51 protein-coding genes and 5 pseudogenes (2 of these 56 cut by a window edge) are annotated in these 56,683 nt (G+C 68.5%); 33 read left to right on the top strand and 23 right to left on the bottom strand.

Going from position 1 to position 56,683, the window contains the following annotated elements:
* Positions 1-1,157, bottom strand: partial view of a hypothetical protein gene (locus tag AB5J50_RS01965; protein WP_369254302.1) — the 5' portion only. Its footprint begins 616 nt before the window's first position; 1,157 of the gene's 1,773 nt are visible here — the first part of the coding sequence; the start codon lies at positions 1,155-1,157; its stop codon lies beyond the left edge, outside the window.
* Positions 1,158-1,437: 280 nt separating this feature from the next.
* On the opposite strand from AB5J50_RS01965, the gene AB5J50_RS01960 reads away from it, so the two are divergent.
* Together AB5J50_RS01960 and AB5J50_RS01955 are read left to right on the top strand one after the other, a co-directional pair.
* Entirely contained in the window at positions 1,438-1,980 is a 543-nt protein-coding gene (locus AB5J50_RS01960; RefSeq protein ID WP_369254300.1) for a winged helix-turn-helix domain-containing protein, read from the top strand.
* Positions 1,977-2,531 carry a transposase gene (locus tag AB5J50_RS01955; RefSeq protein WP_369265275.1) on the top strand — a complete coding sequence of 185 codons (555 nt, stop codon included), beginning with the start codon at positions 1,977-1,979 and terminating at the stop codon, positions 2,529-2,531. The genes AB5J50_RS01960 and AB5J50_RS01955 overlap by 4 nt, the downstream gene beginning before the upstream one ends.
* On the opposite strand, the gene AB5J50_RS01950 is transcribed toward AB5J50_RS01955, so the two are convergent.
* Positions 2,528-2,908: a hypothetical protein gene (locus AB5J50_RS01950; protein ID WP_369254298.1), complete on the bottom strand. Its 381-nt coding sequence runs from the start codon at positions 2,906-2,908 to the stop codon at positions 2,528-2,530. The two genes, AB5J50_RS01955 and AB5J50_RS01950, sit on opposite strands and share 4 nt — an antisense overlap.
* A 235-nt stretch (positions 2,909-3,143) precedes the next feature.
* The gene (locus AB5J50_RS01945; protein WP_369254296.1) at positions 3,144-4,187 is read right to left on the bottom strand and encodes a hypothetical protein; all 1,044 of its coding nucleotides are present in this window, start codon (positions 4,185-4,187) and stop codon (positions 3,144-3,146) included.
* A 31-nt stretch (positions 4,188-4,218) separates the two neighbouring features.
* Here AB5J50_RS01945 and AB5J50_RS01940 point away from each other — a divergent pair.
* Positions 4,219-4,557 (top strand): annotated as a pseudogene (locus AB5J50_RS01940) (IS21 family transposase); the annotation flags it as partial.
* 52 nt (positions 4,558-4,609) lie between these two features.
* Positions 4,610-4,882: a transposase gene (locus AB5J50_RS01935; protein WP_369254294.1), complete on the top strand. Its 273-nt coding sequence runs from the start codon at positions 4,610-4,612 to the stop codon at positions 4,880-4,882.
* 81 nt (positions 4,883-4,963) lie between these two features.
* Here AB5J50_RS01935 and AB5J50_RS01930 read toward each other — a convergent pair whose 3' ends face one another.
* Both AB5J50_RS01930 and AB5J50_RS01925 read right to left on the bottom strand, forming a co-directional pair.
* Entirely contained in the window at positions 4,964-5,491 is a 528-nt protein-coding gene (locus tag AB5J50_RS01930; RefSeq protein ID WP_369254292.1) for a hypothetical protein, read from the bottom strand.
* A gap of 358 nt (positions 5,492-5,849) precedes the next feature.
* On the bottom strand, positions 5,850-6,227 hold the full coding sequence (locus AB5J50_RS01925; RefSeq protein WP_369254290.1) for a hypothetical protein: 378 nt from the start codon (positions 6,225-6,227) through the stop codon (positions 5,850-5,852).
* Between the two features lie 400 nt (positions 6,228-6,627).
* Here AB5J50_RS01925 and AB5J50_RS01920 point away from each other — a divergent pair, with 400 nt between their 5' ends.
* Together AB5J50_RS01920 and AB5J50_RS01915 are read left to right on the top strand one after the other, a co-directional pair.
* On the top strand, positions 6,628-7,296 hold the full coding sequence (locus AB5J50_RS01920) for a transposase family protein (protein WP_369254288.1): 669 nt from the start codon (positions 6,628-6,630) through the stop codon (positions 7,294-7,296).
* Between the two features lie 176 nt (positions 7,297-7,472).
* The gene (locus tag AB5J50_RS01915; protein WP_369254286.1) at positions 7,473-8,648 is read left to right on the top strand and encodes a hypothetical protein; all 1,176 of its coding nucleotides are present in this window, start codon (positions 7,473-7,475) and stop codon (positions 8,646-8,648) included.
* A gap of 484 nt (positions 8,649-9,132) precedes the next feature.
* Here the strand turns inward: AB5J50_RS01915 and AB5J50_RS01910 are convergent, their stop codons facing one another.
* From AB5J50_RS01910 to AB5J50_RS01890, 5 genes and pseudogenes are all read right to left on the bottom strand, one after another.
* Entirely contained in the window at positions 9,133-11,391 is a 2,259-nt protein-coding gene (locus AB5J50_RS01910) for a tetratricopeptide repeat protein (RefSeq protein WP_369254284.1), read from the bottom strand.
* Between the two features lie 635 nt (positions 11,392-12,026).
* Positions 12,027-12,179 (bottom strand): annotated as a pseudogene (locus AB5J50_RS01905) (DUF4291 family protein); the annotation flags it as partial.
* Positions 12,180-12,518: 339 nt separating this feature from the next.
* Positions 12,519-12,668, bottom strand: a pseudogene (locus tag AB5J50_RS01900) (IS5/IS1182 family transposase); the annotation flags it as partial.
* Between the two features lie 513 nt (positions 12,669-13,181).
* Positions 13,182-13,823: a BlaI/MecI/CopY family transcriptional regulator gene (locus tag AB5J50_RS01895; RefSeq protein WP_369254282.1), complete on the bottom strand. Its 642-nt coding sequence runs from the start codon at positions 13,821-13,823 to the stop codon at positions 13,182-13,184.
* A 199-nt stretch (positions 13,824-14,022) separates the two neighbouring features.
* A complete protein-coding gene (locus AB5J50_RS01890; RefSeq protein WP_369254280.1) occupies positions 14,023-14,217 on the bottom strand; it encodes a hypothetical protein in 195 nt (64 codons plus the stop codon).
* Between the two features lie 230 nt (positions 14,218-14,447).
* On the opposite strand from AB5J50_RS01890, the gene AB5J50_RS01885 reads away from it, so the two are divergent.
* Positions 14,448-15,074: a hypothetical protein gene (locus AB5J50_RS01885; RefSeq protein WP_369254278.1), complete on the top strand. Its 627-nt coding sequence runs from the start codon at positions 14,448-14,450 to the stop codon at positions 15,072-15,074.
* 121 nt (positions 15,075-15,195) lie between these two features.
* Here the strand turns inward: AB5J50_RS01885 and AB5J50_RS01880 are convergent, their stop codons facing one another.
* The 4 genes from AB5J50_RS01880 to AB5J50_RS01865 form a co-directional block, all read right to left on the bottom strand.
* The gene (locus AB5J50_RS01880) at positions 15,196-15,510 is read right to left on the bottom strand and encodes a transposase (RefSeq protein WP_369265274.1); all 315 of its coding nucleotides are present in this window, start codon (positions 15,508-15,510) and stop codon (positions 15,196-15,198) included.
* Between the two features lie 40 nt (positions 15,511-15,550).
* Positions 15,551-15,805, bottom strand: a complete 255-nt coding sequence (locus tag AB5J50_RS01875; RefSeq protein WP_369254276.1) for a transposase — start codon at positions 15,803-15,805, stop codon at positions 15,551-15,553.
* A gap of 296 nt (positions 15,806-16,101) precedes the next feature.
* Positions 16,102-17,007 (bottom strand): 5'/3'-nucleotidase SurE, encoded by a 906-nt coding sequence (surE, locus tag AB5J50_RS01870; protein ID WP_369254274.1) that lies wholly within the window; start codon positions 17,005-17,007, stop codon positions 16,102-16,104.
* A 114-nt stretch (positions 17,008-17,121) separates the two neighbouring features.
* Positions 17,122-18,366: an MFS transporter gene (locus AB5J50_RS01865; RefSeq protein WP_369254272.1), complete on the bottom strand. Its 1,245-nt coding sequence runs from the start codon at positions 18,364-18,366 to the stop codon at positions 17,122-17,124.
* An 835-nt stretch (positions 18,367-19,201) separates the two neighbouring features.
* Between AB5J50_RS01865 and AB5J50_RS01860 the strand changes: the two genes are divergently transcribed.
* Complete coding sequence (locus AB5J50_RS01860) at positions 19,202-19,792, top strand: phosphatase PAP2 family protein (protein WP_369254270.1); 591 nt, start codon at positions 19,202-19,204, stop codon at positions 19,790-19,792.
* Positions 19,793-19,939: 147 nt separating this feature from the next.
* Positions 19,940-21,475, top strand: a complete 1,536-nt coding sequence (locus AB5J50_RS01855; protein ID WP_369254268.1) for a carboxylesterase/lipase family protein — start codon at positions 19,940-19,942, stop codon at positions 21,473-21,475.
* A gap of 304 nt (positions 21,476-21,779) precedes the next feature.
* Here AB5J50_RS01855 and AB5J50_RS01850 read toward each other — a convergent pair whose 3' ends face one another.
* The gene (locus tag AB5J50_RS01850) at positions 21,780-23,072 is read right to left on the bottom strand and encodes a cytochrome P450 (RefSeq protein WP_369254266.1); all 1,293 of its coding nucleotides are present in this window, start codon (positions 23,070-23,072) and stop codon (positions 21,780-21,782) included.
* A 212-nt stretch (positions 23,073-23,284) separates the two neighbouring features.
* Here AB5J50_RS01850 and AB5J50_RS01845 point away from each other — a divergent pair, with 212 nt between their 5' ends.
* Positions 23,285-24,292, top strand: a complete 1,008-nt coding sequence (locus AB5J50_RS01845; protein WP_330301827.1) for a LacI family DNA-binding transcriptional regulator — start codon at positions 23,285-23,287, stop codon at positions 24,290-24,292.
* Here AB5J50_RS01845 and AB5J50_RS01840 read toward each other — a convergent pair.
* Both AB5J50_RS01840 and AB5J50_RS01835 read right to left on the bottom strand, forming a co-directional pair.
* Positions 24,188-24,979 (bottom strand): phosphatase PAP2 family protein, encoded by a 792-nt coding sequence (locus tag AB5J50_RS01840; protein ID WP_369254264.1) that lies wholly within the window; start codon positions 24,977-24,979, stop codon positions 24,188-24,190. The genes AB5J50_RS01845 and AB5J50_RS01840 overlap by 105 nt on opposite strands.
* Before the next feature lie 123 nt (positions 24,980-25,102).
* Entirely contained in the window at positions 25,103-26,062 is a 960-nt protein-coding gene (locus AB5J50_RS01835) for an alpha/beta hydrolase fold domain-containing protein (RefSeq protein WP_369254262.1), read from the bottom strand.
* 150 nt (positions 26,063-26,212) lie between these two features.
* Here AB5J50_RS01835 and AB5J50_RS01830 point away from each other — a divergent pair, with 150 nt between their 5' ends.
* From AB5J50_RS01830 to AB5J50_RS01765, 14 genes are all read left to right on the top strand, one after another.
* Positions 26,213-26,812, top strand: a complete 600-nt coding sequence (locus AB5J50_RS01830) for an ATP-binding protein (RefSeq protein ID WP_369254260.1) — start codon at positions 26,213-26,215, stop codon at positions 26,810-26,812.
* Positions 26,813-27,021: 209 nt separating this feature from the next.
* Entirely contained in the window at positions 27,022-28,647 is a 1,626-nt protein-coding gene (locus AB5J50_RS01825) for a benzoate-CoA ligase family protein (protein ID WP_369254258.1), read from the top strand.
* Positions 28,648-28,741: 94 nt separating this feature from the next.
* Entirely contained in the window at positions 28,742-29,236 is a 495-nt protein-coding gene (locus AB5J50_RS01820) for an acyl-CoA thioesterase (protein ID WP_369254256.1), read from the top strand.
* An 80-nt stretch (positions 29,237-29,316) separates the two neighbouring features.
* Positions 29,317-31,716 carry a bifunctional salicylyl-CoA 5-hydroxylase/oxidoreductase gene (locus tag AB5J50_RS01815; RefSeq protein ID WP_369254254.1) on the top strand — a complete coding sequence of 800 codons (2,400 nt, stop codon included), beginning with the start codon at positions 29,317-29,319 and terminating at the stop codon, positions 31,714-31,716.
* Positions 31,717-31,751: 35 nt separating this feature from the next.
* Positions 31,752-32,795, top strand: a complete 1,044-nt coding sequence (locus AB5J50_RS01810) for a carbon-nitrogen hydrolase family protein (protein ID WP_369254252.1) — start codon at positions 31,752-31,754, stop codon at positions 32,793-32,795.
* The gene (locus AB5J50_RS01805; protein ID WP_369254250.1) at positions 32,792-33,904 is read left to right on the top strand and encodes a cupin domain-containing protein; all 1,113 of its coding nucleotides are present in this window, start codon (positions 32,792-32,794) and stop codon (positions 33,902-33,904) included. The genes AB5J50_RS01810 and AB5J50_RS01805 overlap by 4 nt, the downstream gene beginning before the upstream one ends.
* Positions 33,905-34,088: 184 nt before the next feature.
* On the top strand, positions 34,089-34,994 hold the full coding sequence (locus AB5J50_RS01800) for a fumarylacetoacetate hydrolase family protein (RefSeq protein ID WP_369254248.1): 906 nt from the start codon (positions 34,089-34,091) through the stop codon (positions 34,992-34,994).
* Positions 34,995-35,086: 92 nt separating this feature from the next.
* Positions 35,087-35,827 (top strand): Asp/Glu racemase, encoded by a 741-nt coding sequence (locus AB5J50_RS01795; protein WP_330309935.1) that lies wholly within the window; start codon positions 35,087-35,089, stop codon positions 35,825-35,827.
* 82 nt (positions 35,828-35,909) lie between these two features.
* Entirely contained in the window at positions 35,910-36,725 is an 816-nt protein-coding gene (locus AB5J50_RS01790) for a PaaX family transcriptional regulator C-terminal domain-containing protein (RefSeq protein WP_369254246.1), read from the top strand.
* Between the two features lie 680 nt (positions 36,726-37,405).
* Positions 37,406-38,353 carry an ABC transporter permease gene (locus tag AB5J50_RS01785; protein WP_369254244.1) on the top strand — a complete coding sequence of 316 codons (948 nt, stop codon included), beginning with the start codon at positions 37,406-37,408 and terminating at the stop codon, positions 38,351-38,353.
* On the top strand, positions 38,350-40,299 hold the full coding sequence (locus AB5J50_RS01780) for a dipeptide/oligopeptide/nickel ABC transporter permease/ATP-binding protein (protein ID WP_369254242.1): 1,950 nt from the start codon (positions 38,350-38,352) through the stop codon (positions 40,297-40,299). The genes AB5J50_RS01785 and AB5J50_RS01780 overlap by 4 nt, the downstream gene beginning before the upstream one ends.
* Positions 40,296-41,384: an ABC transporter ATP-binding protein gene (locus AB5J50_RS01775; protein ID WP_369254240.1), complete on the top strand. Its 1,089-nt coding sequence runs from the start codon at positions 40,296-40,298 to the stop codon at positions 41,382-41,384. Before AB5J50_RS01780 ends, AB5J50_RS01775 begins: the two co-directional genes overlap by 4 nt.
* Positions 41,366-42,919 (top strand): ABC transporter substrate-binding protein, encoded by a 1,554-nt coding sequence (locus AB5J50_RS01770; protein ID WP_369254238.1) that lies wholly within the window; start codon positions 41,366-41,368, stop codon positions 42,917-42,919. Before AB5J50_RS01775 ends, AB5J50_RS01770 begins: the two co-directional genes overlap by 19 nt.
* A gap of 134 nt (positions 42,920-43,053) precedes the next feature.
* A complete protein-coding gene (locus AB5J50_RS01765; RefSeq protein ID WP_369254236.1) occupies positions 43,054-43,599 on the top strand; it encodes a carboxylesterase family protein in 546 nt (181 codons plus the stop codon).
* Positions 43,600-43,660: 61 nt separating this feature from the next.
* Here AB5J50_RS01765 and AB5J50_RS01760 read toward each other — a convergent pair whose 3' ends face one another.
* On the bottom strand, positions 43,661-43,957 hold the full coding sequence (locus AB5J50_RS01760) for a hypothetical protein (protein WP_369254234.1): 297 nt from the start codon (positions 43,955-43,957) through the stop codon (positions 43,661-43,663).
* Between the two features lie 91 nt (positions 43,958-44,048).
* On the opposite strand from AB5J50_RS01760, the pseudogene AB5J50_RS01755 reads away from it, so the two are divergent.
* Positions 44,049-44,150, top strand: a pseudogene (locus tag AB5J50_RS01755) (spermidine synthase); the annotation flags it as partial.
* Positions 44,151-44,390: 240 nt separating this feature from the next.
* Here the strand turns inward: AB5J50_RS01755 and AB5J50_RS01750 are convergent.
* Positions 44,391-44,903 (bottom strand): PadR family transcriptional regulator, encoded by a 513-nt coding sequence (locus tag AB5J50_RS01750; protein WP_327434798.1) that lies wholly within the window; start codon positions 44,901-44,903, stop codon positions 44,391-44,393.
* 91 nt (positions 44,904-44,994) lie between these two features.
* Between AB5J50_RS01750 and AB5J50_RS01745 the strand changes: the two genes are divergently transcribed.
* Entirely contained in the window at positions 44,995-45,549 is a 555-nt protein-coding gene (locus tag AB5J50_RS01745) for a hypothetical protein (RefSeq protein WP_369254232.1), read from the top strand.
* Entirely contained in the window at positions 45,546-46,856 is a 1,311-nt protein-coding gene (locus AB5J50_RS01740; RefSeq protein ID WP_369254230.1) for a carotenoid oxygenase family protein, read from the top strand. The genes AB5J50_RS01745 and AB5J50_RS01740 overlap by 4 nt, the downstream gene beginning before the upstream one ends.
* Before the next feature lie 29 nt (positions 46,857-46,885).
* On the opposite strand, the gene AB5J50_RS01735 is transcribed toward AB5J50_RS01740, so the two are convergent.
* Positions 46,886-48,217 carry a hypothetical protein gene (locus AB5J50_RS01735; RefSeq protein WP_369254228.1) on the bottom strand — a complete coding sequence of 444 codons (1,332 nt, stop codon included), beginning with the start codon at positions 48,215-48,217 and terminating at the stop codon, positions 46,886-46,888.
* 681 nt (positions 48,218-48,898) lie between these two features.
* Here AB5J50_RS01735 and AB5J50_RS01730 point away from each other — a divergent pair.
* Together AB5J50_RS01730 and AB5J50_RS01725 are read left to right on the top strand one after the other, a co-directional pair.
* The gene (locus AB5J50_RS01730) at positions 48,899-49,648 is read left to right on the top strand and encodes a PP2C family serine/threonine-protein phosphatase (protein WP_369254226.1); all 750 of its coding nucleotides are present in this window, start codon (positions 48,899-48,901) and stop codon (positions 49,646-49,648) included.
* A 161-nt stretch (positions 49,649-49,809) separates the two neighbouring features.
* The gene (locus tag AB5J50_RS01725; protein ID WP_369254224.1) at positions 49,810-50,343 is read left to right on the top strand and encodes a hypothetical protein; all 534 of its coding nucleotides are present in this window, start codon (positions 49,810-49,812) and stop codon (positions 50,341-50,343) included.
* On the opposite strand, the gene AB5J50_RS01720 is transcribed toward AB5J50_RS01725, so the two are convergent.
* A complete protein-coding gene (locus AB5J50_RS01720; protein ID WP_369254222.1) occupies positions 50,291-51,076 on the bottom strand; it encodes an IS5 family transposase in 786 nt (261 codons plus the stop codon). The two genes, AB5J50_RS01725 and AB5J50_RS01720, sit on opposite strands and share 53 nt — an antisense overlap.
* A gap of 269 nt (positions 51,077-51,345) precedes the next feature.
* On the bottom strand, positions 51,346-52,380 hold the full coding sequence (locus AB5J50_RS01715) for a GlxA family transcriptional regulator (protein WP_369252719.1): 1,035 nt from the start codon (positions 52,378-52,380) through the stop codon (positions 51,346-51,348).
* 145 nt (positions 52,381-52,525) lie between these two features.
* Here AB5J50_RS01715 and AB5J50_RS01710 point away from each other — a divergent pair, with 145 nt between their 5' ends.
* Positions 52,526-53,452, top strand: a complete 927-nt coding sequence (locus AB5J50_RS01710; RefSeq protein WP_010982638.1) for an NADP-dependent oxidoreductase — start codon at positions 52,526-52,528, stop codon at positions 53,450-53,452.
* A gap of 524 nt (positions 53,453-53,976) precedes the next feature.
* On the opposite strand, the pseudogene AB5J50_RS01705 reads toward AB5J50_RS01710, so the two are convergent.
* Positions 53,977-54,632: pseudogene (locus tag AB5J50_RS01705) on the bottom strand (maleylpyruvate isomerase N-terminal domain-containing protein).
* A gap of 257 nt (positions 54,633-54,889) precedes the next feature.
* On the opposite strand from AB5J50_RS01705, the gene AB5J50_RS01700 reads away from it, so the two are divergent.
* The 3 genes from AB5J50_RS01700 to AB5J50_RS01690 form a co-directional block, all read left to right on the top strand.
* On the top strand, positions 54,890-55,156 hold the full coding sequence (locus tag AB5J50_RS01700; RefSeq protein ID WP_369254220.1) for a hypothetical protein: 267 nt from the start codon (positions 54,890-54,892) through the stop codon (positions 55,154-55,156).
* 674 nt (positions 55,157-55,830) lie between these two features.
* On the top strand, positions 55,831-56,046 hold the full coding sequence (gene casB, locus AB5J50_RS01695) for a type I-E CRISPR-associated protein Cse2/CasB (protein WP_369265273.1): 216 nt from the start codon (positions 55,831-55,833) through the stop codon (positions 56,044-56,046).
* Positions 56,047-56,398: 352 nt separating this feature from the next.
* Positions 56,399-56,683 carry the 5' portion of a type I-E CRISPR-associated protein Cas7/Cse4/CasC gene (locus tag AB5J50_RS01690; RefSeq protein WP_369254218.1) on the top strand. It continues 111 nt past the right edge of the window, so 285 of the gene's 396 nt are visible here — the first part of the coding sequence; it begins with the start codon at positions 56,399-56,401; its stop codon lies off the right edge, out of view.

Below are 56,683 nucleotides of genomic sequence, written 5' to 3'. Positions count from 1 at the left end.
CTGGGGTCGTTGTGTCGCAGGTGTCTGGGAGCGAACTCAAACGGGCCTCCAACGCGCACGCTGGTCAGGTCGAGCGTCACGCCTGTGCCGCTGCCGGACGCCTCGAAACCGTTGCCTAGGATGAGGTCCTGGCCGATCTGCAGGCCGACCGCCTCCAGGGCGGGGCCATTGTCATTGCTCAGCGTCGCCCCCGAGCAATCCAATGAAGTGCGGATTCGCCCTCTGGGTAGCCGCACCGCACCACGGGGACCGCTGCCGGTCGCTTCGAATCCGTTGCGCAGGAACACGACCTGTTCACTCCGCAGGTTGACCGCGTGCAGGGCGGGGCCGGTGGGGTTGCGGAACTTGGCCCCCGTGCAGTCCAGTTGGCCGCCGATGCGGGCCCTGAGCAGCCGCACTGCACCCAAGGTGCCGGCGCCGGTCGCCTTGAAACCGCCGGTCATGAACACGGAGTTCTTGATCTGCAGGCACTCGGCGTTCAGGGCGGGGCCTTCGGGGTTGTGCAGCCTGGCCTCCGAACAGTCCAGGTCGTCACCAATGCGCGCGTCGGCCAACAGCACCGCACCCCGGTCGCCACCGCCTGTCGCTTCGAACCCGCCGTTCAGGTACACGGCGCCTTCGATCTGCATGCGTGTGGCGTTCAGGGCGGGGCCTTTGGGGTTGTGGAGCTTGGCCTCCGAACAGTTCAGGTCGCCGCGGATGCGCGCGTCGGCCAACAGCACCGCACCCGTCTCGGCAGCGGCGATGACTGTGGTGCTGGTCAGGGATATCACCGTTGCGGTGAGTCGTTGGGCGTTCAGGGGCGGCTGGTCGGGGTGCTCGAGCAAGCAGTCGGCCAGTACCAGTACGGGCAGGTGAGCGTCAGAGGCCACCAGTCCCTCAGTGAGCAGACAGCTGTACAGCTCAAGTGCGACGCTGGTGGTGAGGTTTTCCAAGTCCAGCGGGCCGGTGATGCGTGCGCCGCGTAGCCGCAGCCCGTGCGGATCGGGGTCTGACGCCAGCCGGCCCCGCAGAATGTCGCGAAGCGCCGCGGCCGGGATAGTCCGCTCCTCCCCCCAGGACCGCATCGCCGCCTCATGCACCGCCGCACCTGCGGCCAGATCCAGTAACTCCCCACGGACAACGTGATCAATCAGAAGCTGCACAAGGTCCGCCACCTCGTCCACCCCCAGCGGTCACAGCCAAGACCCACACCGGATAACCCCACCACAGAGCGTCAGCCTCTCATACCGGATCTCGTAGCGCTGACCGACCGGTGCTGTCCCTTCGAGGACGTGATGACCGGCCGGATCAACTCCCACGCCTCGTCCGGTCAAATCGCTCGGGTACGGGTGCCGCCAGCCCGTACCCACCACACGGATCTCCACCTAGAGTTCTTTAACGGTGTGGGTTACGTGGGGTCGTGACGGTTGGTGGGGGCCGCGCTATGCCGGAGGGATGACGTATCCCGATGGGGGTGGGCTGACGGCCGAAGAGCGCGATCGGCGTGAGCAAGTCCGGCTCGCGGCAGCTGACTTGATCGAGGCGGGGGCCAGTGACCGGGAGGTGGCCCGGTGGTTCCGGGTGACCCGGATGTCGGCGAACCGCTGGCGCCGGGCCCTGGCTTCGGGCGGCCGCCAGGCGCTGGTCTCCAAGGGTCCCGGTGGCGCCCGCTGCAAGCTCAGCGCGGGTCAACTGCATGCTCTGGAGGCGGTGTTGGAGGCCGGGCCGGCCGCGTGCGGATGGAGTGACCAGTGCTGGACGCTGGCCCGTATCGGCGAGGTCGTGCGCCGCCGGTTCGGCGTCGAGTACACCCTGGCCGGGCTGGATCTGCTGCTGCACCGCATCGGCTGGAGCGTGCAGGTCCCGGCCCGGAAGGCCAGCGAGCGCAACGAGGCGCAGATCGCCGCCTGGAAGGACGAGCAGTGGCCCGTCATAAAAAGAGGGCGGCGGACCTGGGCGCCCGGCTCTGCTTTGAGGACGAGGCAGGTCAGGGCCTGAGGCCGCCCAAGGGCCGCACCTGGGGCCGCCGGGGCTGCACCCCGGTCGTGAAGGTCGCCGCCGCGGGCACCAAACGGGTCTCCATGGCGGCGCTGATCTGCACGAAGGCCGGCCGCAGGCCACGGCTCATCTACCGCATCCACCTGGACCGCGGCCCCGCCAAAGGCCGGCGCAAGGGCTTCACCGAGACCGATTACGCCCGCCTGCTCGATGCCGCACACCAGCAGCTCGGCGGTCCCATTGTCTTGGTCTGGGAAAATTTGAACACGCACGTCAGCCGCATGATGCGACGGCTGATCACCGCCCGGTTATGGCTGACCGTCTACCAGCTGCCCCCGTACGCTCCCGAGTTCAACCCGGTCGAGGGCGTGTGGTCGCACCTGAAGAGATCACTGCCCAACCTCACCAAACACAGCCTCGATCAACTCACCACGTTGGTGAAGACGCGGCTGAAACGGATGCAGTACCGACCCCACCTCATCGAAGGGCTCATCGCCAAAACCGGACTCGACCTCCAACCACCGCAGCCTCAGCCGTTAAAGATCTTCTAGAGGGCGCCAGGCGGCAGCAGGCGTGGGGCGCGGATGCCGAGGATGCCGAAGACCTCATCCTTCGCCAGGCTGCGCAGTTCCGCCAGGAAGGCGGGGTCCACGTGGCCCTCCCTGGCCCAGATTCCGGCGAGGGACTCGGCGCAGAGCTGGGCCAAGTCGCTGCGGAAGTCCCCCGCCCGGATGGCCCGGATCAGGGCCGCCTCGACGAACGGACCGGAGAGGAACTCCAGATCCGACGCCGCGTCGTCTTGCTCGTCCTCGCGCGCCGTGGGGTCTTCGATGAGGCGTACGAGCAGAACCGCGCGCTCTTCGTCCGGGATCTCCGGATCGCTCCATACCGGGCCCGGCGACGAGACCGCCGCCGCGTCCTCATTCACGCTGCTGGGCCGCTCCTTCCTGAACAGCCTGTCCAGCCAAGTCCTCATCTACGACACCTCCCAAGATCCCGCCGACCGCGGGTCCGACAGTCCGGAGGTCTGCCCCGAACCCGGAACCGTAACCCGCGCCCGCGCCCGCGAGGCCGCCCGCCGTGCTGACACCGTCGTGGAGGCCGCCTGGATCCGCTCGGTGCGGACACCACATCGTAGACGTGCAAGGCGACGGTCGCAGCGATCAGCAGCATGCCGCCGATCTTGGCGGTCGACTTCCCCAGAGCGATGGCTCCGCGCGGCATCCACAGCCCCTCCAAGGGGATGTGCTCCTTCGTAATCCCAGCCGTGAAAAATCTCTAGCTCGGCTGAGCGACGCGCGGTCAAGTGCATGAGCCGAACAGCAATAGGGCTCTTTGAGACTGGCTCTGGTCGGTATTTCAGGATGGTCACGATCGCAGCAGGACGCCGGTGCGGAGGAGCCGGAAAGATCCCCGTCCGTACATCTGCCGCTTGATCGTCTTAAACGGTTGACGTGCCCCTCGACGACTCCGGAGCTGTAGTCGAGCGTCATGTCGGCGAGGACGGCGTCCCAGTCCTGGCGGAGAAATCCAGCGAAGCCCCGCACGGGCCCGGGCCCGTTGGTCTCGGCCTCGCGGACCCAGCCAGCGAGGAGATGCCCTCGCCGGTCGCGGACCAGGCCGGCGAAGACGTGGGCCAGGTTGGACGCGGTGGCGATGTCCGGGCACGCGATGCGTACCTCGTCGAGCTGGTCTTGTTCCTCACGGCTGAGGCCGTCGCGCGGTCTCATGATCCATGAGGTGATCCTGCCTGGCGTGGGGATGAGACGGGGAGGCTCCGCCGCGGCAGTACCGACGCGCATGGAGCGGATGTAGAGGCGGACGGCCTGATGGTTGCCGCGGTAGCCGTGCTCGTGGATCTCGCGGTAGAGCTGGGCGGCGTTGGTGCAGCCGTCATCGAACCGTTGTTGCAGGTAAGGCCGGTAGAGGTCGAGTTGGCGGGGGCGGCGGTCACGGGCCGAGGCGATCAGCACCTCAAGATCGGTGGTGAGGTAGCGGCGGACGGTCTTGCGGTCCAGTCCGAACTGGCGGGCGATGGCGCTGATCGTCCACGTCGCCTTGCGTAATCGGTGGATCTCCGCATGCCGTTCGGTCACCCGCTGCATGAGCGGGGTGGCGGGGATGTTGTCGAGCGGCGGCGTCAGCGGCAGCAGCGCCGTGGGCGGCGAGCTGGCGCAGTGCGATCTGTCGTTCCCGGCGGTCGACATCCCGCTCGGATACGGCCAGAGCGGCCGTCCTCCGGTGCTTGTGATGGTGTCCGGCTACTCGCGGATCATCGCCGCGCGGATGCTGCCCACCCGCACCACCGGCGACCTGATCGACGGCCACTGGAAGCTTCTGACCGGCTGGAACGCGGTCCCAAGGATGCTGGTCTGGGACAACGAGGCCGGCATCGGCCGGGGCAAGGTGACCGGCGACTTCGCCGCGTTCGCGGGCCTGCTCGCCACCCGGATCTACCTCTGTCGGCCCCGCGATCCCGAAGCGAAAGGACTGGTGGAGCGGGCCAACGGCTACCTGGAGACCAGCTTCTTGGCCGGTCGCACCTTCACCGGACCCGATGATTTCAACACCCAGCTGACTGCCCGGCTGGCCATCGCCAACCGGCGTCAACGGCCGCAAGCGGCACGTCGTGGTCGACACGCTCGGCCTGCTGCTGGGCGTGCTGGTCACCGCCGCGGACACCGGCGACCGCACCGCCGCCCACGTACTACTGGGGCAGGTCACCGACGCGCATCATCGGCTGGAACTGGTCTGGGCCGACGGCGGCTACACCGGCAGTCTCATCACCCACTGCCTCACCTCGCTCGCGCTGGTCCTGGCGATCGTCAAACGCCGCGACGACATGCGCGCTTCGTGGTGCTGCCCAAGCGGTGGATCGTCGAGCGGTTCTTCGCCCACCTGATCCAAAGTCGCCGCCTGGCACGCGACTACGAACGCCGCACCACCAGCGCCGAGGCGATGATCTACTGGTCGATGACCCTGCTCATGACGGGCCGCCTTGCCCGGCCAGGCCCTGCGCGAGAGTGAACCGCCCCGGCTGCCGCTCGGCCAGCCAGCCCCGCGCGACCAGACGTTTCGCCTTCGACCGCAGCGCCTCCACCTTGGTCGGCACCGCGTCCCGACCGAACATCCCGGCCAACTCCTGGCAGGTCAGGGGTCCTTGATGGAGCCGGTCCCGGTCCGCGAGCGCGGTGAGGATGCGCTGATAGTCCACCGACAGCACCGACCAGGCCAGCCCCTGGCACCACACCGGAACCTGCGACCTCGCCCTCGCCGCCTGCCTGGACGCCGAGCCCGCGACCGGCCCGGAGGCGACCTCCTCAACAGCGGTGCTGCCGCCGTCCGGAGCCAGGACCGTGCCCACTCGCCTGCGGGCGATCGCCCACTCCTGCCATTCCTCCTCGGCCGCGGCCAACTCGGCCTGGATGCGAACGGCTTCCTCACGCAACCCCTCGACCCGACGGCGAGCAGCGAGCTCGTGCTGTTCCAGCAGTCCGACCACCGACGGCATCCACAACCTCCCGGGGAGCGACGACACGACACGCCACCACTCCCACCAGGTCACCGACCCTATGCCTGACCAGCGAAAACGCCGCCCTCAGATTCGGAACGACAACAGCTTCTCAGGGTGGCTCGCTCAGCGCCGGGCCGGTGAGGTGGCCCTGCCGCATGACCTCTTGCCTGTTGGGTCCCGCGAGGGGCGCCACGGGGACGCGACGACGCTCGAAGTGCCGCACCAGAGAGCGGACGCAGGGGCCAACGACGACTTGACCAGCGGAAACGGGATAACACCCTGACATCAACGCCGCTTGGCTGCTCGGCAAGGCAGACGCCCCGTCAGACCGGTGGCCTGACGGGGCGATGTGCGCCTACTTGACGTTCAGCGAGACTGTGTCACCTTCGGTGAGGTTGTCCTCTGTGATCGTTCTGGTGAACGTTTGGGCCTTCTTCCCGGGTGCTTTGCACGTGACGTCGACCGTGAGGGCGAACGACGAGTCCAACGGCGCGTCGAGGCTGATCGGGCCGAACGTCGCCCTGCGGTTGGTTGGGTTGTTGGTGGGGCCCAATGCATCGTCCTCACCACTGTCGAGCGACACCCTGGTGGGGACAGAGTTGTTGGGGGCCGGGAATGCATTCTTGCAGGTCACCTTGCCGGTGAAGGACACCGTCCCGACTGGAGGCGCCGCCGAGGTAGGAGGGGCCGTCAGGAGAGCTCCGGCCAGCACCGCGGTGACGATCGGGGCCATGGCCGCGAGAGTACGATTCCTGCGAGAGATGCGCGTAGGCATGGGAATCACCTGCTCGTTGGTGTATGCGTAGTTCTGAGCGAACCGACCCGGATGCCGGAATGACAGGCATGGTTCAGAGAGCGCTAGGTTTCGCGGGGTCGTCCGCGAATGGGCTGGGAGCCAGCCGCCGCGCTTTCAGCAGCGATTCGGCAGACCCAGAGACCCTTCAACACCACGCTCCTACAGCGCCTGCCGGCCCGCAACCGGAACGGATTCCTGGTGCACCACGCGCCCCCATGGCGAAGGGGCGCTCATCTAACACACCGTCACGGGTGTCAGCGACGCGTGAATTGTGGTTCTGGATCACTTTCAGTGCCGGAGCCACGGAGGGTCACCGAACCCGCGATTATGAACGGCCGTGGGTGACGTCTTCCTTGAGGGCCTGTGGTTTCACCGGGTCGATGGTGTTCGGATCGAAAACGTAGTGGTGGATGGCGAGTTGGTGGTTGTGCGGGCCCGGGCGACTGCGGAGCGGGCCGGGTGTTCTGGCTGCGGGGTGCGGTCTGCGCGAGTGCACAGCAGATATGTACGTCGTCTTGCGGACAGTGCGGTCGGGCACCGCCGGGTGGTGATTGAGTTACAGGTCCGTCGGTTCCGCTGCGGTGAGGGCGCGTGTCCGCAGGCGACCTTCGCCGAGCAGGTCAGCGGGCTGACCTTCCGCTATGGCCGGCGCAGTGCCGGTCTCCAGGTGGTGTTGCAGAAGCTGGCGATGATGCTGGCCGGCCGGGCGGGGGCCCGACTGGTGGACCCGCTCGCGGTTCCGGCGAGCCGTTCCACTCTGCTGCGCCTGATACGGGCCCTGCCCGAACCGGCACCGCACACGCCGAGGGTGCTCGGGGTGGACGAATTCGCGCTGCGCAAGGGGCATGTCTATGCCACCGTCCTGGTGGACATCGAGACCAGGCGCCCGGTGGATCTGCTGCCCGACCGGAACGTGTCGACGGTGGCTGGCTACGCGCCCTGTGCGGCCGTGACAACCGGACGTGACGTGCAAGTTGAGGACTTCGCCAGCAGCTTCTACCGTTGATGAAAAGAGCGTTCAATCCGAGTTGCGCTGTGACTTTTCAACGAAGTGTCAGTTGGTGCATCATGACGATCTGGCCGGATTTCGGTTTTACCCAAAGTCCCTATGACACTCACTCTCTCCCCCCGACAGCGACAGGGGAAAGGCTGCTAGTGGGGCGAGAGCATCACATACGACGCTTGATCAATCGACTGGCATCATCTTCGAGTCACGTCACGATAGAAGGTGAGGCCGGGGCTGGAAAGACGAGCCTCATAACCATAGCTAACTACCGAATGAAACGGAATAGCGATAAGGCCAGAAGCCCGCTGCTACTGCCCCTTGGGGAAGAATTTCAGCTCACCACGAAGGATGGTGTGACGGCTCTCGAATTTAAGATTTATCGGGCGATGGCGGAAGCATTCATTCGATACAGAGACGAATTGCATGAATGGGGCTATGGTGCGCCTAAAGTGAGAGACGTAAACAAGTGGATGAATTCACCTACAGTCAAGTCGATATCCGCTGGGGCTTCAATCGCCGGCGTTGGTGTGACGGGTGCCAGAAGTGAATCCGTGAACACTTCAGTCGCATTTGCGGAAACAGGTCTTGCTAAGACGGTTCGAAACTGGATGAGCACATGCTTCGATCCACCGGGGTGCGGATACTTCGTCTGCGTATTAGACAATTTGGAGCTTCTAGTCAGCTCCACTTCAGCGCGACAGGCACTCGAGGAAATGCGCGACACGATCCTCGCCGAACCAGGCTTGAGGTGGGTTATCTGCGGCGCACGAGGGGTGGTGCGCACAGCGGCGGCCTCACCTCGGCTCCAAGGCCGCTTGTGTCACCCGATCGAAGTGGATCCGTTGTCCATGGGTGACGCTATAAAGGCCCTTGAGGCCAGGGTCGGGGAGTACTCGATAGGCGGGACACCTCCGGTCGGCCCCATTGGTTTTCAGTATCTCTACGAGATACTGAAATGTAATCTCAGGAACGCCCTCCAGAAGTGCGAGGATTTCAGTTTTTGGCTGCATGATGAGGGCATCTTGGATGCGGATGATTTGGAACACGTTGCGCTACTGGAATCCTGGTTGACGCTCCGTTCGGATGAATATGCAAACAACCCCAACATTTCAGCAGTCGACTGGGGGCTCCTGGATGAAATGGTCGATAATGGGGGATCTTGTAATTTTGAAGACTTCAAGTCCTTCAATTTTTCGAATGCTCGAGAAATGAAACGACATGCAGAGGATCTTGAGCGTCAAAATTTGATTGAAATGACCCCTGGAGATATGAGAATGGATGCGGCCGTAGTGGCTCCCAATGGATGGCTCGCTCGATTTTCGAGATCTGGGTATAAAATTCCACGCAGCTGAGCGACATCTCAGTGAGCCCTTTCCAACCTGAAGGTGCTGGCGGACAGTTGGCGGGCTGTACGAACTGGTGAAGCTCCTGATAGATGGGTTCTCGACCAAGAACACCCGTGTCTGCCAGGAGCTTCGTTTGCTTGTCTACCCGCAGGCGATCGCACATGGTTCAACCAGCCCGAATGGGCCAAAGGCGCTCGCGGATAGTACCCCCGCAGATCACCTACGGTGTGGAAGCGAACCAGACCTCAGCGCTTGGGCACGGACGACTCCAGCACCAGTGATGCGGTCTGTGAACGCGGCGGGATGGCTCGTGTCAAGCCTTGCTGATAGTCACTTCCTTGGGAGTTGCCGACGACCATCGGGCTGGATCAGCCATCGGTCACGAGCGCCCCGCGGGCGGTTTCCGCCGTGGCCCGTTGGCGGGACCGATTCGGCCCAGGTCACCTGTCGCAGAATTCCACCGTCCGTGACGGGAACGGTGATGGCGATTTCAATGACCAGTACCGCGCAGCGCGGCCAATGAGCGTTCGAGCGCGTCGCGGCTTTCAACGGCTTCCGGATGTTCGGCGTCCAGGATTCGCGTCCTCGCCTGGAGTACGTCTTGGTGAATTCGAGCCGCTGCCCCGAACTCACCAAGCCCGTGCAGGGCCGTGGCGAGTGCATGGCGGCCGTTCAGGGTGCGGGGGTGATCAGGGCCGAGTGCCTGGTGGGCCGTCCGCACTGTCTCGCGCGCGAGACGAGCGGCTCGCGCGTGTTCGCCGAGGTGGTTCAGCGAGTCGACCAGGTGGTTGAAGCTGGAAATCGTACGAGGGTGAGCAGGCCCCAGCACCCGCGTACGGATCTCGGCCACCTCGGTGTGGATCTCGGCCGCTTCCCGGTGACTCCCCAAGCTGTCCAGGGCGAGGGCGAGGACATCACGGCTGGCCAGCGTTTCGGGATGGTCTGGGCCGAGCAAGCTGGTCAGGGCGCCGGTGGTGTCCCTGGCCAGGTCAACGCTCTCGGCGTGACGGCCCAGGTACCGCAGTGCCCTTGCGAGGTGATGACGGCTGGAAATCGTGTCGAGGTGACTCGGGCCGAGCACGCGGGTCCGCGCGGCCAGGACCTCTCTGTGCCGGTCGACGGCCGCGCTGTAGTCCCCCATGGCGCGTAGCGCGCGAGCGTACTTGCCAAGACACTCCAGGGTGTCCGGGTGGTCGGCCCCCAGACGCTGCCATGCCATGTCGTGCGCGCTTCGCCGTAAAGTGAGCTGGAGCGGATGAGCGCCCGCGTCACTGAGGAGCGCGGCGAGATTCTCCAGTGCCTCCCGGGCATCGGGCAGCGGCATGGAGCCGTCTGCGCCGAGTTCGGCGACAAGAGCGAAGTGAGGTGCGATGAGCCGGGCGCGGTCCCATGACGACTGCGAGGCTTCAGACAGTTCCCGGGCTCCTGACATCAGATGCATGGCGACCTTTGTGCGCCACCCTGCAACGTCCGCCGTCGTCGCGGACAGGATGTACGCGTTCACTTCGCGCACCAGCGGATGCAGGACGAGGCATGAGACTGAGACATCACGCCCAAGGGAAATCTCCGAGGTCTGCAGTAGGTCATAGCGGCGGAGGCCGGACAGGGCCTCGTCGAGGGCCCCTTCGGTGACGCTCTCGCCAACGACCGCCTGGACGAAGTCCCCGACGATCAGGTCCCGGGGAATTGGCGCGTCCGCGAACTGCGACAGCAGCCGCAGAACGGGTCGGGCGAGCGGCCTCCGGTCCGCGGCGAGCTGGTCGAGGGAGATCTCCCAGGTGTGGCGGACCAGAGCACGGGCTGTTTCCGGGTCGGTCGCATCGGGCTGTTCCGGGCCGAGCAAGGGAGCCAGATCCTGATCCAGCGCCTGCTGGTATTCGGTGAACGCGCGGTATCGGCTGGTCTGCTCGGTCAGGTAGCGGCCGGCTGCCCGCAGTGCAAGGGGAAGGCCACCCAAGCGGGCAGCGAGCGACTCGGCCTCGGACAACGTGCCTGCCCGGGGAGCCAGGTCGAGAAGAACCTGCCCTCCTGCCGGGGTGGTCAGCGGCCGGAGCCTCAGCAGTTCGGCTGCCGGCCCCCAGACATCCTGGCTCGTGTCACGGCTCGTGACGAGTAGGAGGCCGCCGCCGTAGGGCCTGATCCAACCGCGGTAGTCACTGAGTTGTTCGGTGTCCGGGACGATCGGGCTGGGATCGTCGATGTTGTCGATGACGAGCAGCCACTTGCGAGTGCGGGCCAGATGCAGCCAAAAGACGTCTGGCAGGTTGTCATGGCCTGCCCGGGTCCGTTCCAGGAGCGCGTTGGGGAGGCCACAGGCAACGGCGACCTGTGTCAGTTGTGCCTGCAAGGGCTCAAGGCCCTGCCACCGTATCCAGAAGACCTCGTACCCCATGTCCGCCGCGTCGGCGCACAGCATCGCGGCCAGCGTTGTCTTCCCGATGCCGCCACCTGCGCACAACACAGCGAAGCGTCCGTTCGGCGTGCGGAGCATGGGGGTGAGACGGTCCAGGTCCGCCTGCCGGCCATGCATCCGTTCCGTCTCGATGTGCGGGGGCCGCAGGGATACGGGACTCGCCGCGGCAAGTGGGCGTATGGGGGGCAGCGCAGAGGGCGGGGACTCCTCGCCTCCTAGGCGCTGGCTGAACCACGTCAATCCGATGCTGAGCACGGCCAGCACGGCGAAGGTCGGCCAGATCACCCAGGCATTGGTGGCCCATGCAGGTACGGAGTTGCTGGCGTAGTTCGTCACCGGGCCCAGGAGCACCGCTATGGCAGCCAATAAACCGGAGACTCCCGCACCCGTGCGGGCCTGAGACCGCCGCCGCATGCCCTGCTCCTCGCCCAGCCTGTCGTTGCGGGGCTATCCATGCCCGCGGTTCGGGCTGGCGACACCGGAGAGCCAAGAGGTGTCCGTCCGAAGTACCAGGCAGCCCGTTCAGAGGCCGGACAAGGGGCCGGAGAGCAGCCGTGGTGCCGACCGCGAAACTCGTCTCCCCTCGCAGGGCGGCGAGAAAGCCCCTCGATGAAGAACACTGGCTCAGCGGTCAGCGCCAGCCATGTGACTCCCAACCAGGTGGGGTCTTGGGCAGGCTGATGAGTGCATCCATGTGAGACTCAACTGTGTCGTCAGCGACTTCTTGGGCGCCCGCGTCCCCCAACCTCGTTGCTCGGCTGGACCATGCCCAGGAGTCCGGCCGGCCAACGTCGCAGGGCGAAGGTTGGCTCGACCCGCACTCGACCAGAGTGATCCAAGCGCTTTGCCCCGGCCTGTTCCTCGCGACCGGCCAACGAGCGGGAAACCCGCCCCACATTGCTAATGCGTCACTGCCGCGCGCCCAACCGTACGCGGCCTCTCCGTCGGCGACGGACAAGGGTCTGTCAACGCGGCTTGATGACCCACGTCATCCGGTGGAACGAGAACGGCGCAACGAAGCGGTCCGCCCGCAGCGCCGCCTCGGCGATGGCAGGCGCGTACGCCTGGTAGACCACGATCGTGTGAGCGTCGTAGTCGGCACGAATCTGATACTGGGGTGCCACGCGCCGCACCCTGCCATCCGCCCCATCGGCCTCGCGAGCCGTTTTCTCACACCGACCCCGGCGCCGACTGCGAAAGCACTGGTCACAGCCACTCGTTGATGACAGCTACGAGGGCCGTCGCTTCGTGGCGGACGGCGAGTTTCTCGTAGCGGGTGGCCACCGCCCGGTGCCTCTTGAGGCGGTTGATGCCGCACTCCACCGAGTGGCGCTCGCGATAATCGGTCTTGTCGAACTTCGCCGGACGGCCGCCGAGGGAGCCGAGTTTCTTGGGTTGCGGACGTGGTCACCTTTGTCCGGGATGGTGCAGTGGATACCACGGCACCGCAGGTAGGCACGGTTCTTGCGGGAGGCGCACCCCTTGTCGGCCCGCACCCGGTCCGGTCGGGTGCGGGGCCTGCCGGGCCCCAGCTGATGCAACCGGACCTTCTTCAGTGCGGGCTCGAACTGAGGAGAGTTCCCGCGCTGCCCGGCCGTGATCACGATGGACATGGGTTTCTGGCCTTGCTGGACGGCCAGGTGCAGCTTGGTGGTCAGGCTGCCGCGCGAGCGTCCGAGCCCGTGGTCCTCAGGCTCGGACGTGAGGCCGCCGGGCGACTCCTTCTGAAGGTCCCCCTTTTCCTTGCTCCGGCGGCGTGCTGGTGGGCCCGGCGAACGGTGGAGTCGACGTTGATCTCCCAGGTGATCAGATGCTTCGCGTCAGCCTGGGCCTGCAGCTCAGCGAAGATCCGCTGTCAGGTGCCGTTCCGCTGCCAGCGTCGGAACAGGTCGTACACCCGCCCCAGGGGCCGTGCCGCTCCGGGACATCCCGACGCCACGTGCCACAAAGCAAGATCAACTCACCTCAAGATCCACTTTGGATACACGTCCTGGCCCCGCCCGGCCCAAGCGGCCGAACCAGACCAGATTGATCACGACTCCAAACAGGACTAGGGCAGGCCGGTGCATGCGAAGCGAGCGGCTGGGTCGGTCAGGAGGCAGGATCTCAGAAAGCGTCCCCGCCGGTCAGTTTGTCTCGGGCTGGGTGTCGGCGGGGGGTGTTGCGGGTGTGGTCGGTTCCTGGGTGTGGGTGGCGGTGTAGTAGACGGAGGTGCCCTGCTTGGTGCGTTGGGCGTGGCTCTTGGCGACGAGGTTTTCGACGGTGGTGCGTACGACGGTGGTTTTGATGGTGCGGTCGGGGTGGGCCTGGCCGAGCGCGGTGGCGATTTCGGCCGCGGAGCGGGGTTCGCTCTGATCGGTGAGGTGGCGGCGGATGAGTTCGACGAGGGTGGGCTGGGTCGCCTTCGCGACCGTCGCCTTGGCTGCGGCCGCGGGCTTCTTGGCTGCCCTGTCTCCCTGCCCGGAGGCGGCCTTCTTCGCCCGTACCCGCTTGCCTGCACCGGGCTCGCTGTCGGTCTTCTGCCGCGGTACTGAGGGTGCTGCCGTCTCTTCTGGGGCGGGCGGGGTGGCTGTGTCCGCGATGCCGAGTGCCTTTTGCACGTTGGTCAGCACGGTGTGGTCGTGCTGCAGGGCGCGCAGTTGTTCCTGCAGCGCGTCGATTTCCGCACTGATGCGTTCCTGCTCCTTGGCGTTGCGCTCAAGGTCGTTGGCCACCTGGGCCGCGTACTGCGATGTCAGTTCGGTGGTGGGGGTTTTGGTGTCAGGCATGATGTCGGCCTTTCCTCGGTTCGCGGCCGCAGCGCGGGCGCCAGGGCTGGGCAGCGAATCCGCTGGCGTTCATGGAGTCATGAGTGGGCCACGAGTGCAATTCGCTGCCCGCGTGTAGCGATAGTACGGGCGGGCGGAGCAGGTTGTTCCGCTCCGGCGATATCTTGCACTCAACCGCACTGTCATAGATGGACCGCAGTCAGTGCGGTCGATGCTCACCGGGCTGTGCTGTGGCGTGCTGTTGGGGCGGGTGCCAGACGGCTTCGTCGGTCTTCCAGTTGTGGTGCCAGCTGGTGAGTGTGTGTGATGTGGTCAGGCGGTCGAGGACATCCATGCCAGTGCCGTCGGCATCGCCCGAGGTGTGCGAGGTAAGGGCAAGTGCGGTCAGCTGCATGGCCGGAGACCGTCTGGCCGGCAGCTCTGCCGGGGTGGGATGCAGGGCCAGTGTGCTGGGTGGGACCGGTGTCGAGCCCCGGACGGGCTCGCCGGGCCCGTGCTCGGCTGCTCGGTTGCCTTGACGGGTCTTCGAAGTTGAGCGGTGCGAGGGTGTCCCCGGGCTCGACGGGTGGTGACGCAGTGTATGCGTAGGGGCTGGTTGCCGTCGAACATCAGTAGTCTTCAGCCATGGCCCTGCGACCTGACGAGTTCTACGCCCATGCACGTACCGCTGCGGATGATGAGCGACGGCTCCCAGTAGCCCGCATGACAGCGTGGGACATCAGTCCGTTCGAGCCGGACGGCCTGCTGGTCGCGCCGCTGCGACCGCCGGTTCTACCCGAACCGGCGCGGCACGGCGAGGACCCGTTGGACTGCAACGCGTGCCGCAGCCGGGACGAAGGCATCTGGCTCAACGACCGTTGGCGGCTCACCCGGATCACGGGTGTCGGCGTGCCGCTGGTGCTGATGCTGTATCCACGCGATCACTTTGACCTGGCGGACCTGCCCGACGAACTGGCAGCCGAATTGGGGGTGCTCACCACTCACATCGCCCGCCATGTGCAAGCACTGCCGCACATCTCGCGGGCCCATGTGTACCGCATCGGAGACGGTGGCGCCCATCTGCACATCTGGTTCTTCGCCCGTCCCGAGGGGCAGGCCCAACTGTATGGGTCGTGGATGGTCATCTGGGACGACTTGTTGCCGGAGTACCCGGCTGACGTGGCCGAGGCAGACGCGGCGATCGTGGCAGACGCGTTGGCCGCCTCCTACGGAGGCTGTCGGCCGGCCGTGAGCGAACTGCCGCACGCCTGATCCGCCAGAGTAAGATCTTGAGAGTCCGCGAAGTTGAGCGGTGTATTGCGCCGGGCCGCTGACCTCCTGTCACGGTCCTTGATGCATCAGTTCGGCTGGCGGCCCGGATTGGGTGGGGTCTTCAAAGTTGAGCGGTGCGGAGGTGTCCGCGGGCTCGGCGGGTGGTGACGCAGCGTGTGCGTAAGCACTGGTTGGCGGGGTTGCGGAAGCCGCGGGCGGCGCGGGCGGTCAGCTTGATCATGCGGTTGATTCCTTCGCTCTTGGCGTTGCTGTGGCCGGTGGCGATGAACGCTTCGGTCTCGGGCCACCAGCGGTCGACGGTGGCGGCAAGCCGGCGCACTTCGGGGATGTCGGCGTCTGCGCACCAGGTGAGGAACTTCCACCGCGGGTGGCCGACCTGGTGCCGGTTCGCGCCGGTGCGGGCGCAGGCGAGCAGGTCCGCAGCCGCTCCTTGGCGATCCAGGCGGTCAGCAGCGTCATGCCGATCGCGCCGGCGTCGATGAGCGCGTTCCCCCGCTCGTGAACTGTTTGTCCGTCAGGTCCTCGCGGTTGCGCAGGAGGCGGCGCCGGGCCTTCCACTCGGGGTCGGTGGCCCGCCCGCGCCTGCCGCGCAGGGTGGCAGTGGTCCGCCGCCGGACGATGTTCAGCACCTTGTTCGCCAGCTGCACCACGTGGAAGTGGTGGACCACCACGATGGCGGGCGGCAGTCCGGGCCTCGCGCACCGCCGCACCGCTCAACTTTGAAGACCCGCCTTGACGCCGCCGGAATCATGAACTTCTGCGTCTTGGCGGCCGCCCTGTCCTCCTGCAACTCCGGCATCTAGTCCACCGGCCGGATGTTCCGCGGTCTGGCCGTCAACGGTGAAGCCCCGGCTCGTGAAGAGGTTCCGTGAGGGGCAGGCGGTCGCAGTCGGCGCCCATCTCTCAACAGCACGCAAGCCGCCTCCGATGCGCCGGAGCGGTACGGAGGCGGCAGCCGGCTGGGAAACGTGCGGATCGTCCCGGGCCGCCAGGACGTGCGGATGTGCTACGGCCGCAGGTCGCTGAGCAGCGCTGCTGTCCTGGCGAAGTCGACCGCGCCGGAGTTCCAGTTGGGTGAGATCGGAGTGACGGAGACCTTGTTGGCGCTCAGCGCTTCGACGTCTCCTCCTTTCTGGGCAGGCTGTGAGGCGACATTGACGGTCACCTTCCACGTGCCGTCGCCGTTGTCGGTGTAGTCCGCCTTGAGGAACGGCTGGGGATCCTGAGTGGTGAGCGCGGTGCCCTGGGCGGTCCCCGTGCCGTCCTTGCCGATCACCGGGTGGTTGACGTTCAGACCGACGCCCTCGGGCAGGAGCCGGCCGAACTTCGCGCGGCCCTGCAGCCGTTCGATGAGTTTGACCGTGAAGTCGCTCGTCGGCTTCATCGCGTTGACCGTGGGCTCGTACACGGGTGCGGTGAGGCCGCCGGTGCTCACCGCGATGGCGGGGACGCCCTGCTCCAGTGCGGCGATCGCGCCGCCCACCGTGCCCGAGTGAGTGGCCAGGCCCGCGACATTCGGGCCGAAGTTGGTACCGGAGACCACCAGGTCCGGGGCCCGGTCGGAGAACACCTCGGAGAGGCCGAAGGCCACCGAGTCGCCGGGCGTGCCGTCGACGGCCCACACGCGGGGCTCCGGATGCTTGACCGTCACCGTGCTCGCGCTCATCATCCTGGTCCCCGCTCCGCTCTGGTTGGTGAGCGGGGCGACGATGGTGACGTCGTACCCGGCGGCCGTCAAACGGTCGAACATGACGCGGATGCCAGGTGCGTTGTAGCCGTCGTCATTGGTGAGCAGGATGCGCAGCGGGCCGCTCGTGTCGCTCGGCGGCGAAGCCGCCGCGGGCGTCGTGGCACCCAGCCCGGGCACACACAACAGTAGGGCGGCCAGCGGCAGAACACGCTTGCGTCTCACGTGGTGCTCCTTGGAGGTGTGTCGAAAGAGGGACCGGCGGACACATGAACCCTCGACATGTGTCCGCCGGGGTAGTGGGGCTCCCGGCCGTGGGCCGGTCGTCGGGCAGGGTGGTCAGCGGACGCCGCGGATGGGAAGGATCGCGAGGGCACCCAGGAGCGCGAGAACGCCGCCTGCCAGGAAGAGGGAGCTGTATCCCCCCATCGTGGTCACGATGGCCGAGGCGACGAAGGGGGCGATGATCTGGGGCCCGGCGTTGGCAATGTTGAGGACGCCCATGTCTCTCGCGGCGTCCTCGGCGTTCGGCAGCACCATGGTGACGAGCGCGGTGTCCACCGCCATGAAGCAGCCGAAGGCCAGACCGTTGAGGATGCTGAACACCAGCATCCCGGGCCAGGTCGGACTGATGACGGGGATCACGGTGACGAGGCCGGCGAGGGCCGCCGATACGCCGACGAACACCTTGCGCCGGTTCCAGCGGTCGGACAGGAGTCCGCCGACGATCGTCGAGACCGCCATGGCCACCATGGACACGGGGGTCAGGATCGCCATGGCGTCGGTGGGTTGCATGCCCTTCGGCAGGGCGATGTGGTCGTCCAGGATGTACAACTGGTAGCCCACGACGGAGAAGTAGCCGAGTACCAGCAGAGCCCGTCCGATGAACGCCCAGCGGAAATCGTGGTGGGCCAGTGCGGAGAGGAAGGCTGCGATCTTGTCCTGGCGGGACACCTCGGGCGCCGTCTGTTGCCGGGGCACGTCGCGGAAGTGGAACGACAGCAGCGCTGCTGCCGCGGACACCATGACGCCCAGAATCAGGTAGCCCGTGCTCAAGCTGTCGGCCGTACGTGTGGCGATCAGGACGCCCAGCGTGCCGCCGATGGGCAGGGCGAGGCCGACGAGTGCGGACGCGGTGCCGCGCCGGGCCAGGGGGACGCGGTCGGGCACGATGGCGGTCACCGCGGCCTGGTAGGTGTTCATGGTCGCCTGGACCAGGCACCAGCCGATGCCGAGGAGCAGCGCGGTACGCACCGTACCGAGGAAGATCAGGCCGGCGCACGAGACGAACGCCCCGCCCAGGATCCAGGGATTTCGCTTGCCGGAGCGGTCGGAGAGCGCCCCCGCGATCGGGTTGAACGCGGTGGCGAATATCGCGCTGACGCCCCCGATGATGCCCAGGATGGTCACCTTGTGGGCGGGGTCGATCGAGGCGATCTGAGTGGGGAGCAGTACCGAGCCCACTCCCATGTAGACCGCCAGCATGGTGGAGTTGGCGATCAGTAGAAGCAGCAGGAGCCCCCACTGGCGGGGCGTGTCGGCGTCCGCTGCCGCCTTCGGCTGGATCAGTTCGCCGGCGCTCATCGCGACCACCGTGCGGCGGGGCAGGCGCGTGCAGCGCGACGGGACGGGGAGACAGGCATGTCGACTCCTCAGGGGTGGTGCGGGGGCAGAGCGCCAGAGGGGCCGCGAGGCTGGTGCGGCGGTGATGGGACGGATGCTCCCGAGAGTTAGTTACACGTGTTATCTCCGTGTGCAGACCTTGTGTAGCACCCTTCGTCGGGCTGCGCCAGAGGTAAGGCGGGCGGCTGTCCAACCTCCCATGCCAAGCTCGCCCTTTCCGGGCTGATCGGTTTCGGCGCGACAGGGGGTGGGGTGTCGCGCCTGCGCCCGAAGGCCTGCTGTCACGTGTAGCTGTCCCCTGCTCGGCTCGCTCGGCGTGCTGTGCGTAACGGTTCGGCTGCGACCTTATTGCGCGCTTGTGGCTACCGTCATATTTACGCCATGCTGCTGCTGAAGGCCGGACTCTCAGCGCCGTACGTGCATGCTGCGAGCGGCTCTTCGGCGGTTATGCGTGGCATGGCCGCGTCGCGCCTACCCGGCCCGCGCCGACTCCCACCCCCACGAGGGGTTGCCCCGGCTGCCTGTCGCTGGGCTGAACGTCGAATCCCAAGGCCTCACGCGAGGCCTCTTCGTGTTCTGGTGTCGCGCCGGCTGTCTCGACGGCAGAGCTCAACCGTCACGCCTGAACCGCACTGTTGTGCGTTCTTGCATCAGGGAAAGGCTTGTCGTGCTGGAAATGAACTCGAACAGGGACCTCGGCGGTAACCCCTCCGCCGAGCCTCGACGCTCCGTGCCGGCTGCTCCGCCCCGAGGGGCTCTTGCCGCCGGCTCCATCCTGCTGCTGGCGACCTTCGTCATGGGCCTGCTGCTCAGAGGTGGTCAGCGGCCCTTCTTCCAGGGGGCCGACGAGCGCCTCACCGCGGGGATGGCCGGTTCGACACGCGGTTCGACGATGGAGTTGGCGCTGTTCCTCGACAGGGTCGGCGGGCCGATGGGGGTGGTGATCCCTCTTGCTGTGACGGGCTGCCTTGGCGTCTACGGCCGATGGAGATCTGCCCTCTTCTTCTTCGCGACGAGCGTGCTCGCCAACCTGGTGGTCGTTCTGCCCCTGAAGGGATTTGTCGGCCGGCCCAGACCCCCGCATCCGTGGGTCCTCGTCAGCGATGGTTCCTTTCCCTCGGGTCAGGTGTTCATGATGACCACCCTCCTCGTCGCCGTGGGTGTGGTGTTCCTTCGTCCGCGGACGCGTCTGTGGGGGTGGATCGCCTTCGGATTGCTCGTCGCGCTGATGATGTGGAGCCGCGTGTGGCTGCATGCCCAGTGGCTGAGCGACGCGCTCGCCGGCGCCATGGCGGGGGCGGGTGCCGGGCTGGTGCTGTGGAGGGCCTTCGCGGCGCTCCTTCGACGCGAGGCGGAGCGGTTGGCGGCCGATCGCCTGTGGGACTGAAGGCTCCGAGGCGGTCGCGGGCCGAGATGACGAATATGTCGAATCATTGACGTCCGTAAAAATAAGTGAATAGCCTGAGTTCGATCCGACCTGCCCAAGGGCCCGTCCAGTCGCGCCCTCGGGCGTGAACGAGGAGGAAACAAGATCATGGCTGAGCAACCTGGTGCGGTCGCACCCCTGGTGGAACTCCCCGCCGGCCATTTGCGCGGGGCCGTCGAAGGCGGCGTCGCCGTCTTCAAGGGCGTGCCCTATGCGGCCCCGCCCGTGGGCGATCTCAGGTGGCGCTCCGCTCAGCCCCACCCAGGATGGACCGGTGTTCGCGAAGCCGCGGACTTCGGCCCCAGCGCGCCGCAGATGTTCAGCGAGAGCGGTGACCCCGTGCTGGGGGGCCACGGCTTCCCGCCGTTCGACGACGACTGTCTGACCCTCAATGTGTGGACTCCGGCTGCCGACGACGCCCGGCGGCCCGTGATGGTGTGGATCCACGGCGGAGGCTTCGTCTCCGGGGCCGGTTCCCTGCCCTACTACTCCGGGGAGACCTTCGCCCGCAACGGCGACATCGTCGTCGTCACCCTCAACTACCGCCTCGGCCCCCTGGGTTTCCTCTACCTCGGCGCCGACCATGATGAGCCGGGGTCCGGAAACTTCTGGCTCACGGACCAGGTCGCCGCACTGCGCTGGGTGCACGAAAACATCACGCACTTCGGCGGAGACCCGGACAACATCACGGTCGCCGGCCAGTCAGGAGGCGCGATCTCCACCGCGGCGCTGGCGGGGCATCCCGCCGCTCAAGGGCTGTTCCGCAGGGCCATCCTGCAGAGCGCACCCTTCGGTCTGCAGATTCCCGACCCCCAGGCCTGCGCAGAGCGCACCGAGACGTTTCTCAAGCTCGTCGGCGCGAGGGACGTCAAAACGCTGCGACAAGTCCCCTGGCAGCGACTGGTCGAGGCGACCATGGCACTGTTCGGGGCCAGCGCCCGCTGGGGCTACTGGCCCACGCCCTTCCTCCCCGTCATCGACGGCGCCACCCTGTCCCGCCACCCCGCCGAAACGCTGCTCTGCGAGGGCGGTGCCGACATCGACGTCATGATCGGCTGGACTCGCGACGAGTCCAACTTCAGCTTCGCCCTTGGGTCGGGCTACGAGACGGCCACCAAGGAGCAAGTGATCGGCAGGATCGCCGACACGTTCGAGGGTGACGCACTCGAGGTGTACGCCGCTTATGAGCGCACGCGGCCCGGTTCCCGGCCCCTCGATGTGCTGATGGACCTGATCAGCGACGAGCTGTTCCGCGTTCCCAGTCTGAAACTGGCGGAAGCCCGGGCAGAGATGGGGCGTCCGGTGTGGGCGTACCAATTCGACTTCGAAACGCCCGCGCATCAGGGCAGGCTGGGGGCGGCCCACTGCCTCGAACTGCCCTTCGTCTTCAACAACTTCGACAACTGGTCCAAGGCGCCGATCGTCGAAGGGATCGAACCCGCCGCCCGGCAGGGCCTGGCGCACAGCATGCACCAGGCGTGGATCTCCTTCGTTCGTGACGGAAATCCCCATCACCACGGACTGCCGGAATGGGCGCCCTACGAGGCGGACAGCCGCACCACCATGCGCTTCGACTCCGTCGTCTCGGCCGTCGATGACCTGGCGGGTCACTCTCGCAGGCTCTACGTGCGCGGGGCCCGGTAGCGAGACGGCGCATCGATCGCGTCGGCCACGATCCTCTGTGGAGTTACACGTGTAACATCCGCGATGGCTGCCGTAGGGGAGTGGCCGCCCCGGCCCCGGGCGAGCAGGCCGTCTGGCGCCGGGCGCAGCAATGCGTCTGCACCGACGCAACACCTCAGCGCCGGCCCAGTCTCGAAGAGGTCGGCGCGAAGTGCCGCCGAGCCATCGGCGGCACTTCGTACGTTGCCCGGCGTAGAGTGCTCCAGGACCTGGGTCCGCCCCGTATCGGCATCACCCGCACCGAGCAGATGAGCCTCGCGCGTGGTCACCACCCGGTCATGGAATTCCACCAGCCCCACCGCTGCGGCGCTTCTCCCGGCGCCGCCTCTGCAATCCGCGTTCTCTCGGGAACCGGCAAGGCAGCCGGCAGCTCGTGCAGCGCCTCGGTGCGCTGCTCGGGATCCGTCGGGCTGAACACGACCGGCAGCGCGACCGGACCGCTGCACCACAGGGACTGCCTGGTGGCCACGACAGAGTCGGGGATGGCCGGCCGTAGCTCCGCGAGCCGGCGCAGTGCGACGTCCATCGCTGCCTCGGCGATCAGCCGGGCCATGTCCTTGGCGGGGCAGCCGTGAGCGCCCGTCCCCCAGGCCAGGTGTGCGCGGGTACGCGTGTGTACGGCACCGCTGCCGTGGATGGCGGGGTCGGTGTTCGCGGCCACCAGGCAGGGGATGAGCAGGTCGCCGGCGTGGATTGCGTGCCCCGCGAACATGATGTCTTGCGTGGCCCACCGGCCGGCGATGTTCGGGACGGGCGGGTCGTCCATGAGCGTCTGGTCCAGGACGTCGGACGGGGTGAGGCGACCGGTCGCCACGGAAGCATTCACGTGGCGGTCGGAGAGCAGTAACCGCAGGGCGTTGCCGACCCAGTTGATGGTGCCGGGAGCCCCGAAGTACAGAATCTGCGCCAGGTTGTGCGCGATCTCCACGTCCGTCAGCGTGGTCGCGTGAGCCATCCAGGACGCGAGGTCCGCGCGGGGCGTGGTGACTCTGGCATTCAGGAGCCGACGTACCGCTTCCAGCAGTTCGGCCTCCGCGTACCTGGCGTCATCGGCTGTGTCGGTGGCGGCGGTGACCAGTGCTTCCAAAGCGGGGATCGATTCGGGGGAGAAGCCGAGCAGGTGGGCGAAGACGGCCCACGCCAGGGGACGGGTGTAGTCGGCGACCAGGTCCGCGCTCGCGCGTGGTGCCCAGTGGTCGATGAGGCGGTCGGCCTGCTGCTGGACCACTCTGCGCAGGCGTCGCGGATCGATGTGATCCAGGACGTCGGTCACGGCCTGGCGTTGCCGCCTGTGTTCCTGCAGGTCGAGGCGTGACACCGCCGGGCGCCAGCCGAGCATCGCCAACAGCGGCGCATCGGCCGCCAACCTGCCATCGGTGACGGTGTTCCAACGCCGCGCGTCGCTGGAGAAGAGGTGCTCGTTCCAGATCACTTCCAAGGCTGCCTGGTGGTCCAGGAGCAGCCATGCGGCAACGCCCGGAAGGATTTCGACGGGGGCGACGGGTCCCCAGCGGCGACGCAATTCCTCGTACTGGACGCGTAGGTCCCCTGGAGACAAGCCGCCGGAGAGTTGTTGATGGCGGCTCGCTGGACAAGGGGGCTGGGAAGCGGCACCGCTCCCACTGGCTGGATTCATCGGATCGCTTCTCCGACCTCTCTTCGGGAGGAAGGTCCTCGGTGGTGGGTACCGTTCTTGAGTCGGCGGTCCGGCTTAACGCGTGTAACCTGGTTTTCCAAGGTCAGAACACAGTCGGACAGGTGATGCACCCGATGGCCCAGGAGCCGAACGCGTCGGCATCGATCACGAGCGCAGACGTGGCCCGCTTGGCCGGGGTGTCGCGGGCGACGGTCTCGTTCGTCCTCAACAACACCCAAGCGCACCGTGTGAGCGACACGACGCGAGCCCGGGTGCTGGCTGCAGCCCAACAGCTGGGATACGTCCCTCATGCGGCAGCGCGGTCGCTGCGGGCCGGCCGCAGCAATCTGGTGCTGATCCCTGCCTCCGTCTCGGCGGTCGGCGGTCTGGTCAGCAGCTGGCTGGACGACCTGCACAGCGAACTCGAACGGCATGGGTACATCGCGGTTCTCCATGCGGGCCGGTACTCCGATGCGGCCGCCGGCGCTCGTGCCTGGGCGGAGCTGCGGCCGGCCGCGGTCCTCGCGCTGGACGGGGACCGCCTGACGGCCGGCGCGGTCGACGTACTCCGGCGTGCCGGGGTGCCTGCCTTGCTCGCCTTCGCCTCACAGCCCGTCGCCGGGGTCCACACCTTCGCTTTTGATCACGCCAGGATCGGCGAGGTGGCGGCGAAACACCTGGTCATGCGGGGACGAGAGCGGATCGGTGTGGTCCTGCCGGGCGAACGTGGTCTGGATGTCTTCGCCCAGCCTCGCCTCGCGGGCGCCCAGCGCGTCGCCTCCCAGAGCACGGCGACGGTCACCGCCGTCCCGATGAACTACACCCGAGAGTCCGCCGCCGAGTTGGCGGAGCGGTGGCCGAGCCTCGGCCTCGATGCCGTGTTCGCCTACAACGACGAGTACGCCACCTTGTTGATGCATGCCTTCCAGGACAGGGGCATCGCAGTTCCCGAGGAGGTGGCGGTCGTGGGCGCCGACGACCTCGTACCCTCCGCGCTGCAGCGCCCCCCGCTCACCACGGTGCGTCTGGAACTGCCCTCACCCGCTCAGGTCGCGGACACCATCGACGCGCTGCTCAAGGGAACCGACGTCCCCGAAGTGCCGCCGACGGACGCCGTCCTGGTCGCCCGGCAGTCCTCGTGAGATGCGTTCCCGGGCCAGCAGCGGGGCGAAAGCCCGCCAGAGCAGAAGCGCGGCGCCAGCACCGATCGACGCGCCGGCCACAGTGTCACTGAGCCAGTGAGCATGGAGCCACGTGCGGCTCCACATCATGGCCAGGATGAACGCGCCGCCCAGCAGCCACCACGAGCGTCGGCGAGCGGCCGGAACGAGGACGGCGCCGACGACCACCACGAGCAGTGCGGCGCCGGCGGAATGCCCGGACGGGAAGGAACCGTGGTCCACACGGACCAGGGGGTGCGCGGGCCGCGGCCGATCGACCAGGTGCTTGAGGACCTGGACGACGACCACATTCCCCAGCAGATACGCCGTGACCAGATAGGCCACCGACCACCATCGCCGCCGCCCGATGAGAAGCAGCAGCAGGGCAACGGGCAGCACGGCTCCGAGCGGTCCGCCGAACCAGTTGAGTACGTCCGCCAACGCCGCGTACACACCGCCGTGGGGTCCGCCCATCCAGGTGAGCCAGTGATGGTCGACCACCTGAATCTCCGACCGCCCGGACCGGTCATGAAGGGCGAAACCGAGCCCGGCTGCGAGCGCTGAGCAGGCCATTCCCAACGGGAGCACGGCCGCGCTCGGTGCGGTGGGATCCGGGTGCGGGTTGTGGTGCGCAGGCGTGGTGTCTGCGACGGAAAGGGCGCGAGTCATGAGAGCCTCTCGCGGCCGCGGTGTACGGACCCGGCCGAAGTGGGGAATGAAACTGATGTCCACGGGATCGACGCGGGCCGTACACGCGCGGGCGCTCCCTGCGCCTGAGCGGGGGAGTCGAGATCAGCGGGCAGCCTTCTCCGCGGTCGTCAGGTGCCGTACGAGGAAGTCGACGCTCTGCGCCACGATGGGCCCGACGTCCGCCGCTCCCAGGAAGATGTGATCCGCGTCCGCGACGGGCTGCAGTGTCACGTCCGCCCCGATCTGTTCGAGCGCCTCGGCGAGGGCCTCGCTCTGGCTGTACGGCACCAGTCCGTCGTTCGTCCCGTGGATCAGGAGGAACGGCGGAGGCGGAGAGCCGGCCGTCACATGGGTGACAGGGCTTGCGATCGCTGCCCGCGCCACCAGCTCGTCACCGGTGGCGCCGCCCAGCAACGCCGTGAACGGGCTGGGGTAGTCGAGCCCGGGGACGGCCGGCAGGGTGTGCGACAGCAGGGAGATCAGCTCCGAGACGCCGTACCAGTCGACGACGGCACGGACTGAACTGCTCTCTTCGGTGGTGCCTTCACTGCCTTCCAGGTCAACGCCCTGGCGGTCGTTCGAGCCGACGAGCCCGGAGAGCGCGGCCAGATGCCCACCAGCGGACTCGCCCCATACCGCTATGCGGTCCCCGTCGATCCCGAGCGTGTCGGCGAATCGGCGTACATAGCGGATGGCGGCCTTGACGTCGTGCAGCTGCGCCGGGAACGGGGCCTCCAGACTGTGCCGGTAGTCGATGCAGACCAGGGCGAGACCGGCCTGCAGCACGGAACCGTGCAGCAGCTCGACGGGGATGGTGGGCGGCGGGTAGCGCCGGTCGCCCTCCAGCCATCCACCACCGTGGATCCAGACCACGGCCGGTACCGGCTCCTCGGTCGCGGGCACGTGGACGTCGAGCAGGCGAGGGCGGTAGCCGGGACTGGTCGCATACGTGACGCCGTCGAAGTGGCGGACGCCCTCGGGATTGACCTGGGCGGGAGGCGGAGCCAGGAAGGGCGGCGGAGGCCACCCGAGGTCCAGCTCGGCGGGCAGTGATGGTGGCATGTGTGCCTCTCTTCCGGCGTTGCGGGCAAGCGGTGAGGTCTCGGCGGCCTGTCGCACCTGAGGTGTGGCGACAGCAGGCCCTTCTCAGGGGCACAGCTGGGCGTCGAATGGAAAGAATGTCCGAAATGTATTGCGCTCAGAGCCTCCGGGATGCATGATGTTACACGTGTAACGCACCCGATGGCGACAGGTTGCACTCAAGGAATCGCCCGCACTACTGCGAGTGGTTACACGAGTGACTTTGCGTCATCCTCCCCTCGGGAGTCTGCAATGCCCTCTCCTTCCGTCACCCTCGTGCAGCCTTCGCGGCCTCCTCGCGCAGAGATGAGGCCCGCTGTCCGCGGGCTGCGCGGTCACGCCTTCCGCCAATGGGTCATGCGGCCGACTGTCGCGTGCGTTCCCGGGGTTCGGGCCCGGGTTCGCGCAGCACTCCGGCGCCAGGGGGTTTCGGTGGACGTGGAGGACGTGCTGCTCCTGACGGTCACGGAACTGGTGTCCAACGCGGTGCGCCATGCGGCCACGGACTGGCTGTGCGCGGCGATCACTTTCGGGCGCGAGTGGATACAGCTGGACGTCAGTGACGGCGATCCGTCGCTGCCGGGAGTCGGTCCAGGGGCCGACGTCGAGGCGGAGGGGGGTCGGGGCCTGTTCATCGTCGACCTCCTGGTCGCGGAGGCGTGCGGCGTGCTCAACGCCTTCCCGTGCGGTGCGGGGAAGGTCGTCCGGGTTCGGATTCCGGCGGTCCGCTGAACACCTGTGGCCCTCTCGCTGCGGGGTGTGAAGTTTCTTGACGCGGTGGTCTGTGCCGCTTCTTGCCTGTCCTGCAAGGGAGTTGGGGCGACGGCTGTGTGTGTATGGCGCCGCGTCATCCAAGAGATCTATAGCGAAATATTGACTGCCGTCAGAAAGGCGGGATACTTGCGGCACTCTCCCTGCTGCCCCGAGACGAGGTGCACCCCATGGAGCTCTCCCTGTCCGCACATGTGGACACGTTCTGCCGCGATCGCCTCCCGACCTTCGCCCTCTGGCCCCAACTCCACTTCGATCTACCGGAGTTGATGTACCCCGAGCGACTCAACTGCGCCGACCGGCTGCTCGACGACGCCGTCGAGCGCTGGGGCGCCGACCGGCCGTGTCTGCTGACGCCCACCGAGCGCTGGACCTACGGCGACCTACTGCGCCGGGCCAATCAGGTGGCCCGCGTTCTGACCGAGGATCTCGGGGTGCGGCCCGGCAACCGCGTCCTGCTGCGCGGCCCCAACAATCCCTGGCTCGTCGCCGCGTGGTTCGGCGTCCTGAAGGCGGGATGCGTGGCCGTCACCACGATGCCGCTGCTGCGCGCTGCGGAGCTGGCGCAGCTGCACGAGATCAGCCTCCCGGCCGTCGCCGTGTGCGACCACCGCTACCTGGAGGAGCTGCAGGCCGCCGACGCGCCGGGGCTGCAGGTCATCGCCTACGGCGGGAGTGCGGCGGACGACCTCGTCGCCCGCTGCGCGGCCAAGGACGCCACGTTCCGCACCGTCGACACGGCCGCGGACGACGTCGCGCTGATCGCCTTCACGTCCGGAACCACCGGGCGGCCGAAAGCCACGCTGCACTTCCACCGCGACGTGCTGGCCAACGCAGACACGTTCTCCCGGCACATCGTGCGACCCCGACCCGACGACGTGTTCACGGGAACGCCGCCGCTCGCCTTCACCTTCGGTCTCGGCGGACTCGTCGTCTTCCCGCTGTACGTCGGTGCGGCCTCCCTGCTGCTGGAACAGGCGACGCCGGGCCAGCTGGCGGACCATGTCGCCGAGCACGGGGTCACGGTGCTGTTCACCGCACCCACCGCGTACCGGGCGATCATGGCGGCAGGCAAGGCGGACCGCCTGGCGAACCTCCGGCGCTGCGTGGCCGCCGGCGAGGCACTGCCGGCGCAGGTCTGGGAAGACTTCCACGCCGCCACCGGACTGCGCATCATCGACGGAATCGGCGCCACGGAGATGCTCCACGTGTTCATCTCCGCCGCCGACGACGACATACGCCCCGGCTCCACTGGCAGGCCCGTCCCCGGATACCGGGCCAGAGTCGTCGACGAGACCGGCGAACCCGTCCCCGACGGCGAGCCCGGACTGCTCGCCGTGACCGGCCCCACCGGGTGCCGGTACCTGGATGACCCCCGTCAGACGACCTACGTGAAGAACGGCTGGAACATCACCGGCGACACCTACATCAGGGACGCTGAAGGCTACTTCTGGTACGTGGCCCGCAGCGACGACATGATCGTTTCCTCCGGCTACAACATCGCGGGCCCCGAGGTCGAGAAGGCTCTGGTCACTCATCCCTACGTCGAGGACTGCGGCGTCGTGGGAGCTCCGGACGACCGTCGCGGGATGATCGTGAAGGCGTATGTCGTGCTCAAGCCGGAAGTCTCCGGCGACGAGGTCACCGCGAAGGAACTTCAGGACCACGTCAAGCAGACCATCGCGCCGTACAAGTACCCCCGCGCCATCGAGTTCGTCGCCGACCTGCCGCGCACGATCAACGGCAAGCTGCAGCGCGCCGAGCTGCGCAAACACGCCCTGGGCGCAGCCAGTTGAGACAGGCATCCCGCACGGCGTCGGCTCTCCCGTGGACGGCACGGCCGTCCTTCCCCCACGCCGGCACGGCCGGCTCGTTGTGAAAGGCACTCGCATGGACAGGTCCAGGCCACGGCCGAAAGCGCTTCGTGACGAAGGCTGTTCCGCCGGATCCCTCGAAGCGCGCGAACCCCAGCTGCCCAGCGTTGTCATCGAGCGACGCGTCGAGTGGCCGGACACCGACGCGGCAGGGCACTACCACCACTCGACGGTCGTGCGCTGGGTGGAGGCGGCCGAGGCCGTACTGCTGAGCCGGCTGGGTCTTGCCCACCTCTTCGGGAGCACACCGAGGGTGCACTTCGAGGCCGACTACCGCGCCCGGCTGTGGTTCGGCCAGCTCGTCCGTACGGAGCTGAGTGTCACGAAGGTGGGCACGGCCTCCCTGCACTACGCCTTCACCGTCCGGGCGGAGGACGGCGAAGTGGCGGCCACCGGGCGCATGTCGATCGCGCACTCGGCCGCCCGGGCGTCCGGCGCCACCCCCTGGGCCGACGACGTGCGCGAGGTGCTGACCAAGGCGGGACCCCAAGCGCCGGAACGCCTCCTCTGAGGACTCCGCATGTATATAGCTTTCTTGACGATCGTTGAATTCACGGCATATCTTGCTCGTGGAACCGTAAGGAGGACGCCGTGCGCGTAGCAGTCATCGGGGGAGGGCCGGGAGGGCTGTACTTCGCAGCTCTGGCCAAGCAGCTCTCCCCGCACTGGGAGGTCACCGTCTGGGAACGCAACGCGGCCGACGACACGTTCGGGTTCGGTGTCGTGTTCTCCGACGAGACCCTCGACGGCATCGCGCAGGCCGATCCCGAGATCTTCGCGGCGATGTCGGCCGAGTTCGCCCGCTGGAGCGACATCGACATCCGCTACAAGGGACAGGTCCTCACCTCGGGAGGACACGGCTTCGCGGCGCTCGGGCGCAAGAGGCTGCTGACCATCCTTCAGGAGCGGTGTTCGGCCCTGAAGGTGGACGTGCGCTATTGCACCCAGGCGCCGCCGGTGGCCGCACTCGCGGCCGAGTACGACCTGGTGGTCGCCAGTGACGGGGTCCGGTCGACGGCCCGCGCCGCCTACGCCGGCACCTTCCGGCCGGACCTCGACGAACGGCACTGCCGCTACATGTGGCTTGCCACGGACAAGGTCTTCGAGGCGTTCACGTTCATCGTCGAGGAGCGGGACTTCGGCACCGTGCAGGTCCACGCCTACCCCTTCGACGCCACCCGCAGCACGTTCATCGTGGAGATCGACGAGGACTCCTGGCGGCGCGCGGGCTTCGCCGAGTTCGCGGCCCGCAACCACCCGCCGGGAACCAGTGACGAGGACAGCATCCGGCTGTGCCAGGAGATCCTCGCCGACCACCTCGACGGACACCGCCTGATACCGAACAACTCCAAGTGGATCCGCTTCACCACGGTCCGCAACGAGACCTGGCGGCACGGCAATGTCGTCCTGCTCGGCGACGCCGCCCACACCGCGCACTTCTCCATCGGCTCCGGCACCAAGCTGGCGATGGAGGACGCGCTCGCGCTCGCGGCCTGCCTCCACGAGCAGCCCGATCCGGCAACGGCACTGGTCGCGTACGAGGCCGAGCGCAAGCCGGTGGTCGAGTCCACCCAGCGCGCCGCCCAGGCCAGCCTGGAATGGTTCGAGAACGTGGGTCGCTACAGCGGTCAGGAGCCGCACCAGTTCGCCTTCAACCTTCTGACCCGCAGCCGGCGCGTCACCCACGACAACCTGCGCGTGCGGGACAAGGAGTTCACGGACGCGGTCGAGGCACGCAACGCATCCACGCAGGCCCCGATCACCGCCGTCACAGGCACCACTGCCGCCGTGCCGCCCATGTTCCGGCCGTTCCCACTGGGCGGCCTGCACCTGCGCAACCGTGTCGTGGTGCCCCCGACCGCCCTGTACTCGGCACATGACGGTCTGCCCGGGGACTTCGAACTCGTTCACCTGAGCACCCAGTCCCTCGGCGGCGCCGGGCTCGTCCTCGCGGGCATGACGGCCGTGAACCCGGACGGCCGCGCCACACTCGGCTGCCCCGGTCTCTACACCGACGAACAGGAGGAGGCCTGGCGGAAGATCGCCGAATTCGTCCACCGTCAGGCGGGCGCCCGTCTGGGCATCCAGCTCACCCACGCCGGCCGACGGGCGGCGACCGGTGTGCCCCGCGCCGACGGCCGGAGCACCTCACTCGGTGACCGCGGATGGCCGCTCATCGCTGCCTCGGCCATTCCCTGGGACACCGACAGCAGCACGCCCCGGGAGGCCACGCGCCAGGACATGGACGACATCACCCGGGACTTCGTCGCCGCCGCGCGCCGCGCCGACCGAGCCGGATTCGACGTCCTGGAGCTGCAGTTCGGACACGGACACCTGATGTCCGGCTTCCTGTCACCGCTGACGAACACCCGCACCGACGCCTACGGGGGCAGCCTCACCAACCGGCTGCGCTTCCCCCTGCAGGTTCTGGAAGGTGTGCGCGAGGTATGGCCGGCGGGCAAGGCTCTGATCGTCCGCATCTCGGCGACGGACTGGGCCGAGGGGGGCACCACGGAGGCCGAGGCGGTCGAGATCGCCCGCCGCCTGGCGGCCGCCGGCGCCGACGCCCTCGACGTCTCCACCGGCGAGGTCGTCGCCCATGAACAGCCCCGCTACGGCCGCAGTTACCAGACCCCGTACGCGGACCTCATCCGCAACGCCACTGGGATTCCCGCCATCGCCGTGGGAGCCATCTCCACCTACGACGACGTGAACTCCATCATCCTGGCCGGTCGTGCCGATCTCTGTGCCGTCGGACGGGCACAGCTCCACGATCCGCTCTGGACGCTGCACGCCGCCGCGGCCCAGGGGTACGCAGGACCCGCAGCACCGTGGCCGGCGTCCTGGAAGGCGGGGAGCGGAAAGCCCCCGGGCGTGCGCACCGACCGCATCCCGCCCCGGCTGCAGCTGCTGCGGGAAGCCCCCGTGCCCGTGCACCAGCGCTGGCTGCCCCCTGCACAGGCCACCGTCGCCGCGGCGGCGGTCCGTTGACCCGCCCAGGACATCCCCGGTCCCAGGAGGAACCCGTGGACAATCTTCCCCGCTTCATCGCCGCCGCGGTCCAGGCCGCCCCGGTCTACCTGGACCCGGCCGCCACCGTCGACAAGGCGGTCGCGCTCATCGAGGAGGCTGCCGGCAACGGCGCCTCGCTCGTCGTCCTCCCCGAGGTGTTCGTCCCGGGCTACCCGTACTGGAACTGGACGATGAACCCGGTCCAGGGCTCACCCTGGTTCGAACGCCTCTACCGCGCGTCCATCGACGTGCCCGGACCCCACGTGGACGCGCTGCGCGCGGCGGCCCGCCAGCACAACGTCGTCGTCGTGATCGGCGTCAACGAGCGCGGCCCGCACAGTCTGGGTGTCCTCTACAACACACTGCTCACCATCGGCCCCGACGGGCAACTGCTCGGCGTCCACCGCAAGTTGGTGCCCACCTGGGCGGAGAAGCTCACCTGGACCGGCGGCGACGGCAGCTCCCTGCGCGTCCACCACACCCCGATCGGGCCCCTGGGCGTACTGGCCTGCGGCGAGAACACCAACACCCTCGCCCGCTTCGCGCTCCTGGCGCAGGGCGAACTGGTGCACGCCGCCAGCTACATCGCGCTGCCGGTTGCCCCCGAGGACTACGACATGGCGGACGCCATCGCGGTGCGCACCGCCGCCCACAGCTTCGAGGGCAAGGTCTTCTCCGTCGTGGCCTGTTCGACGATCTCCCCGGAGATCGTCGACACCGTCGCCGGTGACGACGAGGAGATACGGCGCATGCTCGCCCGCCCTCGCAGCGCGCTTTCGGGGATCTTCGGCCCCGACGGCAGACCCGTGACCGAACCCCTCGTCGACGACGAAGGGATCGTCTACGCGGAGATCGACCTGGCCAAGTGCATCCAGCCCAAGCAGATGCACGACATCGTCGGCCACTACAACCGCTTCGACGTCTTCCAGCTCCACGTCGACAACACCCCCCGCAGCCCGGTGACTTTCACCGCGGATCCCGCGCGGCAGCCCGCGACGCACCACTGCGCCCCGCTGCCGACGGACGGCACCGACACCACGAAGGAGGATCACGCATGACCACCGCGTACGACGACAACCAGCCGGGGCGGGCCCGGGTGGCCGACACACCCGAACTCACCGCCTACTACGGTGAACTCGCCGAACGGGACGCCGGCGCCCTGTGGACCGTCGCCAACGACATCGAACCCTGGTACCCGCAACCCAAGTCCGTACCCGTCCTGTGGCGGTACGAGGAACTGCGCCCCCTGGTCCGCAAGGCGCTCGACCTGGTCAAGGCCGACGACGCCGGCCGGCGCGTCGTGATGCTCGTCAACCCGGGCCGCAAGGACGTCAGCGCCGCCGTCGGACTTCTGTACACCGGACTGCAGATCATGGGCCCCGGCGAGGCGATGACCGCCCACCGCCACCAGGCCGCCGCCCTGCGCTTCGTGCACGAGGGCACCGGAGCCTGGACCATCGTCGACGGACAGAAGCTCAGGGTCGGCCCGCGCGACTTCGCCATCACTCCCAACGGCACCTGGCACGAGCACGGCAACGAATCCGACGACGGTCCGGTCATCTGGCAGGACGGCCTCGACATCCCTCTCGTCAACGCCCTGGACGCCGGCTTCTACGAAGTCCATCCGGAGCTCTACCAGAAGCCCGGAAAGGTGATCAACTCCTCCGTGCTCACCTACGGAGCCAACCTCCTGCCCTACGGGGTGGAGAAGTGGACGCGCCCGTACTCCCCGCTGCTCGCCTACCCCTGGGAGCCGACGTACGAGTCCCTGCGCCAGCTGGCCCGGGCCTCCGAAGGTTCCCCTTACGACGGTGTGATCGCGGAGTACACCAACCCGGTCACCGGCGGGTCGGTCATGCCCACCATGGGCGCGCACATGCAGCTGCTGCGACCGGGCCAGGCCACCAAGGCTCACCGGCACACCGGTTCGGTCATCTACACGGTGGCCAAGGGCCGCGGAGAGTCGGTGATCGGCGGGGAGCGTTTCGCCTGGAAGGAGGGCGACATCTTCTGCGTCCCGTCCTGGGCGTGGCACGAGCACAGCAACCTCGACCAGGACGACGATGCCTGCCTCTTCTCGTTCAACGACTTCCCCGTCATGCGCTCGCTCGGCTTCTACCGGGAAGAGGCGTACGCCGACAACGCAGGGCACCAGCCCACCGCCTAGACCGCGCCCACCGTCACCACCGCGGCCGGCCCTGACACCGGTGGTGTGACGCCGGCGCGACCGGGGACGGCCATTGTCGCCCCGCGCCGCCCCCGGTTCCGGGGCGGTGGCGAAGGGACATGACCTTCGCCACCGCCTCACCCTCCCCGCTCTTCCATCCGTACTCATTGCCCAAGGAGTTCCCATGCGCCTGGTGACCTACTGCCTCGACGAGGGGCCCGCCCGACTCGGTGCTCAGATCGACGAGAGCGTGATCGACCTGCCCGCTCTGGCCGCCTTCCACAACGAGGAACTGCCGCAGGACCTCCTGTCCCTCGTCCGGGCCGGCGACGTCGTCCACGAGACCGCACGGCGGCTGCTCGCCACCGATCCGGTCGCCTGGCCCGCCGACGTCTGCCGCCCACTGGACGAGGTCTCGCTGCGTGCTCCGCTGCGCCCCGGCAAGGTCATCGGTGTCGGCCTGAACTACGTCGAACACGTCGAGGAGTCCAGCCGCAGCCTCGACACCGCCAAGGAACTGCCCTCGAGGCCGGTGCTGTTCAGCAAGCCGTCGACCGCCGTGACCGGTCCCGGCCAGCCGATCCTGCACAACGCGGACCTGACCGACCAACTCGACTGGGAGTGCGAGCTGGCCGTGGTCATCGGCCGTACCGCCTTCCGCGTCAGCGAGGACGACGCCTTCGACCACATCTTCGGCTACAGCATCGTCAACGACATCAGCGCCCGCGACCAGCGCCGCTCGGGGCAGTGGTTCTTCTCCAAGGGGCAGGACTCCTACGCCCCGTTCGGCCCTGCCGTCGTCACCGCCGACGAGGTGCCCGACCCCCAGTCCCTCGACCTCGAACTGCGGGTCAACGGCGTGACCAAGCAGAAGTCGAACACCCGCCACATGCTCTTCCCCATCGCCCGTCTCATCGCCGACATCACCTCCGGGGTCACGCTGGAGCCCGGCGACGTCATCGCCACCGGTTCCCCTTCCGGAGTGGGCGCCGGCATGGTCCCTCCGCAGTTCCTCGTACCCGGTGACATCGTCGAGGCCACCGTCGAGGGCATCGGCACGCTCACCAACCCCGTCATCGACGCACGCTGACGCGCGGCGTCCCCTTCACTTCCAGCAGGAGAATCCCCGTGGCCCCACGTACGTATCGGATCGGCCAGATCGTTCCGAGTTCCAACGTCACCATGGAGACGGAGGTGCCGGCCATCCTGCGCGCCCGGGAAACGATCGCGCCGGAACGCTTCACCTTCCACTCCAGCCGGATGCGCATGACGCACGTAACGCCGGAGCAGCTCAAAGCCATGGACGCCGACTCCGACCGGTGCGCTCTGGAACTGTCCGACGCCCACGTCGACGTCCTCGGCTACGCCTGCCTGGTGGCCATCATGAGCATGGGCCTGGGCTACCACCGCACGTCCGAGGAACGCCTGCACGGCCGGACCGTCGAGAACGGTGCCCCGGCGCCGGTCGTCACCAGTGCGGGAGCCCTCGTCCAGGGCCTGCACACCCTCGGAGCCAGGAAGATCGCACTGCTCGCGCCCTACATGCGTCCGTTGACGCAGACGGTCGTGGACTACCTGACCCATGAAGGGATCGAGGTCCTCGATTACGCGGCGCTCGAGATCCCCAACAACCTCGACGTGGCCGCCCACGATCCGGCCAGGCTGCCCGGCCTCGCCCGCGCGCTCGACCACGCCGACGCCGACGCCGTCGTGCTGTCCGCCTGTGTGCAGATGCCGTCACTGGGAGCCGTCGAGGAGGCCGAGCAGCAGCTGGGCAAGCCCGTGGTCTCCGCGGCGATCTGCACCGCCCACCAGATGCTGCGGGCGCTCGGGCTTCCCGCTGTGGCCCCCGGCGCCGGGCACCTCCTGTCCGGAGCCTACGCGGAGGCGCCGTTCAGCCCTGGCTCCACCGGCGGGCGATGACCCCGGCGGGGGACTGCCCGGCACCCGGAGGAGGCCGTACCGCTCGATAGGATCGCCACCGCATACGACGGAAGGCGATCAGGTGGACAGCTCCATTCGGCCAAGCTCCCTCATCAACACGGTCTACGGAGCATTCGTCCGACGGCTCGGCGGGTGGATCTCCATCGCTGATCTGATCGTGCTGATGGGGGACCTCGGCGTGGACAGCCAGGCGGTGCGCTCCGCCATGTCCCGGCTGAAGAAGCGAGGTGTCCTCGTACCCGAACGCCGCTCAGGCACGGGGTACAGCCTCAGCCCCGCCATGCACCCCGTCTTCGACGAGGGCGATCGCCGCATCTTCGGCAGCTTGGAGCCCACCGCGCTGGAGGACGGCTGGGTCATGGCGGTCTTCTCCGTGCCCGAGTCGGAACGCACCTACCGCTATCAGCTGCGTACGCGGCTGACGTGGCTCGGTTTCGGCAACATGGGGCCGGGCATCTGGCTGGCGCCGGCCCGACTGCTGGAGCCTGCCCGCGCCACGCTTGAGCGCCTGGAACTCAGCGACTACGTCCACCTGTTCACGTCCCAGTACGCCGCCTTCAGCGATCTGCGTACGACAGTGAGCACCTGGTGGGACTTCCCGGCGATCGAGGCGCAGTACGCGGCTTTCACCGACGCCTACGGCCCGATCGTCCGCTCCATCGAGCAGCAGGAAGACATCGACGCCGAAGAAGCATTCCGCCACTACGTGCCCATGCTCACGCAGTGGAGGCGCCTGCCCTATCTCGATCCCGGCCTTCCCGTCGAACTGCTCCCCGACGACTGGAACGCGGTCGCTGCCCGTCAGCTCTTCCAGCAGCTGCATGGAGTCCTGGCCGCGCCGAGCCTCGAACATGTACGGAAAGTGACGGGACTCTGAGTCGAGCGCCGCGTGCGAGGCTCTCCGCGGCGGCACGCGAGCACTGGCCACGGAAGCTGGTTGGGCTGCTAATACGTGTAACTCTTGGCGTCAGGTCCAGCCCCTCAGTGACTCGATGAACCCGTCGACTGCAGATCTGGTGGTCGGCCATGTCACCGTGGATCAGTGCGGAGGCCGGGTCGTGGCCCTGCTCGTATCCGTACAACTTCATTCCGCCCCCTGGACGACCTGCCGTTAACACGTGTAAGCAGTGTCCATGCCGGAGCGTGTTCGGGCAAGGGGTGAGGGGGGCGGCGGGCACGTTACTCAACGTTTATGTTGTTTCTCTGGCGACCGCCAGTATTTCGATATAAGGTCCCGGTCTCAGACGCCGCACTTCTCAGCGGTCGAACCAGCAGCTCGTGCCGGGGAGTTGTGCGCACCCCGCACCTGCTCCGTCCCGTTCGGGTCCGGCTCCATCCGTCTCGTTCTCACGGCTTCAGCCTCCCGACGTGAATCCCGCGGCGTTTCGCCGGCCCCTCAGGGCATCCCTGCGCCGGCCGAGGTCGCACGGCGCTGACCCCCGCCCACCAGGCCTGTCTTCTGCCGGGTTCGAGACATCCAGACGACTTCGCACGCTCCGGTCGGGCGCCGAAGTGACGTTACGACCGATCAGTTGCACAACTCACGGTGAGGTGAGCATGGCAATCCTGCGGTTGGTGGCAAGGCGGCTGCTGTCGTCGATCCCCCTCTTGTTTCTGGTCTCTGCGCTGACTTTCGTGTTGGTGTCCCTGGTTCCGGGGGATCCGGCTCGAACGATCGTCGGGCAACACGCGACCGTCGAGCAGTACGAGGCGGTGCGCCAACAGCTGGGCCTGGACGACGCGTTGCCGGTCCAGTACGGGCACTGGCTGGCGCGTGTCTTTCACGGAGACCTGGGATCTTCACTCTTCAGCGGCGAGGCGGTGACCGACGTGCTCGGCAGCCGGGTGCCGGTGTCCCTGTCCCTGATCACGGTCGGAACCCTGGTCTCCGGTCTCCTCGGAGTGGCGCTGGGCCTGATGAGCGCGCGGCGCGGCGGATTCCTGGTGAAGGTCGTCGACGGCTTGTCGCTCATCGGCCTGGCGGTGCCGGCCTTCTGGTTCGCGCTCGTACTGATCGCCGTCGGTGCCGTGAAGCTGCGATGGTTCCCCGTCACCGGCTACGTTCCCCTGGCCGACGACCCGGGCGAGTGGGCGCGCTCTCTCGTGCTGCCCGTCCTGTCGTTGTCGCTGAGCGCGGTGGCGATCATCGCCAAACAGACACGCGACGCGGTGCTGGACACCTTCGGCCGGGACTTCATCCGGGTGATGGAGGCGAACGGATTCTCCCGGCGTTCGATTCTCTACCGGCACGTGCTGCGCAACGCTGCCCTGCCCGTCGTCACGGTTCTCGGCGTCGTGCTGGTCAGCCTGCTCGCTGCGTCCGTGTTCGTCGAGACCGTGTTCGCCATGCCGGGACTCGGCAGCCTCACCCAGCAGGCGACCGTCCAGCACGACATCCCCGTCATCCAGGGAGCCGTTCTCTACATCACCGGCTTCGTGGTGATCGTCAATCTGCTCGTGGACCTGGCCTACGGCCGACTCGACCCGAGGGTGCGTACCTCATGAAACTCTCCCCGACCGTGGCAGCCGGCAAGGCCGCGCGAAGCCCCGGACTGATCTCGCGGGTCCTGCGCCGACCCGCGGGAGCCATCTCGCTCGGCTGGCTCCTCCTCCTCACCATGGCCACCCTCGCGGCCTCGGCCGTGTCGGCCCACAGCCCGCTGGACCAGGACCTGAGTCACGTGCTCGCCGGCCCCTCCGGCCATCACCTTCTCGGCACGGACAACCTCGGCCGGGACCTGCTCAGCCGACTGCTCTACGGCGGCCGCTCCACGCTCCTGGCCGTGGCGGAGGCCCTGGCCGTCTTCCTTCTGATCGGCGTCACCTCCGGCCTGGCGGCGGGCTTCCTTGGGGGATGGATCGACTGGCTCGTCACGCGGAGCGCAGAGCTGCTGTTCGCCCTTCCCGGAATCATCATCGTCCTCGTGGTGCTCTCGGTGTTCCCGGGGAACCTCCACGCCGCGATGATCACGTTCGGGGTGCTGGGCAGCCCCGGCATCACCCGGGTCCTGAGGTCCCAGACCCTCGGCATCCGCGAGGAACTCTATGTCGCCGCGGCCCAAGTGGCGGGTCTGCGCCGCGGGCAGATCATGCGCCGCCACATCCTGCCCCGGCTGGCCAGCACGGTCATCGTCCAGTCCTCGCTGTTCGCGGCGGTCGTCGTCGTCATCCAGGCCGGCCTCGGGTTCCTGGGCCTGGGCGCACAACCCCCCAACCCCTCCTGGGGAGGTCTGGTGGCCGATGCCTCCCAGAACATCGATCGCGCGCCGTGGATGCTCGTGCCCACCGGTGTCCCGCTCGTCCTCACGGTGATGGCACTGGGCATCCTCGGCGACGCCATCAGGGATGCGGCGACGGAGAACTGGTCCGTCCCGAAACTGCGCGAGCCGGAGCGGCGGCCCAAGACACGAGCTGCGACCGCTGCTCCTGCCCCGGAACGTGTCGGGGAGACCGGGCGGCCTGCCGCCCCTGACGACACCGACGCCCTGCTGACGGTGCGCGACCTGTCGATTGCCATCGGCGGGACACCCGTGGTGCAGCGCGTCAGCTTCCACGTGTGCGCCGGCGAGACCGTCGGTCTGGTCGGCGAGTCGGGGTGCGGCAAGTCGGTCACCTCGCTGGGCATCCTCGGACTCGTACCGGGAGGCGGTGATATCACTGATGGTCAGGTGATCTTCAACGGGGCCGACCTCGTGGGCGCTCCCCGTGCCCTCGAGCACGTCCGCGGCACCGGCATCGCCTACGTCTCGCAAGAACCGATGGTCGCCCTCGACCCGACCTTCTCGGTCGGCGACCAGCTCGCCGAGGCGGTGCGCAGGCACCAGGACTGCGACCGGCGCGCAGCTCGGGCACGAGTCGTCGAACTCCTGCGCATGGTGAACATCCCCGATCCCGCCGGGGTGGCCAAACGCTACCCTCACCAACTGTCCGGGGGCATGGCCCAACGCGTCGCCATCGCCCTGGCCCTCGCGGGCGACCCCGAGCTCCTGATCGCCGACGAGCCCACGACCGCACTCGACGTCACCGTGCAGGCCGAGATCCTGACCCTGCTGCGCACGCTCCAGCAGCAGACCGGCATGGCGATCCTGATCGTCACCCACGACTGGGGAGTCGTCGCCGACCTCTGCCACCGCTCGGTGGTCATGTACGCCGGGCAGGTCGTCGAACAGGCCGAGGTGGAGCAGATGTTCAGCCGACCGCTCCACCCCTACACAGCGGGACTGCTGGGAGCCAACCCTCACCTCGCACGCCACGGGGAACCACTGCCCACCATCCCGGGAACCGTCCCCGCCCCCGGCAACTGGCCGACCGGCTGCCGCTTCGCGGCCCGCTGCTCTCTCGCCGACGACACGTGCACCGAGCGTCCGGTCCAGCTCACCGCACCGGCCCCCGACCGGCTCACCCGCTGCGTCCACGACCAGCAGCTCCTTGCGGAAGGCAGCCACCCATGACCCAGCCGCCCCTCCTGGACATCAGCCAACTCGTGGTGCAGTTCCGCCAAGGCCGCCGAACTCAGCCGTTCCGGGCCGTGGACGGTGTCTCGCTGACCATCGCCGAAGGCGAGACCGTCGGCCTCGTGGGGGAGTCGGGATCAGGCAAGTCCACACTCGGCCGCGCCGTGCTCGGACTCAACCAGGTCCACTCGGGCCGCATCCAGTTCGAAGGCCGCGACATCACACGCGCCTCGACCCGGGACAGGCGTGCTCTGAGCGCCAGACTCCAGGTGGTCTTCCAAGACCCCTACTCCTCACTCAACCCGGCCCGCACCATCGGACAGACCCTTGCCGAGCCGCTGATGGCGCACGGCGGGACCGACCGTAAAGGCGTCGCCCAGCGCATCGCGACGATGCTCGAGCGGGTGGGCCTGCCGCCCGACACCGCGCAGCGCTTTCCCGGGCAGTTCTCGGGCGGACAGCGCCAGCGGATCGCCATCGCCCGCGCGCTCATGCTCCATCCACGCCTGGTGATCTGCGACGAGCCGGTCAGCGCCCTCGACCTGTCGATCCAGGCGCAAGTGATGAACCTGCTCGCCGAACTGCAGCAGGAACTCTCTCTCAGCTATCTGTTCATCGCCCATGACCTGCCGGTGGTGCGCCATCTGTCGCATCGCATCGTCGTGCTCTACCGCGGTCAGGTCATGGAATCCGGGCCCGCCGGCGCGGTGTACGACGATCCCGCGCACCCCTACACCCAAATGCTGCTCGAGGCAGTGCCCGAGCCCGACCCCCGCATCCAGCGGGTTCGCCGGTCAGCACGAGAGGCCAAACGGGTCTCGGGCGTTCCGGCCGACACAGGATGCGCCTTCGCCCACCGCTGCGCGCATGCCGTCGACCTGTGTCACCGCGAACGCCCCGACCTGCAGCCCTTCTCCGAGGGGCGGGGCAACAGCACCGGAGACGACGGCCGCGCCGTCGCCTGCCATCGCTCGGCGGAACTCCACGGGCTGCCGATGCCCCGACGAACCAACACCCAGGAACTCGAGTCCGCCCCCAGCGGCCCGGAACGTAAGGAAGCACCATGCGCAGACAGCGAATAACCGCGGGACTGGCGGCGTTCGCCGCGCTCGCGGCGGCGGCCACCGCGTGCAGCGGTTCGAGTTCCTCCAGCCCCCCAAGCGGCGCTCACGGAGGCACGCTCACCGTCGTCTCGGCCGGCGCGCCCGCGAGCCTCAACCCCGCCAAGGCGAATGTCGGCTCGGACAACTGGTTCATCAACCTCGCCTACGACACGCTGCTCCGGCAGGGCCCCGGCGGCAAGACCCAGGCGGGCCTGGCGACGAAGTGGGGATACGTCGGTAGCGGCAACAAGGTCTTCGACGTCACCCTGCGCGACGGCCTCACCTTCGCCGACGGCACCCCGCTGGACGCCAAGGCCATCGCGGCTTCCCTCAACTACACCCGCAAGAATGGCCTCAACGTCTCATGGACCTCGGCCATCAGCTCGGTCTCCGTCACCGGACCCCGGACCGTGCGCATCCGATGCTCCAGCCCGAACCCGATCCTGCCCCAACTCCTGACCCAGGTACTCATGATCGGCTCCGCCATCAGCCCCAAGGGACTGGCCTCACCGGGCGCGATGGGCACCAAGTCCTTCGGAGCGGGCCCCTACATCCTCGACACGGCCCACACCGCCACGGGCGACCACTACACCTACACGCCCAACCCCCACTACTGGGACAAGAAGAAGATCCACTGGAAGAAGGTGGTCATCAAGGTCGTCGCCAACCCCAACTCGGCACTCCAGGCCGTCAAGACGGGACAGGCCGACGCCATGGCGATCAACGCCAACCAGGTCGACACCGCCAAGGCCGGCGGGCTCAAGGTCACCGGCAGCCCCAATGTGTTCCTGGGCGTGAACCTCGCCGACCGCAACGGCGCCCTCGCCACACCCCTCAAGGACATACGTGTCCGCAAGGCCCTCAACTACGCCGTCGACCGGGCCGCGATCACCAAGGCCGTCGTGCAGAAGTACGGCCACCCGACGGATCAGATCTCCCTGCCCGGCCTGGACGGCTTCGCCGCCGACTACGACAACAACTACCCGTACGACCCGGCGAAGGCCAAGAAGCTCCTGGCCGAGGCGGGATACCCGCACGGCTTCTCGCTGAAGATGGAGACCCAGGGCTTCTTCGGCATCGATCTCGTCTCCCAGGCCGTGGTCCAGCAGTGGCAGAAGATCGGTGTCAAGACCGACGTCACCACCGACACCAGCGCCGGGCAGTGGCTCGCCTCCGCCACATCGAAGAAGTACCCGGTCCTCGGCTTCGGCTACGGCGGCGCACCCACCTACACGCTCGCCCTGGACTGGATGCTTCCGCACCCGACCGCGTTCAATCCCTACGCCACGTCGGATCCCAAGCTGACCAAGATGCTCTCCAAGGCGAACGCCGCCTCCCCGCAACACCAACGGGCCCTGTACCAGGACGCGATGCGCTACGTCGTCGATCAGGCGTGGTTCGTCTCGGTGCTGCGCATGGACGGGCTGTACGCCTACAACGGCGGGAAGCTGTCCGGCTTCACCTCCGCCCCCAGCTATCTGCCCGACCTCGCCTGGGCCGTCGCCCCGAAGTAGCAGCGAACCGACACACGAAGACGGGCGCGGGGCCGGCGGACGACGCCGGGCCCGCGCGCCGGTCGGCTGTCCCGTGTCTCGCGCCGCATCGCAGGTGAGCGGCGTGGACCGGCCGTTGAAGTAGGGATTTCCGCATGGCCATTGAGGTCGTTGACACGACACTCGGCCCGGTCGAGGGCACCCTCGGCGAACGCGTACACGTGTTCAAGGGCATACCGTTCGCCGCCCCACCCGTAGGGCCGCTGCGCTTCAAGCCGCCGCAGCCACCCGCACCGTGGACGGAGGCGAAACCCGTCCAAGAGTATGGCCCAGCCACTCCGCAACCGCGTGACCTGGTGCTCGAGCAGATGTTCAGGCACGCGCCGTTTCCCACGAGTGAGGCGTCGTGTCTCACCCTCAACGTCTGGACGCCGCAGCAGGGCGCCGAAAACCGGCCCGTCATGGTGTGGCTGCACGGAGGCGCGTTCCTGACGGGCTCGGGACGTGACCCGGTGTTCGACGGGAGCCGACTCGCATCACTGCACGACGTGGTGGCCGTCACCGTCAACTACCGGCTGGGAGCACTGAATCGGTCGGCTCCCCCAGCGTGCAGGTTGTCGAACACGAAGGGCAGATCGAGCGAATCGTCCGTCGTGCAGGAGGGCCCAGAGGACTGCGGGCGGAGACGCGGAGACTGTTAGGCCGCCGGGGAAGCGGACGGTTACAGGACCGCGGCGGCTTGCTGCCCCCGCTCGCCCACGGCTACCGCTGGGGGACGGCCAGTTCACGGCCGCGGTAGAAGCCTTCCCGCTCCTCGACGACGTACGGGGCCATGCTCGCGCGCCGCTGCGCCTCCGACTCGGAGGCCCGCCAAGTGTCGCATGCCTCCTTGGAGTCCCAGAACGACACCCCGGTGATCTCCTGCCCGTCCTCGGACCAGTACGCGAAGGCGCGGCGTAGACCCTGCGGGTAGGGGGCCGGGCGCCATGCCCTCTCGAACTCCTCCAAGCTGCCCGGCTGAAGTCGGCGCGTCGTTACCCAGACGAAGTACTCCTCCACCGCGGCCTCCTTCGTAGTACCAGTTCGGTCTTGCAGGCTCCTTTGAGATCACCGTAGGTCCAAAACACGGCGTCTGCCCGCGCGGCGATCGGTCTTCACGGACACCGCTGCGCACGTGGTCGATTTCGACAATCCGCTGCAGGGCGGGACCGCGGCCAACACCGTCTATATCGCCCGCAGGCGCGACGGCTGAGGACACCCGGGCAGCGCAGCGGCCGTCACCGGGGTCTCCGTACCCCTGCTCCCGCATGCCGTGAACTCCGCGAAGAAGCGGGAGTGATCGCTGAACGATGGCGATCACTCGGCCCGTACGCGATTTCCTGGGCTCCACCGCTCGTGTCCACGTCTGCGAAGCCCGTGACTCACACGCGGTCGAGGGGCGGTTCCAAGGGGAAGTCCGGTCCCCGCAGCGCTCCCGTCGGCCGGCCGGCCGTCAGGTGATCTGGCCGGCCGCCCACTCGGCCCACTCGCGGCGCATGGCGTTGAACCGCAGGCCGTACTCCAGGGCGATCCGGCCGTAGACCGAAAGATTGTCGTCGTCCCAGTCGACGGACTCCTCCAGCCGGCGCAGACCCTGGTACCCCTGATCGGACAGCTCGATGAGCTCGGTGAGGTAGCCGCGTGCCTGCTCGGGCGTCAGTACCCCGAGAAAGAACACCCGCAGGAGAATGTCGCTGCGGGTGTTCCGCTGCGGCTTGGTCTCGGTCAGCCAGTGCCGCAGTTCGGCCAGCCCCTCGTCGGTGAGGGCGTACTCCTTGCGGCCTCGCGGACCCTCGGCCGCCACGTTGATCAGCCCTGTGCCCGCCAGCTTGGTCAGCTCGGTGTAGATCTGACTCTGGGTCGCCGGCCAGGCGGTGGCCAGCGACGTCTCGAAGAGTTTCAGCAGGTCGTAGCCGCTGGCGGGACGCTCGGAGAGCAGCCCGAGCAGCGCGTGTCGAAGACTCATGCCCCTCAGTCTACATTCCACTATTGACATGTCAGCATTGGACCTTCTAGTTTTCACATGTCGAAATGGAAATGCTGAAGCGGAGACCCACATGTCCTACCTGCGCACCTTCCTCCCCTGGATCGTCTTCGCCGCGCTGCCCTCGGGGGACTGGCAGTGGGCGGCGCTGGCCGCCCTGGTGGTCGCAGTGGCAGTGATCGTCCAGCAGATGCGGGCAGGTGCCGGATTCGACGCGCTGATCATCGAGACCGGCTCCGCGGTCTTCTTCTCCGTGCTGGCCGTCATCGCCTTCGCCAACCCGGACTCGGGTGTGCACGACTACTCGGCGGCGCTGTCGGCGGGCACACTGGCGGTCATCGCCGGGGTCTCACTGGCCATCGGCAAGCCGTTCACGCTGGGCATCGCCAAGCGCACCACCCCGCGCGAGGTCTGGGGGCTCAAGCCGTTCATCCAGACCAACGTCATCATCACCGCCGTCTGGACCGCGGCCTTCGCCCTGACCGCTGTCGTGCTCGCCTTCGTGGCGCACGCCGGAAACGCCCACTCGACCCCCGCCACGCTCATCCAGGTCGCCGGCTTCGCCCTCCCGATGATTTTCACCGTCCGCTACGTCGCCCACGTCCAGGCCAAGGCCGGTGCCCGATGACCTCCGCGCAACAGGCCCGGCCCCACCTGGCGGGCAACTACGCCCCGGTCGGCGAAGAACTCACCGCGTACGACCTGCCGGTGACCGGGCGGATCCCCGCCGAGCTGGCCGGCTGGTACCTCCGCAACGGGCCGAACCCGGCCGACGCCGCCTCCGGACACTGGTTCTTCGGCGACGGCATGATCCACGGCGTCCGGCTGGAGGGCGGCCGGGCCGTCTCGTACCGCAACCGCTGGGTACGCACCCGCAGTTACACCGACGGGGCCCGGACCTACGACGACCAGGGCCACCGCGACCTCACCGCGGGCCCGGCCAACACCCATGTCGTCCGGCACGCGGGCCGGACCCTCGCCCTGGTCGAGACGGCCCTGCCCTACGAGCTCACCCGCGACCTGGACACGGTCGGCGCATACGACTTCGGCGGGAAGCTGGGCACCGCGATGACCGCGCACCCGAAGGCGTGCCCGGTCACCGGGGAGCTGCACTTCTTCGGCTACGGGATGCTGGAGGCCCCGTATCTCACCTACCACCGGGCGGATGCCTCGGGCGAGCTGGTGATCAGCAGGCCGGTCGAGGTGCCCGGGCCGACGATGATGCATGACTTCAACCTCACCGCGGAGCACGTCGTCTTCATGGACCTGCCCGTCGTCTTCGACCTGGACCTGGCCATGGCCGGGACCATGCCCTACCGCTGGGACGACGGCTACGGCGCCCGGCTGGGGGTGCTGCGCCGCAACGACCCGTACGGCGACGTGCGCTGGTTCGGCATCGACCCGTGCTACGTCTTCCACCCGCTCAACGCCTACGACGCGCCGGACGGCACCATCGTGCTGCACGTCATGCGCTACCCGGAGCTGTGGCGGCGCACCGGCGACGTCATCGACCGCAGGCAGGAGGCCGTGCTCTGGAAGTGGACGATCGACCCGGCCACCGGGACGGTCCGCGAGGAGCAGTGCGACGACCGCCCCGGCGAGTTCCCCCGGGTCGACGACCGGCTGACCGGACTGGACGCCGCATACGGGCACGTGACCTGCGGCAGCTCACTGGTCCGATACGAGCTGGGCAGTGGCGCGGCGACGGCGCACGACTTCGGGCCCCGCCGCACACCCGGCGAGGCCGCCTTCGCCCCCGCCGACGACACGGCGGACGGCCCCGGCTGGCTCATGACCTACGTCTACGACGCCGGCACCGACCGCAGCGACCTGGTCATCCTGGACGCGGGCCACCTCGCCGCCGACCCGGTCGCCACCATTCATCTGCCGACCCGCGTGCCGTACGGCTTCCACGGCAACTGGCTTGCGGACTGAGCGACCAGGCCCGGACGGACCAGGCGGGCTCACGTGGAGTGGCTCCTGTCCGACCTGCCAGAAGCATGGGTGACGGCAAGCCCGGCGCCGATGGGTGCACTGCGTAACGAGCGTACGAGGCTTTCCGCAGGCGCCGGTATGCCTCCACGCGCTCTGTCCGGCACGGCTCGGGGGGTGGAACGATCCCGTTGCTTGGCACCGGCAGGGGGGCACCATTTGCCGTCGTGGAGATGTGTGCGGCAGCGAGTGGATGTTGGCTGGTCCGAGCCCCCGGCCCCGGAGACGAAGGTGTCGGAACTGTCGCAGGTGTCGCAGGCGTCGCAGGTGCTGGCGTACGGTCCTCGCTCGCTAATTCCTCGCTGCTCTCGGGTGCCCGCTTTCCGGAGGATCGGATGGCAGCAGGGCAGCGGTGGCGGAGGGCACCGCAGGTACGTCGGTGTAGTGCTGCGGTGATGGGTCGGCCGGGCGCGGAGCTGGAGTTGGGGACCCCGTTTGCGGGCCTGGGCTTGGTCCTGGGCCGGGAACAGCTGCCAGTAGCCGTAGCCGAGGAACTGTCCCGAGCGGGTGGTGGCGCCGATCCAGTGGGGGTTGTTGGACCGTACGGTCACGCGCAGTTTGACGCGGGTGCCGTCGTCGAGGGTGACGGGCTCGCTGGCGACGTACATCACGACGTACGTGTCGCGGTTGCGGCCGGCCGCGTCGGCGGTGCTGGCCGGACCCCATACCGCGTGCGGGATGGCCCGGGCGCTCGCCGTGCCGTCGATGAGCGCCTGGGCGAGCTGGTGGGCGTCCGCGCGGCCGTAGCAGAACTCGTGCCAAGGAATGTCGCGTTGCCCGTTCGGGGCGGTGGCGGTGACCTCGGCAACCGTCTCGGGATCGTTCTCGAAGTCATCGAGGAGCTGGACGATGCGGCGGGCCGAGGCGATCGCCTGTCCGGCTTCCTTGCTCGTGGGACGGGGCCCTCCGCCGCCGCGGGCTCCTGGCCGCGCGGGCCCGGGCGGCTTCCTGACGCCGCCGTCGGTGGCGGGGCGTTCGATGGGCAGGCACTTCAGCCGCCGCTGGCCGTCGAGGCGTACGACCGTGCCGCCGGAGGCGTCGAGAAGGTGCTTGCCGCGCTGACCCAGGTCATATCGGCAGGTGGGGCGGTGGGGTTCGAGCTTGAAGTAGTGCGAGCTGCGCGAGTCGGGGTCATCGGCATTGCCGGGGCGGGCGGATACGCGTATGCCGCAGCCCTTGCACGTCAGCGGTTTCAGGTAGGGCGGGGTGGGCTTCACGTCGATCGCGTGCCGGTCGTAGGTGTCTTCGCGCGCGTCCTCGACGTACGGGATGCGCATCCCACGCTTCTTCTTCGGCTTGGCCACAGCGCTCTGTCCCTCCCTGGACGACCGGCCTCCCTTCCTGATCTTCCCTCAGTCCGTGAGTTGCCCGTGGCGGCAATTCGTCGGCCCGCGGCCGCTCGCGGCGAACCGGAATGGGGCGTCACGACGCTGACCCACTCACGGATTTCGGCTGGGTTGGCAGTTGGGCAACCGGCTGACCTGCGCATTCGGGTGTGTGGGTCGCCGGTGGGGTCAGAGGTGCTGAGGAGAGTCCACGACACGAGAGATCGAAAGGGGCCGTGTCGTGGCTGGTGGGAACGAGCGCATTTTCGTGGGGCTGAATGCCGAGTGGGCGCTGGTGTGCGCCGAGCCGGCGCATGCCGCGATGGTGCGCGGCTGGCTGAGGCCGCGGGCGTTCTCGCGCCGGGACCGCTCCCGCGGCCGCGCACACAGCGACCGGTGGCTCGCCGCAGTCCGGCGCCGTCGAGGATCCCCGGCGCCGATGCGGGCAGCGCTCGCCCGGTGTCATCGACGGGCCCGGGCGCGCCGACCGCGCGAAAACTGTGAGAATCGGTGGGTGCTGTCCCGGCCTGCGGCAGGCATCAGGGAGTGGACGGCCCTGCCGGACAACTGCACTGGTGGGCCGGATGCCGCCGTTCCTACAATTGGAGCGGAAGCCCAGCCTCCGGTGGTGTGTCCAGTGCGGGAAGACGGTGGCACTCCATGCCGTATGTCGCTGTGAGTGCGCTCAGCCACCCTGGGCTGCTCCGTGAACGGAACGAGGACAGTCTCGTCATCGGGCCGTGGATCCTGTGCGCCGCCGTGACCGCGAATCCGCAGACCCTGGTCTTCCCGCTCGGGACGCCCCTCGTCGTCGCCGTGGCCGACGGGCTCGGTGGGCAGCCCGGCGGGGATGTGGCCAGCGCCCTGGTCGTGCGCCGCATCGCGGCGATCGGTCCGGCCCTGAGCAGCGAGGATGCCGTCCGGGACGCCTTGAACGCCTGCAACCGTGCCGTGTACGAGGTTGCCGGCGGCGACGAGAGAAGCGAGTTTGCCACCATGGGGACGACGGTCGCCGGCGTCGTCGTACAGCCCGACTCGCTGTTGGTGTTCAACGTGGGCGACAGCCGGGTCCTCGCGGCCTCCCGCGACGGGCTGCGCCAGGTGAGCGTCGACGACAGCCCTCCGCTCGAACCCGGGCAGCGCACCACCTCCATCGTCACCCAGTGCCTGGGCGGAGCCCCCGGCTACAGTGCCATCCACCCCCATGTGACGGCCGCGTCCCTGTCGCCCGGCGATCGCTACCTCATCTGCACCGACGGTCTGACCGACCCGGTGACGACGGATGTGCTCGACGAGGTGATGCGGGAGCACGACGACGGACGGGCGGCCTTCGAGCTGTGGAAGGCCGCCATCACGGCGGGCGGCCCCGACAACATCACGCTGGCGGTCGTACGCGTCGCGGACGAGTAGAGCGCAGACCCCTGCCACCCGTTCAAGGGGATGGAACATGCCTGAGAAGCCGTATCTCAACCGAACGTGATCCCTTGATTTCTGCTGGTCAGGCATGGTTTTGCTCGGGTTGAGGGAGGCATCGCGACGTCTTGTGTCCGCTTCATGGCGAGGGGTGCGCGGTGGCGTCGGTGCTGGGAATGCTGGAGGAGCGGGAGGCAACTGCCCGGGTGCGGGTGGAGGACTTGCGGGAGGAAGTCGCGCGGTTGGCTGAGGTGTTGGAGGCCGCAGAGATCGAGCTGGACCGGCGGGTGATCGCGCGGGAGGAACTGGTCGAGGCCCTGGCAGTCTCTGCGGCCGAGTCCACTGCCGTGACCACGACCGAGGCGGAGGAGGATGCGGCACCGTCGCTCGCTCCGGTGCCGGGCTCGACGGTGCCGCCTTGGCGGGAAGGGCTGCCGGTGGCGGTTCTGGCGCCGGACTATCAGCGGATTCTGGGCGTCCTGGAACAGCAGCGATCCACGGGTCACGGGCCGCTTCGAGCCAAGGAGATCGCGGTGGAGCTTGGCCTTGGGGCGACGCCGGCGAAGGTCGAGGGGCTGCGGTCGAAAGCCCGGCGCCTGGCGGAGCGCGGGTGGCTCCTCCTGGAGGCGTCGGGGGCATTCAGTGCCGGCCGGCGGCCCGTGGCCGTGCCAGACGCCGGCTCATCCGCGTGACCATCGACCACCGGATCATCGCCTCACTGGTGGCGGACAGGGTCTCGTAGTCCCGAGCCAGACGGCGGGAGTTCATCAACCACGCGAACGTGCGCTCTGCCACCCACCGCCTCGGCAGCACGACGAACCCTGTCATGTCGTCGGTGCGCTTGACGATCTCCAAGGTCAGAGCGAGCTCGTCCCGGCACCAGCCGACGAGGCCGCCGGTGTAGCCGCCGTCGGCCCAGACGAGGGTGATGTCGCGGTGCAGGCGGGTCAGCAGGCCCGCCGCGGCGTCCCGGTCGCCGATGTTCGCGGCGGTGACCGCGACGGCCAGGAGCAGACCGAGGGTGTCGGTCACGATGTGCCGTTTGCGGCCCGGCACCTTCTTCCCGCCGTCGTAGCCGCGTGAGGCGGCCGGCACCGTCGCGGCGGCCCGCACCGACTGCGCGTCGATGATCCCCGCAGTGGGCTCGCCCTCGCGGCCCTCGCGCTCACGGACCTTCCCGCGCAGCCGGTCGTGGAACTCGACAATCAGCCCGTGCTCGCGCCAGCGGCGGAAGAAGGCGTAAACCCGGCCCCAGCCGGGGAAGTCCGCGGGCATCGCCCGCCACGAGATCCCGCCCGCGACCAGGTAGCGGACCGCGTCCAGCAGCTGGCGGTGACAGTAGCCCTCGGGCCGCCCGCCCCGCCCCTGAAGCCAGGCCGGCACCGGCAGCAACGGCCGGACCTCCGCCCACTCCGCGTCCGTCATGTCCGAGGGATACCGGCGTACCCGATCGGGATGATCGGGCGCGTTGCCGTACACGTGCGCGAGGCAATCGCACGACACGGCGGGCGAGTTGAAGTCAACGGGCTCGGGCGCGTACAACAACGACAACAGGGCCTCCGGGAATTGCTCGGAATGGGGTCGCACCCCCGAGCTACCAGGAGGCCCTGCCTTCATGCGCGTACCGCTGGAAGATCACCCGACCAGGAACGCCGTTCGATCCACACGTTCCACGATCGGTGAGATACGGCTTCTCAGACGCCCGCTTCCACCAGGTCGTCGGTATGGAAGGTGCGGCGGTAGGAGGCGGGTGAGACACCGAAGGCGGTGCGCATGTGGGCGCGCAGGGAGTTGGCGGAGCCGAAGCCACAGCGGTGGGCGACCAGGTCGATGGACAGGTCGGTGGTCTCCAGCAACTGCTTGGCCAGTTCCAGGCGTTGCGCGGTGAGCCACTGCACGGGGGTCATGCCGACCTCGTCGCGGAAGCGGCGGGTGAAGGAGCGCAGGCTCATCCGGGCGTGTTCGGCCAGGCGGTTCAGGGAGAGGGGTTCGCCGAGGTGTTCCAGGGCCCAGGCGCGGGTGGCGGTGGTGGTGGCGACGGTGGGTTCGGGCACCGGGCGGTCGATGTACTGGGCCTGGCCGCCGTCCCGCCAGGGCGGGACGACGCACATGCGGGCGGCGCGGTTGGCGGCGGCGGCGCCGTGGTCGCGGCGGATCATGTGCAGGCACAGGTCGACGCCGGCGGCGACGCCCGCGGAGGTCAGGACGTCGCCGTCGTCGACGAAGAGGACCTCCTCGTCGACCTTGACGCGGGGGTAGGCGCGGCGGAACTCGGGGGCGAGGTTCCAGTGGGTGGTGGCGGGCCGGCCGTCGAGGAGGCCCGCGGCGGCCAGGACGTAGGAGCCGGTGCAGATGGACACCAGGCGGGTGCCGGGCCGGATGCCGGCGATGGCCGCGGTGACCTCGGGCGGCAGCGGGCCGCCGCGGCCCAGCTCGGGCATGGCGTGCGTGGGCGGGACGATCACGGTGTCCGCGGCGGCCAGGGCCTCGGGACCGGCCGCGGGCTGCACGGTGAACCCGGCGTCGCTGAGGACCGGGGCGCCGTCGGCGGTGCAGACGGTGACCTCGTACAGCGGGCGTGAGCCGGCGTCCAGGACGCTGCCGAAGACGCGGGAGGGGATGCCGAGTTCGAAGGGCGGGACGCCGGGCAGGGCGAGGACGGCGATGCGGTGCCGCCCGGCCGCGTCGGCGCTCGGGTCGGGGCGGGGGTCGGTGCACGGCCACTGCATCTCGCTCATGGCCAGATCCTGTCACATAGTGGCCAGACGGCCAACACCATGGTGGGGGCGGGTGCCGGATCGTGGACTGCGTCGCGCCGGGAAGGGCCCGGGCGGCCGGTATCCGATCAAGACGGAAAAGAGTGAGGCGGACAGCATGCGTGCGGTGGTCGTGGAGCAGTGGGGCGGACCGGAGGTGCTCGTGGAGCGTGAGGTCGCCCGGCCCGAGCCGGGACTGAACGAGGTCCTGGTGCGGGTCCACGCGGCCGGTGTGAACCCGGTGGACTTCAAGACCCGGGCCAGCGGGGCCCTGATCGAGTGGGGCGAGGTCCCGGCGGTCGGCTGGGACGTCTCCGGCACCGTGGAGGCCGTCGGACCGGGCGTCGGGATGTTCCGCCCCGGGGACGAGGTGTACGGCATGCCGCTGTTCCCGCGGCAGGCCGGCGCCTACGCCGAGTACGTCGTCGCCCCGGCCCGCCACCTCGCGCCCAAGCCGGCGAACCTCACCCACGTGCAGGCGGCGGCGCTGCCGCTGGCCGCGCTGACCGCCTGGCAGGCCCTGGTGGACACCGCCGGGGTGCGCGCCGGTGAGCGGGTGCTGGTGCACGCGGCGGCCGGCGGGGTCGGCCACCTGGCCGTGCAGATCGCCAAGGCCCGCGGCGCGTACGTCATCGGCACGGCCAGCGCCGGCAAGCACGACCTGCTGCGGCAGCTGGGCGCGGACGAGGTGATCGACTACCGCACGGTCCGCTTCGAGGACGCCGTCGGGGACGTGGACGTGGTGCTGGACGGGCTCGGCGGCCAGAACGCCGAGCGGTCCCTGACGGTGCTGCGCCCGGGCGGCCGGCTGATCACCCTGCCCGGCCCCGACGACGTCCCCGCCGACGTCCCCGGCCACGTGCGGGCGGTGTGGATGCTGGTCGAGCCCGACCACCTGGGTCTGCGCGAGATCGCCGCCCTGGCCGAGCGGGGCGCGCTCACGCCCGTGGTCGAGACCGTCGTCCCGCTGGCCGAGGCCGCGAAGGCGCACGAGATCGGCGAGCAGGGCCGCACCACCGGAAAGATCGTCCTGAGCGTCGCCTGACGCCGGCCGCCCCGGCCGGGGCGGCTGCGGGCTGGTGGAGCGGGACTGGAGCCCCGGGACCGACCGGTCCCGGGGCTCCGGGCGCGGCCGAACGGGACGGGGCGGACCTGCGGGCACGGCCGGACAGGACGGAACTGCGGCTCGGGGCTTCGGAGGGGGCGGGGCTGCGGCTCACGGGGGTGCTTCGGTGACGGCCGGGGCGGCGGCTTGCACGAGGGCGGAGGCAATCGCACGACACGGCGGGCGAGTTGAAGTCAACGGGCTCGGGCGCGTACAACAACGACAACAGGGCCTCCGGGAATTGCTCGGAATGGGGTCGTACCCCCGAGCTACCAGGAGGCCCTGCCTTCATGCGCGTACCGCCGGAAGATCACCCGACCAGGAACGCCGTTCGATCCACACGTTCCACGATCGGTTGAGATACGGCTTCTGAGCATCACCTACGGGTGGGCTGAGGGACGGTACGTGCCTCAGGGGCCGCGTCGTCGTCCTGCCCGCGCCGAAGGTCCCGTTCAGGCAGACGGTCATTCGAGGACGAGCGGGAGCTTCGCGGCCAGCTCGCCCAGTTCGGCCTTTCCGCGTCGGTCGGGGCACGCCGTCCGGTGCCGACCTGTAGCGCGTCCTTGTCGGAGAACGACGCGGGGAACGCGGCCCGGGCGATCGTCTCCAGCATCTCGCGGGACCGGACGAGCCCCGCCGCGGGCGGTTCCGCCGCGTCCGGGAGGTGCGCGACCAGGTTGAGGTGGTGCAGCGTCCACTCCAGGACGTACGCGGAGAGGTAGTCGCCCGCGGTGAGGACCTCGTCGCGGGTGCCGACCCGGAGGCCCGGGTCGGCGAGTTCGGCGGCGCGGCCGGCGGCGGAGCCGACGTCGTCGAGGTGGAACTTGAGCAGCCGAGGCTCCTCGTACGAGGCGGCCAGCCGGACGATCAGCGCGTCGAGCGGGTCGTCGCCGGTCGGCGGAGTTTCGGCGATGTCCCAGTAGGTCACCGCGTCTCGGGTCGGTTCCGTTTCGGCGGGGGTCGCGAGGGTGATCAGGACGTCCTGAGCGTCGATGACCAGATGGCACACCAGGTCCCGCACGAGCCAGCCGGTGCAGCCGGACGGCTGCGCGAAGTCCTCGTCCGGAAGTTCGGCGACCGCCGTGCGCAACGCTGTCCAAGAGCGTGAGAAGAGATCCACATCGGCAAGGTAGTGCGGTGCCGCAATGGCGGACAAGCGCATGTGGACGGTCGGCTGGCTGCCAGTCGCGATCCTTGGCGCAGCGTTCGACTGCGTCGATCGCCTGACGGCCCAGGGCGAAGGGAACCCGCAGTCAGACCGGCGGGGCCCGCCAGCTCCGGGACGTCGACGGGCCGGCGGCCGGCGGGATGGCGGGTGAAGGTGCGGCGGGCCTGGGCCTCCGGATCGGTTCAGGCGGCCTCGGAGACGGGTGCCTCGTGGTGCTGGCCTTCATCGGCAGCTTCCAGGTCTTCGACCTGGTGCAGGTCCTCACCGGCGGCGGCCCGTACTTCGCCACCGAGGTCGTCAATACGTACATCTACCACCTGGCCTTCGGCGGCTCCCCGGGCTCCGCCGCCCAGCCCGACATCGGCCTGGCCTCCGCCGCCTCGTTCCTCGACGGACTGCTGCTCATCGTCTTCTCCGCGCTGCAGGTCCTCGCCCTGCGCCAGATCAGCCGACAGCGTACGGCCGCCCACCAGTGAAGGAGTTCCGATGTCCACCCTGTCCCCGCGCCTGAGGCCGCGCCCGCGGATGCTCCTGCGCCGCGGCCTGCTCTATCTCGCGTTGCTCGGCGGCGGAGTCATCTGGCTCTACCCGTTCCTGTGGGCGCTGGGCAGCTCGCTGAAGAGCACCGACGGCTTCTTCTCCGGCGGGCTGAACCCGATCCCGTCCGAGTTCCACTGGTCCAACTACAGCGAGGCCTGGACGCAGGCGGACTTCAGCCGGTTCTTCGTCAACACGGTCCTGTTCGCGACCGGCACGGTCATCGTGACGCTGCTCGCCACGTCCATGGCGGGCTACGTCCTGGCCCGCACCGACTTCCCCGGCAAGAAGCTCTGGCTGGGTCTGGTCGGGGTGACGCTCTTCCTGCCGCACGGCTACACGATCATCCCGGTCTTCGACCTGATCCAGCGGCTCCATCTCCTCAACACCCTCTCGTCGGTGGTCATCGTGCAGTCGGCGGGAGGGATGGTCTTCGGCACCTTCCTCCTTAACTGGCCGAGGTCGGTGCCCAGTTGGCGGCGCTGCGTCAAGGTGCGGGCCGTCAGGCCGGCACGGTGCCCGACATGTGGCCCTTCTACCGCACGCGCATCAGCACGCCGCTGCGTAACAGGGGTGCCCTCACCCGCGACCTCGGACCGAGCACGCCGTCCTCATCGTCTTCGGCGTACACCAGCAGGGACGGAGCACACCCGCGCACACGCCCGGTGTCAGCCCCGGGAGCGCCTGCCGTCTGCTCCTGGCCAAGGACGCTGGTGCGGACCGCACGGCGATCGAGCGCAGACTCGGTGCCCTGCTCACCTCCCTCGACACGGGTGAACTGTCGCAGCACCTGCGCGGACTCGTGCCGCTGCCACGCCGGGCGGGGTAGGTCTCGACTACGACGCGTTGCGCCAGGCGCTGCGGCACTGGGACGACCCGCAACGGCCCGCCGCGCAGTCGCAAATCCGCAGCAGGTGGGACCGCGACTTCCACACCGACACCATGCCTCAGCGCACCTGACGAGCCATCGCGCCCCTGTACGGCCCCTGGCAGCGGGAGCCGGACAGGGGCGCTCGGCACGGCCCGGCGGTAGCCGTAGGCGGCTGCCATCCGAACGTTGCCGGCCGGCCAACCCGACACATCACGTCCGGGCTGTGCACGGGTGCGTGCGCAGCACCAGCCCCCGTTCTCGTCCCGCACGGTTTCGTGCAGGGCATCTTCACCACCGAAGGAGTCTCGTGATGACCCAGCCTTCCCTCTTCGTTGAGGTGCACATCCTGCAGAGCCTGCCGCCGTCCAACATCAACCGCGACGACTCCGGCACCCGGAAGCAGGCCCTGTACGGCGGTGCCCGCCGTGCCCGTGTCTCCTCCGAGGCGTGGAAGTGCGCCACCCGGATGGAGTTCGCCAAGGGCGAGGCGGTCGCGGACCGCGCCACCCGCACCAAGCGGATCGCCGCTCTCCTCGCGGAGCGGCTCGCGCGGCCGACGGCGGTACGGGCCTGGAAGCTGCCGACGCGGACCGGT

It is taken from the genome of Streptomyces sp. R35 (genome assembly GCF_041053035.1).
Lineage (GTDB): Bacteria > Actinomycetota > Actinomycetes > Streptomycetales > Streptomycetaceae > Streptomyces > Streptomyces lutosisoli.
Note: the sequence above shows the minus strand (reverse complement) of the source record. Positions and strands in the feature narration are given on the sequence as shown.

What these genes read in the sequence shown, in the direction of transcription:
- AB5J50_RS01960 (WP_369254300.1), top strand. Translation starts at nt 1,438, where the DNA reads ATGACGTATCCCGATGGGGGTGGGCTGACGGCCGAAGAGCGCGATCGG.
- AB5J50_RS01945 (WP_369254296.1), bottom strand. Translation starts at nt 4,187, where the DNA reads ATGTCGACCGCCGGGAACGACAGATCGCACTGCGCCAGCTCGCCGCCC.
- AB5J50_RS01930 (WP_369254292.1), bottom strand. Translation starts at nt 5,491, where the DNA reads ATGCCGTCGGTGGTCGGACTGCTGGAACAGCACGAGCTCGCTGCTCGC.
- AB5J50_RS01925 (WP_369254290.1), bottom strand. Translation starts at nt 6,227, where the DNA reads ATGGCCCCGATCGTCACCGCGGTGCTGGCCGGAGCTCTCCTGACGGCC.
- AB5J50_RS01895 (WP_369254282.1), bottom strand. Translation starts at nt 13,823, where the DNA reads ATGCCTGACACCAAAACCCCCACCACCGAACTGACATCGCAGTACGCG.
- AB5J50_RS01890 (WP_369254280.1), bottom strand. Translation starts at nt 14,217, where the DNA reads ATGCAGCTGACCGCACTTGCCCTTACCTCGCACACCTCGGGCGATGCC.
- AB5J50_RS01885 (WP_369254278.1), top strand. Translation starts at nt 14,448, where the DNA reads ATGGCCCTGCGACCTGACGAGTTCTACGCCCATGCACGTACCGCTGCG.
- AB5J50_RS01865 (WP_369254272.1), bottom strand. Translation starts at nt 18,366, where the DNA reads ATGAGCGCCGGCGAACTGATCCAGCCGAAGGCGGCAGCGGACGCCGAC.
- AB5J50_RS01860 (WP_369254270.1), top strand. Translation starts at nt 19,202, where the DNA reads ATGGGCCTGCTGCTCAGAGGTGGTCAGCGGCCCTTCTTCCAGGGGGCC.
- AB5J50_RS01855 (WP_369254268.1), top strand. Translation starts at nt 19,940, where the DNA reads ATGGCTGAGCAACCTGGTGCGGTCGCACCCCTGGTGGAACTCCCCGCC.
- AB5J50_RS01845 (WP_330301827.1), top strand. Translation starts at nt 23,285, where the DNA reads ATGGCCCAGGAGCCGAACGCGTCGGCATCGATCACGAGCGCAGACGTG.
- AB5J50_RS01840 (WP_369254264.1), bottom strand. Translation starts at nt 24,979, where the DNA reads ATGACTCGCGCCCTTTCCGTCGCAGACACCACGCCTGCGCACCACAAC.
- AB5J50_RS01835 (WP_369254262.1), bottom strand. Translation starts at nt 26,062, where the DNA reads ATGCCACCATCACTGCCCGCCGAGCTGGACCTCGGGTGGCCTCCGCCG.
- AB5J50_RS01830 (WP_369254260.1), top strand. Translation starts at nt 26,213, where the DNA reads ATGCATGATGTTACACGTGTAACGCACCCGATGGCGACAGGTTGCACT.
- AB5J50_RS01825 (WP_369254258.1), top strand. Translation starts at nt 27,022, where the DNA reads ATGGAGCTCTCCCTGTCCGCACATGTGGACACGTTCTGCCGCGATCGC.
- AB5J50_RS01820 (WP_369254256.1), top strand. Translation starts at nt 28,742, where the DNA reads ATGGACAGGTCCAGGCCACGGCCGAAAGCGCTTCGTGACGAAGGCTGT.
- AB5J50_RS01805 (WP_369254250.1), top strand. Translation starts at nt 32,792, where the DNA reads ATGACCACCGCGTACGACGACAACCAGCCGGGGCGGGCCCGGGTGGCC.
- AB5J50_RS01800 (WP_369254248.1), top strand. Translation starts at nt 34,089, where the DNA reads ATGCGCCTGGTGACCTACTGCCTCGACGAGGGGCCCGCCCGACTCGGT.
- AB5J50_RS01795 (WP_330309935.1), top strand. Translation starts at nt 35,087, where the DNA reads ATGGAGACGGAGGTGCCGGCCATCCTGCGCGCCCGGGAAACGATCGCG.
- AB5J50_RS01785 (WP_369254244.1), top strand. Translation starts at nt 37,406, where the DNA reads ATGGCAATCCTGCGGTTGGTGGCAAGGCGGCTGCTGTCGTCGATCCCC.
- AB5J50_RS01780 (WP_369254242.1), top strand. Translation starts at nt 38,350, where the DNA reads ATGAAACTCTCCCCGACCGTGGCAGCCGGCAAGGCCGCGCGAAGCCCC.
- AB5J50_RS01775 (WP_369254240.1), top strand. Translation starts at nt 40,296, where the DNA reads ATGACCCAGCCGCCCCTCCTGGACATCAGCCAACTCGTGGTGCAGTTC.
- AB5J50_RS01770 (WP_369254238.1), top strand. Translation starts at nt 41,366, where the DNA reads ATGCGCAGACAGCGAATAACCGCGGGACTGGCGGCGTTCGCCGCGCTC.
- AB5J50_RS01765 (WP_369254236.1), top strand. Translation starts at nt 43,054, where the DNA reads ATGGCCATTGAGGTCGTTGACACGACACTCGGCCCGGTCGAGGGCACC.
- AB5J50_RS01750 (WP_327434798.1), bottom strand. Translation starts at nt 44,903, where the DNA reads ATGAGTCTTCGACACGCGCTGCTCGGGCTGCTCTCCGAGCGTCCCGCC.
- AB5J50_RS01745 (WP_369254232.1), top strand. Translation starts at nt 44,995, where the DNA reads ATGTCCTACCTGCGCACCTTCCTCCCCTGGATCGTCTTCGCCGCGCTG.
- AB5J50_RS01740 (WP_369254230.1), top strand. Translation starts at nt 45,546, where the DNA reads ATGACCTCCGCGCAACAGGCCCGGCCCCACCTGGCGGGCAACTACGCC.
- AB5J50_RS01730 (WP_369254226.1), top strand. Translation starts at nt 48,899, where the DNA reads ATGCCGTATGTCGCTGTGAGTGCGCTCAGCCACCCTGGGCTGCTCCGT.
- AB5J50_RS01720 (WP_369254222.1), bottom strand. Translation starts at nt 51,076, where the DNA reads ATGACGGACGCGGAGTGGGCGGAGGTCCGGCCGTTGCTGCCGGTGCCG.
- AB5J50_RS01715 (WP_369252719.1), bottom strand. Translation starts at nt 52,380, where the DNA reads ATGCAGTGGCCGTGCACCGACCCCCGCCCCGACCCGAGCGCCGACGCG.
- AB5J50_RS01710 (WP_010982638.1), top strand. Translation starts at nt 52,526, where the DNA reads ATGCGTGCGGTGGTCGTGGAGCAGTGGGGCGGACCGGAGGTGCTCGTG.